We start from the raw sequence: 55,113 nt of genomic DNA, 5'->3' as shown, positions 1-55,113 counted from the left end.
GCGCCATACGGAATCCGCCTCCCGGCTGGGGCCCGCCAATCCGCAGGGCGGGGCCTACTACCTGCCATTCCGCGAGGACAGCAGCCAGCGCAACACCGTCGTCGACGGCCATCTGCAGGGCAGGTTCGACACCGGCCGCGTCACCCACGACGTCACGACCGGCCTGTCCTATTACGCAAGCTCGGTCGACACCACGATCGCGTCCGGAGATTTTTTCCCGGGCAACGTCTTCTCCCCCAGGGTCCCGTTCCCGTCTTCGGACATCACGCCCAATATCGAGCGCCTGTCCAATTCGCCGCTGCGCTCCTCGCGCGCCTACGCCCAGGATTTCATGACCCTGGACAAGCGCTGGCATGTGATGGCCGGGATTGCGCTGAATCAATTGCCGCAAGATGGCGGACCGACCGAGCGCGCCTGGACGCCAAAGCTGGGCCTGAGCTTCGACGTCTCAGACACGATGTCGCTCTACGGCGCGTACTCGCGCGGCTTCTCCACCTACCAGCCCGCGGCGCAAGGCGCCGCGAGCGTACGGCCCATCCGCAGCAAGACCCTCGAAGCGGGAATGAAGTTCGACTGGCCCGACAGCCCGCTCAATGCGTCCATTGCCCTTTTTCAGACATCGCTCGACCATTACCTCGAACCCATACCGGACTCTCCCCTGTACCGACAGGTTGACAGCGGCAGAAGCCGAGGATTGGAACTCAGCCTGCAGGGTCAATTGACGGCAGCCTGGCAAACCGTCGCCAGCTATACGTACACGGACTTCCGGCCCGCGGCCAACCAGGTGAATCCCATACCCAGGCACATGGCCAGCCTGTGGGCCAAATACACGTTCCTGGACCCGGCCTGGAGCGGTTGGGGTCTCGGCGCCGGCGTGTATGTACAGAGCGGATATACCGGCGACGGCCAGGGATTCGGCGACTTCCGCATCGCGGGGCAGGCCCGCACCGATGTCAGCCTGTTCTACCGTCGCGACCGTTTCAGCGCCACCCTCGGCGTGCGAAACCTGTTCGACCGGACCCTGTACGCCGGCCATGCCGTGGCCACACGCATCTACCAGGATCCAGGAAGAACGGTGCTGCTGACAACGGCCTACCGGTTCTGACGTCACCGTCACCGTCGCCGCCCGCCAACGCCCGGCGACGGCGGTCGCTCACTCGCAGCGACTGTCCACGGCCGTCCACATCCGCGCGGCGGGCGCCGGCGGCGTCGCCGGCAACGTCACCGCCAGGCGGCATTGGCCGCCCTCGCCTTGCGCCCAGACGACCCGGTACGTCGACGCCCCCGCCGCCGCGTTGCGCAGCAGCAGCCGGCCGGCCTGCGCCACCGTGCCGACGTCGTCGCCCGCCGTGTCGACGACCCGTGCGCCGAACGGCACCGGGTCGCCGCCGGGCAGCCGCGCCCGCACCAGCACGGCCTGGCCGCCGCCCTCGGTCTCGAACGTCACCGGCACGACCGCGCCCGCGGTCGGCGCCACATGCTGAATGGTCGACTTCAGCGCCACGCTCAAGGGCAGGCCCTTGGGATCGACTTCGATTTCATTGCTGGCGAACGGTGTCAGATTGGAGACGACCGCGCGGCCCCAGGGATCGATGCGCAACCCGCTGCCGCTGGCCACCCGCGCGCCGGCGGCATGCCGGGCTTCGACCACGACGGCGGTATCGCCCAGCGCGGGCGTGAATACGACGCCACCGCCATATGCCACCACGCCTCCCGACACCGTGGCGCCATACTGCGAGAACCCACGTCCGCCCGATGCATTTGCCGCCATGGTGGCGTAGGGCGATGCGTAAGCCGCGCTGCCCCCCGCCACGGAGGACGCTGCCGCGCCCCCCAGGCTGCGACTCGCATTCACGCCATAGGTCAGGGCGCCGTCCTCGCCCGTCGCCCCGGTGACCGACTGCTGGACGTCGGTGCGGCCGCGGAAATTGTTCTGCACGTTCGTCGAGGCATACAACTGCCGCGCGCCGCTGCCGATGGGGATGCCGATGTTGAGCATCGCCACGTTGTCCCAGCGCTGCGATGAGGCATCGTACTGACGGGCAAGCGACAGGCCGGCGCTGACCCGGCCGATGCTGGTGCTGTAGCCAGCCTGGAACTGCGTGTCCCGGCCCGGGCGGTTCCAGTAGTCCTGCGAAGACCCGCTCAGGTAGAACGATCCCCAGCCCGACGGCAGCTGCTGATTCACCGTCAATTGCAGACGGCCGCGCAGGAATCCCCCGGTCGGATTGCCGCCGGAGAGACTGTCGACGCTGTCGCGGCGGGCGTCACGGTCGCCGTGGCGCAGCGACATCGCATCGCGCAGGTCGAGATAACCGCGGCTGGAGTAACGGTAGGCCGCCACGGTGATATTGGTGTCGGTCGGCGCGATCAGCTTGCTATACGACAAGCGCACGCTGTGACCGGATCGCTTTCCTTGCGCGCCCAGCTCGGCGCGCGACTGCGTCGCGTCCAGGCCCACCGCGCCCCACTCCAGGTTCAACGCCACGCCGGCCATGCCCGCGGCGTAATCGCGGCTGGCGATCACGCCGCCATAACCCGTCAGCATGTTGGTGAATCCGTGCTGCAGCGTGGCCTGCATCACATAGGGCCGACCGCCCCGCATCAAGGGATCCCGGTACGCGCCCGCCACCAATCCGTAACGGGTCACGCCGGGCCGCAAGGCATTCACCGCCGCCGCATAAGGCACGCTGGCCTGGTGCACGCTGCCATCCGCCTCCGTGACCTCGACGATCAACTCGCCGCCATATCCCATCGGATACAAGTCGTCGATGACGAAAGCCCCCGGCGCCACGTTGGTTTCATAGATGACGCTGCCGTTCTGCCGCACGCGCACCACGGCATTGCTGCGCGCGATACCCGTCACGCGGGGCGCATAGCCGCGCTGGCTCTGCGGCAACATCCTGTCATCGGTCGACAGTTGCACGCCGCGAAAGCCGAAACTGTCGAACAGCGCGCCGTCCGTGTACGCGTCGCCCATCACCAACTGGCTGCCCATCGACCGGATCGCGCGCTGCACGTTCGTCTGCACGCTTCGATAGCGCGAATCCGCGGCGGAGCCGGTCGTCAGGTTGCCGCTATGGCGCAGGCGCCAGGGCCCGGCGTTCAACCCGCCGGACAGTCCCAGGTATCCCTGCGACACCGCATGCCCCTGCTGGTCGGACCGGAAATAGTTGGCGTTGTACTGCAACAGGCCGGCGGGCACGCCGTCCGTCCAATAGCGCGGGTCGATGTAGCCGCGCGGCTGGCGCTTCATCGCCGCCTGCGGGACCGTCACGTCCAGCCGCTGCTCGCCCGTATCGAAGGCCGCCGTCGCGCCGGGCACCCAGGCATCGACCGGCGCACAGGCCTGCGGCGTCTCCCTGCCCGGCGCCGCAGCCGGAATCGCGCCGCCCGCCCGCGCGTCAACCGCATTCAAATCGACGCCGGCGCGCTCGAGCAGCTCCCGATCAAAGCAGGGCAGCACATTGCCGTGGCGAGCGCCGACCGGCTTGAGCATGACCTGGACGCTCCCCAACTGCATGCCATTGACGGAAAGATCCGCTCGATACGTACCCGGCGCGGCGACGTTGCCGCGGTTGTAGCGGGCCAGGTCCACGGGCGCGCCGCGGTTCACGAGGAACTGCGGATTGAATTCCACCTCGGCCATCTGCATGGGTTCGCCCTCGGCCGCCCCGAACGCTTGCGCGCTTGCCAGAGCCAGCAGGGCCGCCAGGCGGCATGGGTGCGGCACGCGCCGCGCGTCATTCTGTGTTTTTCTCGTTTTCACGGCAATCCGCCATCGACAGGACGCACGGCTCCCCGACGCGCCGACAGCGCGCCGTGATCCGACATCAATCAGGGAAAAAGGATCAGTGCATGACGCGGGGCCGCGTCGAGGCCTCGCCAGTAACGAGGCCGCCGTAATCGTTCACGACTTCGTAGCGCACCTGGACGCCCGCCGGCGCCGTAAGCCTGCCCTTGAGCGGCACCCGGCGCGTTTCGCCCGGCGCCACCATCAGGCCGTCATCGAACAAGGCCTTTTCGCCGCCAGCGGCGGCCTGGATCGTCGTGAACGTCACGTGATAGGCGCTGGGGTTGTGCACGCTCAGCACATAGCCGCCGGCCTCGCCATCGAGCGACCACACCGCTTGCGCCGGCGCATCGACCGCCTGCCCCGGCAACTGGCCAGGCCGGAAGAACACTTTGATCCGCGAGCGGAACGCGAACTGCAGATGATTGGCGGTCTGCGCATCCGACGGCTTCGGCGGAATCTCCAGCACGTTGAGCCAAAAGACGGACTCCCGGTCCTGCGGCAACGGTTCCCCGGTATAGGCCACGCGCAACGTCTGGCCTTTCTCGGGATCGATGCGCGATACGGGCGGTGTTATCAGGAATGGCGCGCTGGCCTCGGACGGTGCGGCGTCCGCATCGCCGCTATCGGCCCAGACCTGCACCAACGCGGGGGTCTTGCCTTCGTTGGACAGCTTGACGGTGACCTCCTGGTCGCCCGCCGGATAAACGACACGCGTGCCCGAGATCACGACGGACGCCACGGCCGGAATACTGATCGAGGCCAGCGCAGCGGCGGCGAAGGCCAACGAACGGAACAGAAAAGTACGCACGATTTCTCAACTCTTTTCGTCTTGGAGGACCATGCCGGCGCAGCGCCCGCCGCGCCGGCGCGCCCGCCTTACTGATAGGCCAGCGTGTACGTGACCGTGGTGGTGACCGGGCCGGCATCCACCGCGCCCGCCGCGAAGTACTGGGCAACGTACGACAGCGTGGCGCTGCCGCCGGTGAGGTTGACCGGCGCGCTGTTCTGCGCCGCCGCGGCCGCGCCGACAACAATGGGCGTGTTGTCCCCCTTGTTCAGCAACTGCACCTCGACGTTGGCGGCGCCGCCCGCGGCCGTGTTCTTCAGATTGCCGTTCGGGCGTACCGTGCTGCCGGGCTCGAAATACGTCGACACCTTCGTGGCGGAGCCGGTACAGTTGGTCAGCGAAATGCTGAACGCCGTGGGCCCGGCGGTCGCGCCCGGATTGGCCAGGCGCGTCTTCGACACGGAAGGCAAGGTCACCGTGAAATCGCCATTGTCCTGGCCGTTGATCTTGCAGGTGGTGTCCGTGATCGAACCGTTGAACGTGATCGTGCCGTCGACGGCGAACGCCGATTGCGATGCCAGCGCGCCGACAGCCAGGAACAGAGCGGAATAAAGAGAAGTCTTCATATCAATGAGGGATAGTGAGCCAGGAGAGGAGAGAACCGGGCAGCGCTCCCGTGTCGCTGCTTCTGCGTTGCAGGTTCTGTCTGGTAGGCCACTTGAGCCGATCAAAAAGGCTCAGACTCGAACGGATTAATTTGTAACGGCCATCGCGCCCAGCGTTCGCCGCGCGAAATGGCCGGCCGCCCCCGGGCGGCTTAACGGTAAAGCAACGTGAAAATCAGCGTGCCGTTCGCGGTCCCTGGCTTGATAGCCGCCCCTGTCTGGACATAGGACGCATAAAAGTCCGCACTGTAGGAGCCGCCCGTTGCCGGCGCGTACTGGGCGACTTCATACCCAGGCGCTCCGAACGCCATCGGCTTGCCATTCGACACGCTGACGAGCTTGAGCCCCAGCCCCTGCGCCGTCGACTCCGCGCTCAGGGCGATGACGCCGTTGTTGGCGTCAACGACGCCCGATGGCGCGCTGAATTGCAGCCCGATGCGCTGCAGCCCGGCAGGGCAGTTATTGATAGGGACCGAGAATTTGACCCTGGGGGTCTCCGAGCCGACCCCCTTGAACGACTTCGTTGTGTACTGGCCCAGCGGCACGGTCACGTTCGACGTGGTGCAACTCTTCACGGAGACGGCTACGGCGTTGACCCGAAAAGACGCATTGGGCCCCGGGCTGACGATGGGGTTGTTAATGTCGGCCCCTCCCATGATGGGGCGCGTCAGCAGCACGTCGCCGGGCAGGGAGACCATGCCCGGCTGGATATCTCCGGTTTTGACCAACATGGCGGTCATCGCATTGAAGCCGTACGGTTGCCGGCCATTGTTGTCCGGACCGGCGCAGGTCCGCCATCGCGATCCGCCGTTTCCCGTCATATCCACCCGTCCGGCCGGCGGTTGCGGGCCGCAGCCCCCGACGACAAACTGCCCGGAGAACGCAATGCCGACCCCTGGCAGGTTGGTCGCATGGACCTTGTAGGTCCCGCCGCCATTGGCGGGGTTCTGAACCGTCACGTTGGTCTGTGTCAGCCCCACGATGCGGATGTCGATGCCCGCGACCGAATTGGCCGTGATATCGCACGCATAGATGGTGTTCATTCCCGTCCAATCGGCCGTCGCCAGCAGCGTTCCCACCGGCGCATCGCGGGGCACCGAGATCGCGCTGGGAAACGTCACTGAAAAGAGTCCGCCATTCGCGAGCGTGCACGTCGTTACGGCACCTGCCTGTAACGGCGCGCCGAAGAAAAGGATGATGGCCAGCGCCGCAAGCCAGCGCAACGGCGCGGCACGGGGTGGCAGAAGCGGGGTACTGAACATGGATTGCCCTCTTGGCGACGCTTTGAAATCAGTGGAATCGCGACCCGGTCGGAAGTGCTTTCGAGCCGCTTGCCCTGGGATGCCACTTGAGACGCGAAAAAAGGTTCATTGCGCGCCCACATCGAACGCGCCCGCCTCCCGCAGGACCCGAGCCGATTTATCTGGTTACATATTTTTCGGCAAAAGCACGGACCTTTTCGTTGCGCTGAAGTGGCATACCCGGAGAAGCCGCACCGCGGTCCACTACAAGCGAAAGGAAATCATGGCGACGAAGTCCCGCCCAATCTCAAGAACACCGCGCCAAGGCGCTTCCGTCGGCCGGCGTCATGACACCTTCGGCCGCCAGAAAGAACCCGTGCCCGACCTCCTCGCAGCCGGGCAAGCCGCCATGCGCCCCACCGATGGCAATCCGTCGGCGATCCTGCTTGCGCCCTATACGGCGGTGCGCGCGGCGTGCATCTATATTGACGGCCTGCCCGATCTGTTCGCGGCCTACGGCACTGCCTGCGTGCAGCGAGCCATCGATCGTGCATTGCCCGAACGGCTGGCCGCCATCGGCATTGACGCCCATCGCATTGCACGTATCGGTCAACATGCCGTTGTCACGCTGGCGGACCACGCGCCGCCCTGCTCGCCCGACGATGATGTGCTGCTTGAGCGGATCAAGGCGGCCGTCTCCTGCGAGCCGCTGGAGTGCGAAGGTCACCGCATCCTGCTCAAGGTACTGGTCACCCTGGGGGTGCCCGAGACCTGTCTGGAGGCGTCTCCGTTCGATACGGCGCGCTATCCTGCTCACGCCTGGCCCCCGCTGCCGGAAACCACCCAATCCCTGAACGCGCGGCTCACGGCGTTTCGCAACGACATGGACATGGCGACGGCGTTCTTCGACGATGTCCATTCCGGCCATGTCACCCTGGCCTTCCAGCCCGTCATCGTGTCGTCGAGCCTCCGGGTGCCGCTCTACCACGAAGCCCTGCTGCGTCGCATCGACGGCAACACCGCCACGACTTGCTATCCCGTCATCCAGGCGCTGGAACGGCTGGGCCTTGTCGCCCGACTGGACCGCAGCGTGCTTTGGACCGCCATCGGCCTGCTTGAACGCCACCCGGATATCTGCCTGGGAGCCAACGTATCGGCGCTGTCCTTGCAGCACGACGGTTGGTGGCGCGTCCTGCAGGATTATCTGGCGAGAAATCCCGGGATCGCCGAGCGCCTGACGCTCGAAATCACCGAGACCAGCGCCATCACCAACGCCGAAGAGGCGGCCAATCTGTTGTTGTCATTGCGCGTGATGGGCTGCCGGATTGCCCTGGACGACATGGGCGCCGGCTACAGCACCATCAGCTTCCTGGCCGCAACGCGCCCGAATATCGTCAAGATCGACAAGACCTTCGTGACCCAGACGGAAGGCAAGCGCCAGCCCCAGACGCTGCTCAAGCACTTCGTGACACTGTGCTCGGACCTGAGCGCATGCGTCATCGCGGAAGGCATCGAAACCGAAGCTGACGTCGCCGCCGCCACGCAGGCGGGCGTGCACGCGCTGCAGGGCTACCATCTGGGACGCCCGGAGTTGGCGCCCGCGTGGCTGGTCGGGCCGGCCTGTGTCAAGGACAGCTTCGCGCACGACCATCGGACCTGGCAGGCATGAAATTGAATGAGCGCCGACAACCAGGTGGGCGGTGGAATCGTGCGGCGATGGGCTCCGCCCCCCCGTGGCGGCGCGGGAGAGATGTCTTGTCTTTATGTATGGTTTTTTTGCTGCAAAATCTCTCTCAGAAAGACATACAAATCAAACGATTCAAGCATTTGTATGGATAGCTGAGGTAGAATTTCCATTCTTGTATGGGATTTTTCTATAAAATCTGCCTTCTTGTATGGAAATGGGCGCTCGCCGCGCCCGATGTGCCTGGATGCGCAGAGGCCGGCCCACAGGTCGTAAACAATGCTGCTGAAGCAGCGTTTTGAGGAAATGATGAATTTTTGGGTCCCCGTAATCTTCGGTACGTTCAAGCTCCTCGTGTTGGGCACGGGCATGTTCCTCGCCATCAAGTCGCATTACGACGGAGAAAAGAAGGACAAGGAAAAGCAGAAGGCGCAAGAGGAGACGAAGGCTCCGTAGTGGAGAGCTGGATGCTGCCGGGGACGTCCCGATCGAGACGCTCAATGCGGCCATCATGCGCGAACGTCATTGACGGAATGGAATTTGATGCGGATACACGCTAGCCCCCCGCAATGGCAGTCGGCATCTGGGCGGAAGCGCGCTTTCTAGGCGGATGGAGAAACTGGACGAACAGTTCTGCGAAGCGGCAGCATGAGACCGTCCATTGCGTTGAAGAGAATAACGATTGTAAGTCGCTGCGGGACGTCAGGTATTTACAGGCACGTCGTCCCACGACTCGCCGTAGCCCACCATCCAGCTCAATGCATAGCGGCGCTCCGTGACCACGCCAGCGTCCAGGTGGGCGGGGATGGGTCGGCCGCGCAGTTGTGCGTCGTGCACGTGCCAGTGCTCATCCTGCAGTCGGTGTTCCTCGTCCGCCACCTCATCGAGTGACCGCAGACACGCATTGGCGACGAAGTCGGCCGGAGCGGCTTTGGCCACTTGCACCAGCGGGATCGCCCAGATGTCCGCACGCTGGCAAGACGGCGGCAGCTCAGGCATGCCGCCCAGGGCCCACGCCAGCGGCACGATGGCCTCGGCGCGCCAACTGAAATTCACAAGGTCCTGATGCGCAGGCCGCTGCGCTTGTCCCAGGTAGAGGGCTTCTGCCGGGGAAAGCAATGCGATGACATCGTTTTGCTCGGCCCAGGCAATGCCTTCCATCGCAACGTCTTCACGTTCATCGGCACGCCACACCACGGCGATCAATGCCAGCAGTCGCTGCGCCACTTGCTCTGCGGTGCGGAACTCCGGTTCACGCCATTGACTCACTGGCGGCGGGCTCAACAGATTCCGCAACGATTTCTCGATGATCAGGTCGCGTTCATCGGGCGTCTTCTGGCAGACGGAGAAGAGAATGAAAAGAGGCCATCGCCACTTGCGGCCCGCGCCGTCCGTCCACACGATCCGTGAGTGCGTTGGGTCGCCGTACCAAACGCCCCGGACGCGAGGGCGGCGGGCATCGGGCACATGCCGGCCCACGGCCAGCAGACAATCCTTGCTGAACGCGATCAAGTCATTCTTGATGGCGTTCCGTTCGTTCTGCCGATCCCACCAGCGACGGAAAATATTGGGGGTTCTCATCGTGCGAACTGTAGTTGCCTATCTGAATGGCCAGTCCCGCCATCACGCATAGTAATCATCTTTCCGACCTGTGCTGCTCCACGAACATAGCCTCTGCGCCTGAACAAGATGGAAGGCCGCATCACCCTCCTGTTCACACAATTGCTACTTTTCAAATTGAGCGACCAAATTTCCAGGTTTGTTGAACTTCTACAGGAGATGTATTGTGCTGTACGCAAGATACCATCGACATACAACCTGAGAAGTTAGGATCATGACCCAGCCGCATTCAACACGCCCACCCGCTTACGCACGGAAGACACGGTATGCACATGCGATGAAGCTGCTCTTTACGTTGGGCCTTGCAACACTATGGACTGGCGCCCAAGCCGCCAGTTTTGATTGCAACAAGGCCGTGAGCGCTACGGAAAGGTTGATCTGCAGCGATGCCGAGACATCCGCGCTGGATGGAAAATTGCACGGGGCCTATGAAACGGCACTCGCCGCAACCGATGCCTATGGCAAGAAAGAGTTGGCCAAAGAACAGCGCAACTGGATTAAATACGCTCGTGACATTTGCCAAGACAGCGCCTGCCTGCGGCAAGCATACACAACCCGCATCGCCATGCTGGCGCGTAATGAGAAACATATTGCCAATGGCGAGGCGTACTCAGACTGCAAGCTGCCGGGCAACCAAACCGAATGCGTTAATGTTGTGCCGATTCGCGATCCCAACTCCCGCGTTGAATCGTTCAACCAATCGTTGGCGCAGCAGAAGCAAAGCGGCCGAATCATCGGTTGTAGCCAGCTGGTTGACCTACCGGTTGGCGTCGCTGGGGGTAATCACAGTTTTGGCGGCTCCTGCGTATTGCAGGAAGGTACGCAGCGCAAGAACGTGAGGATCTGCAACGACGATATGTTCGGGCATTTCCAAGTAGAGCCGTCCACGCCACAAGATGTCTCAGACAAGCGCTTGGTCGACTTTGCTTACGCGCAATGCTATGGCGGTTGATGGTAAGCCCCCGGGCCTATCCGTGATTTTGTGTGCGAGGCATATCATGAGGACTAAGGATCATGGATATGCCGATGACGAAGATACGCACAGCAGCCGCCCAGGCGGCGGCCCGTGGGCCGCTGCCTGAAGTACCGGCCGAGGCTGCCTGAGAAACGGCGCGTCACCCTGGACTTGACGCAGGAAATCGGACCTCCAGAGGCGAAATCCGGCTGGAGGCCGTGCCAGTCCTTGTTGTCGAAGTTCATCATGAGTGGGAACAACATCCTAATTAAATCAAGCATTTAGGGAAATTATGTCATGGCCGATGGGATCCGCAAGTCACTTAAGTTGGGATTTTGCGAGTAAAACTTCACGTGACTTGGGATTTTGCAGGGCGGGGCTGATAGAGGTCGGGCGAAAGCACGATTTACCCGGGCCCGGCGCTCGGCTATTACAAAGGATTTGAGCGCACAGGGCTTCCTCGTACTAAATAGCCCAGTTCTTTCCCGAAAGCAGCCGAAGAATTGGTGGAGCCCTATGGATCAAACGTCCGTTCCAGACAACAAACCAGGCATTTCCTCCCCCATCTCGCGCGAAGCCCTCTACGAGGCGGTCTGGTCGGAGCCAGCTACGCATCTAGCCGCTAAGTATGGCGTCTCCGATAGCTTTCTAGCCCGGATCTGCAAACGCTTGCATGTGCCCAGGCCTCAACCCGGCTACTGGGCCAAACAGGCTGTGGGCAAAGCTCCACCTAAGCCTACCCTACCGCCGGCAGCACCAGGAGACGAACTCCAATGGTTGCCTGCCAATCCGCTCCCCCCACAACAGCGTCGTCGGCCACCGCCAGACAGGCCCTCTCGGCCGCCAAGCCTCCAAGTGGAGGCAATCACCGAAACTGTGCCCTCCCCTAGGATCGAGACAACCCCAAGAGAAACGGGAAAAAATAGCCTGCGGCACAAACGGATTCCCGCCACCCATCCACTGATCGAAGGGGCAATCGGTCTTATCCCTATAGGCCGAATCTCCGACGAGGGCTACCACAAGCCGCGCAAGCGACTGCTTCCCGATATTTTGACTTCGCCTGCCCAGCTGGAGTCCATCGTCAGGATCGCGAACAAGCTATACCGACACCTAGAGTCCCGGGGCCACCGCGTGCGCATAGCTAATGCGAGTGAGCACTTTCAACGACGAGAGGTCAATCCTCGTCCAGCATCACGACAACCACGCTATTACGATTCGCTTTGGCATCCCGAACGTCCGACCGTTATCTACGTCGACACCGTAGCAATCGGCCTTTCCCTATTCGAAACATTAGAGTCCGTCTGACCTGCTCCCCGTGGTTAGTACGAAATCGATGTAGAGTCCGTTCACAAAGGAACGACAATGAAGAAACGATTCACGGAAGAACAGATCATCGGCGTGCTGAAGGAGGCCGAGGCAGGGGCCAAGGTGGCCGAACTGTGCCGCAAGCACGGGATCTCGGAGGCCACGTACTACAACTGGAAGGCAAAGTTCGGCGGTATGACCGTCTCGGACGCCCAGCGACTGAAGGAGCTGGAGCAAGAGAACAACAAGCTCAAGAAGCTGTTGGCTGAATCGATGCTGGACAAGGCTGCGCTTCAGGACCTTTTGAGCCGAAAGTAGCAAGCCCGCAGGCCAAACGCGAAGCGGTCAGAACGTTGATGACCGAGCGCGGCATGGGTATCACCCGGGCCTGCGGGCTGGTAGGCATTTCCCGGTCGCTATTCGCTTATGAAAGTAAGCGCACGGACGATGTGGCATTGACCGAGCGCATGAAGGAGATGGCAGCGCTCAAGCGACGCTACGGCTATCGGCGCATCCATATTCTGCTGCGCCGTGAAGGCTGGCAGACGAATCACAAGCGGGTCTGGCGGCTTTACAGCCAAGCCGGCTTGAGCGTTCGTAAGCGTCGCCGCAAGCGCATCGCTCCCGCAGAACGGGTAGTTCGTCCCGTTGCGACGGCGCCGAATCAGAGCTGGTCGATGGACTTCGTGTCCGACGGTCTGGCCTATGGCCGCAGGTTCCGGTGCTTGAACATCGTCGATGACTACACGCGCGAGTGTCTTGCCATCGAGGTCGATACATCACTGCCGGGATTGCGGGTGGCGCAGGTGCTGCAACGGCTTGCGGAACTGCATGGGCTGCCCAAATCCATCACCGTGGACAACGGCCCAGAGTTTGCCGGCAGGGCCTTGGACGCTTGGGCCTATCAGGTCGGCGTGAAGCTGTCGTTCATCAGACCAGGCAAACCCGTGGAGAATGCATACATCGAGAGCTTCAACGGAAAATTCCGCGATGAATGCCTGAATGAGCATTGGTTCATGTCGCTGCGCCAAGCCAAATCCTTGATCGAAGACTGGCGCGTCGAGTACAACACCGAACGCCCGCATAGCGCGCTGGGATACTTAACGCCGGAGCAGTTTGCTCAGGCGCATCGACAACAACGGTTTTTAACCCTGGACTCTATTTCGGTGCCGTACTAAGTCTGGGGGCAGGTCAGGATCCTTAAGCGTTTGAGAGACGAGCGGCAACAGCTCGGTCACGCGTCTCTTGTTTCCTCGAGAAACGCCTCTGCGCCGCATCGCAAGCACGTAGGCCTGCCGCCGTTGCCACTCTTCCTGTTGATCCCGAGTCAGCATTTCGACGGAGACTATCGCATCCATCTTTTCTTCTTGCGTCGCGAGGAATTGATCAGAGCCTGAGCTTCCCACTACACGAATCTTCCCCCGTGCGACCTGCCGCTGCAGATCTGCCACCTGCATAGTGCGAAACGCACCCGTCTGGACATCCTCCAATTGAACAGTGTGAAGGTCGAGCATCCGATGAAAGGCGAAATGCCGCTCACCAATCAGCGCTACGAAGCCACGAATCAGCGGATAAGTTGCCATTGTTGGTCTCCATCAATGAGTTGAGGTCATAGACCAGATCCAGGCTGAGGTCTTCGCCTACATACAGGGACCGGCGGCCAACCAGGCCGAGTGCCTGATGAAACTTGAGGCCACATATTTCTGCCACATCGCTCAGCGGTGCGGGATACTTGATCTTCGGTGGATTCGTGGAGAACTCGCGCGCATGCACAGTGCTATCGGCACACCTGGCATATCGAAGGATGAGAGAGGCACGTTCGGCACGACCGTCCAGATTGATCTCTTCGTCCGTTGTGAGCAGGAAGCGATAGCCGTGGCCCGCGAGACAAGCCGTTGCCTCCAGCAGCTTGCTGCGGTGTTTCTTGATGAAGGCTCTCGGCTTGACCTCAACGACAATTGGGACGCCCAAACCACACCGGACAAGAAAGTCCGGCGTGTAGGTCCCACCACTTGGCAAGCTGAGCTTGAAGGGTTGAGACTCGATTGAGGTGGCGCCAGGGCACAAGAGCGCAATCCGGACGAAGCTCTGTTCAAGCAAGCTTTCGTACTGGATCTGCTGGTCTTGGAACCATGGGCAACTGATGTAACCAACGCGGCGATGCGGCGAACGAGTCACCACCTGCCGGCCAGGTGTCTGCAGCATATCTCTGCCTCCGTAGGGCAATAGGAATCCGCAGCCTGTTGAAACAGGCCGGAAATTTGCTTGACGGGATTGCTCAGCAGAGGGAAACTTGAGGTACGCCAATACGGTGGGTTTCGCCCGCTGTACAACGCCGGTCAGCCTTCGAGTTGATCGGCGTTTTCTTTTTTCTACATGGCTTTCTCCGCTAATGCCAGCCGCTCCCCCCTGTTAGGGGCTGCAGCATCTCCACACGATTCGCGTGTGGTACCGCTTTCACGAAGCAGCGCCTGGACAAGTGAGTCAATGACTCGGTAATCCTGCTCACTCAGTCGGGCGTCGTTCGTAAAAATGCGCTTCGCCAATTCTCTTGCAGAAGTGTTCCCATTGATTCGCTCGATGTGCCACAGTGTGAGCTCGTTCAAGGCGGCCCGAGTGAGTTCCTGCTCTTCCTGCGGAGTAAGCAGGAGCGCTGCAATCAGACGCCCAAGGACAGCATCTCTGGGAGGGGGACGGCGTCCTCGTTCGAGTAGAGTGATGTAAGAAGGATCCACACCCGCAAGCAACGCCAGACGATTGGCATGCATCTCCCTGCGCTTTCGTAAGCGCTCGAGGCAAATGCCGAAATCGTTAGACGTAACAGTCAAATGAGCTCCCGTTGTTGCCGTGTTCAGTCAATCGGCCGTATAGATTGCGCCGCTCCTCGCGGCTTCGCACACCCTCGAACTGTATTTCCGAGCCTTGAATGCGACAACCGCTTATTAGCGGATGACAAAACAACGAATTCAGATTATGGGAATCGAGATAACGCCGATCTTAGATATGCTGACCATGGCAGCATACGGGCCCGATGGGATTGACGGGGATGCTCTTGATGAGATGGATCCGAGGGAGTCGTCAGTGGCTTGGGGTTGAGGATCTGACTACGCTGACCAGCGTCTTCTAGATGCCTCCGGAGCGCCAGGTGCTATCACACAAAAAGCTGTTGTAGTGCGATGCTTCTTCAAACAAGGGTGGCTATGCAAATTCTGGATAAAATCTCGGGTTCCAGGCACTAGTTCGATCGGCTCGCTTGCTGGCACTTGGCGAATCCGACTGCAACCCCTTGGGTCTGGTAAAGGATGAGAGGCTCAGTGGGCATGACGGCAACATCAGAAAGCCCCAGTGCGGAAAAAGGCCGCATTTCTTTCGAGATGCGGCCTGATAGTGTAGCTTTAGACTTTTAACGTTTTTTGTTGGATTGAGACACCACAGATCCAGCCAATGTCTTCGTCACAGCCGCCGAGCGCGAGTTATCGAGAGCGCGAGAAGCCCGCGCTTCCAAGTTGGCACCGGTTTGAGCCGAGCTGCCGGTCTGGCGTAATGCAGATCCTGCGAGCGACTTTTGCAAGCTGCTTGCGGACGAACTGCCCAGAGTCTTCCCCGCGGTTGAGGCGACACCACGGGACGTCTGCTTGCTGTTTGTGGCCACACTTCACTCCTAACGCTCCAGATAACAGAGTCTTGGCGTCTGGAGCAACGCGCAAGAGCCTAAATTGATGTCATCGATCAAGACTTGTCTGAAGTTACCAGCCGCAAATGAGATACGGGCTCAGTTGGAACATAGTGTCGAGAGAAATCTCGCTCATTTAGCCGGAAGAGCTCCATTAGTTCTTGGATGCTGTAGCCCAAATTTAGGCGGAAATAGTCGACCAAAGCAGCATGCGTAGTTGGCTGTTCCTTCGGAATCGCCAACTCGCTTGGTTCCTGCGTCCGCATCCCACTAGCGCTCAGTTGATAGAAAAGGTACTTGAACTGGCTGTCCGTAATTCGGCCAAGTTCACGTGCCCGATAGACTAATGACGCCATAGATGTCTTCCAATATGGCTTGAGTCGCGCAGCCTTCGACAGATCCAATCGGTGCAACTGATGTCCAATCTCCGAAGCAGGCATTAGGAATTCAGCGGCAAACTGGTTGGCCTCGTCTTCGACAGCAGGGTGTGGCACGGTATGCATCACTAGGTGTCCCAGTTCGTGCGCTAAGGTGAAGCGCAGACGATCACCCGGAAAGCCAGATGACACAAAAACCATCGGCGGGAGACCGTCACAACGAAGGCTAGTTGCATCCACGCGATCCGAGCCGAAGTCATGCTCGATGATGATGATGCCTGCGCGCTCGATGAGCTCGGTTACGTTGTCTATAGGACCTGAGGGCAAGTTCCATGTGATTCGCACCGCCTGAGCCACTTGAGCTGCATCCCCTTGGAAATCTTCAACATCCAAGCGGGGCAACATCAGGTCCGACTCCATCTCCGTAGATGCTAACAACTCCTCAAGGTGCATTCGCTTGAGATTGATCTCTGCTTCGATGCGCTTGAGCGTCTTGGCCGGTAAGGCGCGTTTACGATAAAGAAGGTGGTGGGCTCCCGTGCCGATACCATGCAGTGGTTTGGTTGAATTGAAGAATGACGGAGGGTAGTCCAACGCGGTCGCTAGCCTAGCTAGCAGATCTGCGGGGCAAGACACCATTCCGGCTTCAAGCTTTGAGAGCGTTCCCTGCGTGACACCCAGTGCACGGGCGAGCGAGGCCTGAGTCATCTCTCGTGACTCACGCGCCATGGTGATCATGCGGTTATTGACTTGCTTTTCCATTTCCTCGGTCCTGCTTGCGAGGCGCGAACTTTACAACCTTCTTCGCCGTGGCAGGAGGTGCCGGGGGAATCGGAAGGTGGGGGACGAGGCTAAGTGCGTCGTCGCCACTTGCGGTGTTGCCAATATGCATCACCCAAGCATTCGTGGTCGGTCCATTAGGGCAGGCAAGATAGATGCCCTCCAGGTCCGTCTGTAGACGGTTCAACCGATAGCCGACATGCAGGTTGATTGTTTCCCCAAAGCTCGGCAAGGGAAGCTGATCCATAAATTTCATACATTGCTGAGTATGGATGTTGCTCGCTCGGAACTTCTCATCGAGTTTCTTGAATCTCACAACGATCCCGGCGTCGAAGTACACCAGGAAAAGCTTGCGTATTTCTTGACATTGCGAGCCAGGATGCACATCGAAGTGCTGCCGGGCAAAGTCGATGGCGTGGTCATGGATCAAGCTCGCGCGCGAACGGGAGGAATGAGCCATCCTGAGCTCGGCAGGGTACTCTCCGTAGCGCGCCCATGCTCGCGCGATGCAAGATGTCAGCGCAGGGAGAGCTTTACCAAGGCGACTTACGACTTCTTCCTGGGGGACGGCATTCATTGGGAGCGATAAAAGTCTTTGACAACAGCAATCTACGCCTCATTTCTGAAAAATTCAACAAAATTATTCCAAAAAATATTTCCCCTCATGGGACTTCGAGAAGCGCATGGGACTACCCCTGTGGAGAGGCGGGCTGCGGAAATCCTACCCGCTTACTACTTGCACGGCACTCGCTGCATGACTTTTAAGGCGGCCAAAGCAAGCAGACATCTGACCGCCCTGGGGGACTGCCTGAATCGGTCCAGCAGGCGCCCGCGGTAGTCAGTGCTTGCGCTGGCTGCGTCTGGGAGAGCAGGGAGTCAACCAGGAATCGCATCGCGAAATCAGCCCCTAGAGGCAAATGTCGTGCGCGAAGCAATGTTCGTCGCAACGGGTACATTGACACAGTTTGTAATGAAATTGCAAGCGGCCGGCAGAACCGCGCAACAGCGCGACGACGTCCGCTGCGCCTCGCTTAGGCGATAGCTCTGACGTCATTAGGATTGATCCTGCGAAATAATGTTGTGCACGAACGCGCGTCGCGCGTTGTCATCGGCGAAGGGGGAAATCGCGCAGCAGCTCGACTAGGTCACGGTCGGCGGGACCGCCGGAGGCCGGTCGCATGAACCGCACACCGTTCTTTCTGCCGCTTCGCGCTAGGCCGACCAATACACCGCACCAGTCGTTGGTCAGGTCCAGCTCCAGGATCGCATGTACCCAACTATTTCCCGCGTCACCAGGTTGAGGTATCCTCGCACTTCTCTTACTGATACAACCAGAAATACTATGCCCAATTCAGCCGCGCAGTTGAACCGGATTTTGCACGCGATCGAAACCAGCAGCTTGGGCGCAAATCCCGATAAGGCAGAAAAGGTATCGGACGATGCGCGCGGAGTAGTTTTGCGAGTCCCTGTCGGCGAGGATCAGAATATTCGCGTTCGCCGCGACCCGAGTGGCGTGTGGGAGATCCTGCAGGAGCCCACACCTCCGAACCCCCTCGATTACTTTGCAGCAAGTGGCACTAGAGAAGCATTGATAGCATTTCTCCGCCAGGCCAACGCGGCTGTGCAGATCGAATTCCCCACGGACGATATCTACAGAATTTCCAAGCTCGTTTTTCAAGCATATGAGGATCTCCAGAGACAATCCTCGCCAGTTACCGCAGTGGCGGTAGTGCACCGATATCGTCAGTTGCGCGCCCGGCCTGTCTGAAGAAGAGAGCCTGGAAAAAATGAGCCAACAACACCGCAACGGGAAAGACTCATTGAGCGGAAATACTACCTCATGGACGGAGCTCAATTTTATCGAGCGCCAAATGATTCCGATCATGGACGCCGGCTTTGACCCAAAAGCCCCAGATCAGGCAAAGTGGCTCGAGTACCAAGGTAGTTGCATAGAACCCAGATGGGCCCAGGACGCCAATGCGATCACCATGGATTTCGGAGGCGTTTTTCACAGCACATTTCTCCGATGGGCCGTTGCCATAAACGGACTGCAAATCGCCGCCGAGAAATACAAATCCCGAGAATGGCTAGATACGGGCAAAACGTTCGCGATAAGTGGCATCAGAAATCAGCCTGGCGGAGAAGGTCCCGCTCTTACTTATGTGCGAGCCTGGGATGGAGACTTCGCGTCCGAGGTCCATGAGAGCACAATGTCAATGCTCCCCGCGTGGGGGTTCTGCAATCTTTATGCCTGCTTGGAGGAGTTTATCTTCAAGCTATTCAGAGCCTATCTCGAGCACAATCCTCTCAGCATATGCAAGGGAGATGAATTTATCAATTTGAGAAAGGCCTACAAGGCTCGCAGTCAGAGCGAAGGCCAACTCGAAACATGGAACGTGCTCTGGAAGCAGCGGTTAGACGCCTGGCATAGGAAGAAGCTTTACGACAACATCGAGAAAGTGTTCAACAACTTTATTCAGCAAACGGGTTTGCTAATTCCGGTCGCATATGAAGGTGAATACGACTACTCGACATACGCCAAGACTCTTGGTGGCATAGCGATGATTCGCAATTGCTTTATCCACGGAGCAACTGAAGTTCCTGAGAGCCTTGCTGATTTTTGCGACTCCAACGCGGCCATGTTCTTCATGTACGAGAAAGGGGCGAAGTTTGTGATCACTTCGCATGAACTCGCCACATTTGAATACTTCACGGACGTGTTTACCCAAACACTGAACCTGAGCTTTTTTGAATTGGTTGCCCCAGGGGCCAGGGAAGCGCACAGGCAGATGTTGAAAAGCGCTTGAGTCATACAAGCTGAAGGGGAGCTAATGTGGAAGACCGGGCCATGCACGCACATGGGTGTGCATCCCGCTCGGATGCTGGCGCTATACCTTCGTTACGGGCGTATTGGAAAAATGCGCTAGCGTCCAAAAAGCATGGGAGCCGATGCAGGCTCCGGAGCCCCTTGCTCGACCGCGAGAATGTTGCGCACGAAATCGCGACGTGCGTTCTCGTCGGCGAAGGGGAAATCGCGCAGCAGCTCGACTAGCTCATAGTCGGCGGGGCCGCCGGAGGTCGCTCGCATGAACCGCACACCGTTCTTCCTGCCACTTCGCGCCAGGCCAACTAATACACCGCACCAGTCATTGGTCAGATCCAGCTCCAGGATTTGCCGTAAAACTGGCTCACCTTGTACCTGCACGCCGGCCTCCTGCAGCGTAGCCAACAGATCGTCCAGATTGAGCGCCCGAGGATGAATGAAGCGCGTCCCGGACGGCATCGTCGGGTCTATGGTGATGGCCACACCGCCGCCGGCACGGAAGTTAGGGTCGAAGCGCAGGGCAATCTCGCGGGTGCCCGCCACGAATTCTATGCCGCGGTGCTCAAGATAGCCCTGCACCCGGGCGCACTTCTGCAGGTCGACGGGTTGGCCCTTGTCCATTTTGGACAGCGTGCTGTGATGAATGTTGGTGTCGGCCGCCACCTGGACCAGGGTGACGGGGACCAGCGCGCGCGCGGCCACTAGAAGCTTGCCGAATACCTCGGCGTTGAAGGTCTTGCGGTCGGCCGAATAGACGCCGGCCGGCAAGTTGGCCAGGGGCGACACGGGCGCGTCGGGATCGAATTCAGGGGACATAGGGGGAACACCTTTGCGGATCGTTTGCGGCATTGGCCAGTGGCGGCTAGCGCCGGCGGCAGAAGGCCTACGCGCGCCGCGCGCAGGCCATGTGCCGGCTTAGTGGTCCACCTCTTCGAAGATCACGCGGGCCGGTTGACCATGGTCAACCATGCGCGGGCGACGCGGATCTACCTTGACCTCGTGCAGGTTGGCGGACCAGACCACGTTGCGCTGGGCCCAGCCGTAGCCGACGGCCAAGACGAGCCAGATCTCGTCGGACTTCGTCTTATAGATCACCTTCTCCAGCGGCGCGTCGGGCGACGGGCGACCGGCGGTGGCACTGGAGACGGCCAGGACGACCAGCTCGGGATGGTCGGATTCGTATTGCTCGATGCGGCGTTTCAGGGCTGCGTACTCACTTGCTTTGGACATACTGGATACCTCACACGGTAGATGCTGGAAACGGGGCGGGCAGGGCGCCCGACGGTGGCTCGGCGCCACGGCCTCACCTGGTGCGCTGCGGCCGTGGCGCCGCCCGTCGGGCCAGCGCTCGCACGCGGGGGGAGACCTGCGTGCAGGAACCCAACCGAGTCCAGTATATCCGCATTCCATAGCACATAGTGCTATTGGTATAGCAGTTGTCGACGTTCAGCATGCGAGGGGACGGCATCACCGTCAAATCAATACCCTGTGAAAAGTGCGTCATTGACGTTGGTCTCGTCGAGTCACTCAAGTTGGGATTTTGCGAGGAAAACTTCATCTAAATCGGGATTTTGCGATGTTGCCGCATTCACGAAGCCACAGGCCGGTTGATGTGAGACGCATGTACACCATGACGGCGCCGACATTCCTACACTGGGCAGAGGAAGCGTTGCAGGGCAGCACCAGGTAGCCCGCGCTGGGCGCGGGCCTGGGTTGCAAAGGGCGGGTGCGCCGACCAAGCCGGCGCCGGCGTCATTCAGGCGCCATGTGGGCCGGCGACGCCGCCTGCACGCGCGGCAGCGGATAGTCTTCGTGCCGCGTCGGCGGCAAGTTAATGGTGCAGGCCACGGCCAGCGCCAGCAGCACGGCGCCAGCAGCGGCTACCAGGCGTTGAACAACAGTTTGAGGTTGGAGGGGCATTGATGTGGTCCTTTCGGTTGCGGCGCAGGAGAAGTTCCTTTGCCTGGCTTCGTGTAGCCGCTCCCTTTAAACGCCCCACTTCGGGGTGGTGGACCTGTGCCTGATGCGGTTGGCCAAGCTGTTGATGGACGCGGGCTTGGACTTTGCCTCGGCGAACAGCATTGCCTCGAACTTGGACGTGCGCCGAATTTTTCAGGGCCGTCGACCGTCTGATGAACTGGTTCTGACCTGGCACCCCTTTCAGGAATTCATGGTGTTCGACAAGGAAGACCTGGTGCACTTGAAGGACCGGCTGGAGGACCTGCAGCAGCGGCACGCAGTCAACACGATCATCCATCTCGCGCCCATTTGGGCTGAGGTGTATAGCCAAATGCGGGCGCTCGAGGTGACGGCCTCCGCGGATGTGGCCACGGTGCAGAACGCTTCGCCGGAGCTGGCGGCCGCGGTCGTCGCCAATTGCTCGACCCAATTCTTGTCGAAAGAAGATGCGTGAATTTTCTAGGCGACGCCGGCGGCCGCCGCGGCACTAGCAGGAAGCCCGCCAGGGCGAGCAGACGGTCGTCGACAGCGGCGCGGCCGGCACGTGCAGGGAGGCCGCCAGAGCGTGCTGGTGGAAGTCGCGCGCCAGTCGCAAACCTCGGCGGTGAAATCTATCGATGGCCGCTTGACGGAAGCGCATCTCCAAGGAAAAATAAGGCCACCCCTACGGTGGGTTTCCCCCGCTGTGCGACGCCGACCAGCTTTCGAGCTGATCGGCGTTTTTATTTGGTCGCTCCCGCGGTCGTGACTGCACGATGAGGCCTCCTTTCATTTGGAGTTACCTCGATGTTTCATATCAATAGCAGCCCTGAAAAGCGTCGCCTGCGCTGTTCGCTGGCAGGCGACCAGGCCGTTGTGGTGTGGTTGCAGCGCCACCAGGTCGGAGGCATCGGTAGCGGATCGACTGTCCAAGTTGACGCGCAATGTGAACGGGAAGACGCGTGCCCGCACCGGACCGGCGCGGCGTGCCCGGCCAGGCGCCTCGAGTAGCCAGCGACTGGCGCAGGCTTCGTTCTGTAAGAAGGGCGGGTCACCCTGCGATCAACACCCAAAATCGGACCTTTAGAGGCAAAACCTGGTCAGAGGCCGCGCCAGTGCTTGTATATCGGAAATTCTCGATTCCCAAACTGGATGACGTAAATCCCAAGTTAGATGAATTTCGACACTTGTATATCGAAAAGTCTCGATTCCCAAACCGGATGACGTAAATCCCAAGTTGGGTGAATTTCGACATCTGATATTAGGGACGAATGCTTCCGCACAAATTCCAGGATCCCCCCTGGCCATATGTAACAGCGGCCTGCCCCCCCTTGAACCCCGCGACATCATCCCTATAATTAGCACTCGACTCCGGTGAGTGCTAACAGTCCTCCCGGGCCTAACCGATCATTCACTTTCTTCTTTAGTAACAGGAGTTCCTCATGGCCTTGCGTCCCCTGGGCGATCGCGTGATCGTCAAACGCCTCGAAAACGAGCGTAAGACTGCGTCGGGCATCGTCATCCCCGACAGCGCCGCTGAAAAGCCTGACCAAGGTGAAGTCGTGGCCGTCGGCCCCGGCAAGAAGACCGAAGACGGCAAGATCCTGCCGGTCGACCTGAAGGCTGGCGACAAGGTTCTGTTCGGCAAGTACGCCGGCCAGTCCGTCAAGGTTGACGGCGAAGAACTGCTCGTCATCCGCGAGGACGAAATCCTCGCCGTGGTCCAGTAAACCCTGCCTCAAACGAATTTTCGAAGGAAGCTAACAAATGGCTGCCAAGCAAGTACTGTTCGGTGACGACGCCCGCGTGCGCATCGTCCGTGGCGTGAATGTCCTCGCCAACGCCGTCAAGACCACCCTGGGCCCCAAGGGTCGCAACGTCGTGCTGGAGCGCTCGTTCGGCGCCCCGACCGTGACCAAGGACGGCGTCTCCGTCGCCAAGGAAATCGAACTGAAGGACAAGTTCGAGAACATCGGCGCCCAGCTGGTCAAGGACGTCGCCTCCAAGACCTCCGACAACGCCGGTGACGGCACCACCACCGCCACCGTGCTGGCCCAGGCCATCGTTCAGGAAGGCCTGAAGTACGTTGCCGCCGGTTTCAACCCGATCGACCTGAAGCGCGGCATCGACAAGGCCGTCGCCGCCGCCGTCGCCGAGCTGAAGAAGCAATCCAAGCCGGTCACGACCAGCAAGGAAATCGCCCAGGTTGGCTCGATCTCGGCCAACAGCGACTCCTCGATCGGCCAGATCATCGCTGACGCGATGGACAAGGTCGGCAAGGAAGGCGTCATCACCGTCGAAGACGGCAAGTCGCTGGAAAACGAGCTGGACGTCGTCGAAGGCATGCAATTCGACCGCGGCTACCTGTCGCCCTACTTCATCAACAGCCCGGAAAAGCAAGTCGCCGCGCTGGAAGACCCGTTCGTCCTGATCTTCGACAAGAAGATCAGCAACATCCGTGACCTGCTGCCGGTGCTGGAACAAGTCGCCAAGTCGAGCCGTCCGCTGCTGATCATCGCCGAAGACGTCGAGGGCGAAGCCCTGGCGACCCTGGTGGTCAACAACATCCGTGGCATCCTGAAGACCACCGCCGTCAAGGCGCCTGGCTTCGGCGACCGCCGCAAGGCCATGCTGGAAGACATCGCCATCCTGACGGGCGGCACGGTGATCTCCGAAGAAACCGGCATGTCGCTGGAAAAGGCCGGCCTGGCTGAACTGGGCCAAGCCAAGCGCATCGAAGTGGGCAAGGAAAACACCACGATCATCGACGGCGCTGGCGACAGCAAGTCGATCGAAGCGCGCGTCAAGCAGATCCGCATCCAGATCGAAGAAGCCACGTCCGACTACGACCGTGAAAAGCTGCAAGAACGCGTGGCCAAGCTGGCCGGCGGCGTTGCCGTGATTCGCGTTGGCGCTGCCACCGAAGTCGAAATGAAGGAAAAGAAGGCTCGCGTCGAAGACGCCCTGCACGCCACGCGCGCTGCGGTGGAAGAAGGCGTTGTGGCCGGCGGCGGCGTGGCTCTGCTGCGCGCCAAGCAAGCCATCTCCGACCTGAAGGGCGACACGCCTGACCAGAACGCCGGCATCAAGCTGATCCTGCGTGCCGTCGAAGAACCCCTGCGCACCATCGTCACCAACGCCGGCGAAGAAGCCAGCGTGGTGGTCAACACCGTGCTGCAAGGCAAGGGCAACTACGGCTACAACGCCGCGACCGGCGAGTACACCGACCTGGTCGAGCAAGGCGTGCTGGATCCCACCAAGGTGACCCGCACCGCCCTGCAGAACGCCGCCTCCGTCGCCAGCCTGCTGCTGACCGCCGAAGCCGCCGTTGTGGAACTGGCCGAAGACAAGCCCGCTGCCCCGGCCATGCCCGGCGGCATGGGCGGCATGGGCGGCATGGACTTCTAAGTCCCGCTTCCCCTGCAAGGCCTCCCCGGCTCCGGCCGGGGAACGCAGTACCCCGAAAGACCCCCGGACCTTCGCCCCGGGGGTTTTTCTTTTGTGGGCCCTACAATGAAGGCTCCCTAGCCCGAGCCAGCCCCATGCGCCTTCCCAATAGCCTGCGTGCCCTGCGTCCGTCGGAGATCGGCGGCCTGTTGATGGATTCCGCCAACCAGTGGTCGACCCATCGCGCCTCCAGCAAGGGCGCGGCGCTGGCCTTGTACATGGTGTTCTCGCTGGCGCCGATGCTGATCCTGGTGATCGCGGTGGCCGGCGCTTTCTTCGGCGAGGACGCGGTGCGTTCGGAGCTGTTCGCGTCGCTGCGCGACCTGACCGGCGAGCGCGGCGCCGAGGTGATCCAGACGGTGCTGGCCAGCGCCCATGAATCGGGTGGCGGCTGGATCGCGGCGCTGATCTCGATCTTCGTGCTGATCTTCAGCGCCACCACGGCCTTCGCCGAGCTCAAGGCCAGCCTGGACGACCTGTGGGAGGTGTCCGGCAACCAGAAGGGCGGCATCCAGGGCATGGTGCGCAGTCGCATGCTGTCGTTCGGCCTGGTGCTGGTGCTGGCGCTGTTCCTGCTGATTTCATTGACCGTGAACGCGGGCCTGGGCGCCGCGCGCAAGTACTACGGCGACCTGTGGACGGCGTCGGCCTTCGCCACGGCGGCCGACTGGGCGTCGAGCCTGTTTTCGTTCTCGGTGGTGGTGGCGCTGTTCGCGGTGATCTTCAAGCTGCTGCCGAGCGCGCGGATCTCCTGGCGCGACGTGATTCCCGGCGCCATCGTCACGGCGGCGCTGTTCCTGGTGGGCAAGTGGGGCATCGGCGTGTACCTGAGCCGGGGCGCGGCGGTGTCGGCCTACGGCGCGGCCGGGTCGCTGATCGCGTTGCTGCTGTGGATCTATTACTCGGCGCAGATCTTCTTTTTCGGGGCGGTGTTCACGCGGCAGTTCGCGCTGCGCTTCGGGCGCGCGGCTCAGCCCAAGGCGCCCGCGGCCTCCACGGCGTCGAGTCCGGATTCGGCGTCTGCCGCGCCGACATCCGCGGCGCCGGCCGCGCCGGCATCCGCTCCCCCGGCATCACCGCCGTCGGACAGGCCTTAACCAGGCCGCCTCCTCCGATCCGCCAGGCGCGGGCCTTTCCCGCCCTCACGGCGCCTCGGACGATTCCAGCCCCGCCATCAGGCGCAGGCATTGCAGGAACACGGGCCGCAGTTCCTCCGGGATCGGCGCCAGCACCTGCGCCTCCACCTGCGCATCACGCGGCAGCACCCGCGCCAGCAGCGCCATGCCCTCGTCCGTGATCTCCAGCGCATAGGCGCGGCCGTCCTCGGCCGAGCGCGTGCGCCGCACATAGCCCTTGGCGGTCATGCGGGCGATCATTTCGGCGAAGGAATTGCGGTCCAGCGCGATCAGTTCGGCGATGCGGCTCTGGGTCGCGCCCGGATTCTGGTGGACGGTGATCAGCAGGGCCTTCTGGCGCGGCGTCAGGTCCTCGTCCGGAAAGGCCTGCGCGAACAGCGCCTCGGCCCGGAAGTGGGCGCGGCGCAGCAGGTGCGAAGCCACCTGGGTCAGGTCGAATTCCCGCAGGGCGCGGGGCGAGGCCGGACGGGGGGTCGAACGGGAAGCGGTCATCGGGCGGTCCAGGGAAGGGGCATGGCGATTGTAAGCAGCGCCCTGGGCAAAACCCTGCATTGACTTCGTTTCGGGCGCTGCCTATGATCGCCATAATAGTACGTATACGTACCTTATAGCCAGCGCCCACGAGGCCCTACCCGGAATCCCGATCATGACGATCCGCCAGCTGCGCAACTACATCGACGGCCGCTTCGAAGACGGCGCGTCCACCTTCGACAAACACAGTCCGGTGGATCACGCGCTGATCGCCCAGGCGCACGAAGCCAGCCGCGAGCAGGTCGACCGGGCCGTCGCCGCCGCCCATCGCGCCCTGCCCGCCTGGGCCGCGCTGCCGGTGGTCCAGCGCACCGACCACCTGCTGGCGCTGGCCGACGGCATCAACCGCCGCTTCGATGATTTCCTGCAGGCCGAGATCGGCGACACCGGCAAGCCGGTGTCCTGGGCCGGCCAGATCGACATTCCGCGCGGCGCCGCCAACTTCCGCGCCTTCGCCGAGCTGGCGCGCACGCTGGACATGGAAAGCTACATGACCGACACGCCCGACGGCCGCCAGGCGCTGAACTACGCCTACCGCAAGCCGCTGGGCGTGGTCGGCGTGATCTCGCCGTGGAACCTGCCGCTGCTGCTGCTGACCTGGAAGGTGGCGCCGGCGCTGGCGTTCGGCAACACCGTCATCATGAAGCCGTCGGAGGTCACGCCCTCCACCGCCACGCTGCTGGCCGAGGTCGCGCACGACACGGGTCTTCCGCCCGGCGTGCTGAACCTGACGCATGGCTTCGGGCCGGGCTCGGCGGGCGAGTTCATCACCACGCATCCGGACATCGACGGCATCACCTTCACCGGCGAATCGGCCACCGGCGCGGCCATCATGCGCGCCGTGGCGCCGGGCGTGAAGCCGGTGTCGTTCGAGCTGGGCGGCAAGAACGCGGCGCTGGTGTTCGCCGACGCCGATTTCGAGGCGGCGGTCGACGGCACCGCGCGCTCGGTGTTCGCCAACTGCGGCCAGGTCTGCCTGTGCACCGAACGCGTGTACGTGCAGCGCCCGATCTACGAACGCTTCGTCGCCGCGCTGGCCGAGCGCGCGCGGGCGCTGCGCATCGGCTGGCCCGATGATGCCGACACCGGCATGGGGCCGCTGGTGTCTCGCGAACACCGGGACAAGGTGCTGTCGTATTTCGCCCTGGCGCGCGAGGAAGGCGCGACGGTCGTCACCGGCGGCGGCGTGCCGGTGTTCGGCGATGCGCGCGACGCCGGCGCCTACGTGCAGCCGACCATCTGGACCGGCCTGCCCGAGAGCGCGCGCTGCATCAAGGAAGAAGTGTTCGGCCCGGTCTGCCACGTGGCGCCGTTCGACACCGAGGAAGAGGCCATCCGCCTGGCCAACGACACCCGCTACGGCCTGGCCGCCGCCGTCTGGACACGGGACCTGACCCGCGGCCACCGCGTCGCGCAGGCCATGAAGGTGGGGCTGGCCTGGGTCAACTGCTGGTTCCTGCGCGACCTGCGCACGCCGTTCGGCGGCAGCGGCCTGTCCGGCATCGGCCGCGAAGGCGGCCGCCATTCGCTGCATTTCTACACCGAACCCACCAACGTCTGCATCAAGCTGTGAGCCACAGCGCCTTCAAGGACACCGCCATGACCCAATCCTCCACCCGCGCCACCGTCGTCGCCGGCAAGGCCACGCCGCGCGGCAAGTATCCCCACATCAAGCGCGCCGGCGACTTCCTGTTCGTCTCCGGCACCAGCTCGCGCCTGCCCGACAACCGCATCGCCGGCGCCGAGGTCGACGCCATGGGCACCACCACGCTCGACATCCGGGCGCAGACGCGCGCGGTGATCGAGAACATCCGCGACATCCTGGCCAGCGCCGGCGCGGACCTGGCGGACGTGGTCGAGATCAGTACTTTCCTGGTCAACATGAACGACTTCGGTGGCTACAATCAGGTCTACGGCGAGTTCTTCGACGCCGATGGGCCGGCACGCACCACCGTGGCGGTGCATCAGTTGCCGCACCCGCAATTGCTGATTGAGATCAAGGCGGTCGCCTACAAGCCGCTGGCGCGCTGACCGGCACCCGCGCGGCCATGGCGCCCGACCGCCTCCCGGCTTTTCCCTCGGAACAGGATCGCCGCCCCGGCCGCCGCGCCGGGACGGCCGCGCGCATGTCGAACTTCCGCATCACGCCCAACGCGCTCAGCCACAAACTGAAGCTGCACCAGCTGCAGATCTTCGAGCGCGTGCTGGCGCGCCGCTCGCTGTCGCGCGCCGCCAGCGAAATGCACCTGACCCAGCCCACCGTCACCAAGGCCATCCACGACCTGGAAGCGTTCTTCGGCGCGACGCTGTTCGAGCGCTCCAACCGCGGCGTCACGCCGACCGAACTGGCGCTGGTGCTGGGCCGCCGCGTGCACGCCATGATGGCCGAGATCCGCTACATGGCCGACGACATCGACGCGGTGCTGGGCGGCGCCAGCGGCCACGTGGTGGTGGGCACGCTGATCGCGGCCTCGGCCAAGCTGCTGCCCGAGGCCATCGCGCGGCTGATGACCGAGCACCCCGGCATCCAGGTCACGGTGCGCGAGGGGCCGTCGGCGCAGTTGCTGCCGGCGCTGGCCACCGGCGACGTCGACATCGTGGTGGGCCGCCTGCCGGGCGCCGACATGGCGTCGATCTCGGGCGTCGCCGTCGACCACCACAAGCTCTACCGCGAGGACCTGTGCCTGGTGGCCGGCGCGTGCCATCCGCTGGCGGGCGCCGCGCGCGTGACGCTGGCCGAGCTGGCCGACCACATCTGGATCCTGCCCGCGCCCACCTCGCCGCTGCGCGCCTCGATCGAGCGCAGCTTCTTCGATGCCGGCGTGCGGCTGCCCACGCGCCACGTCGAATCGCTGTCGCTGCTGACCAATATCGGCATCCTGATGCACAGCGACGCGCTGGCCCTGATGCCCTACGACGCCGCGGCCCAGTTCCTGGCCATGGGCGTGCTGACGCGCCTGCCCACCGACGCCTTCGGCGCGTTCGGCGACGTCGGCTATTCGATCCGCGCCGACCGGCCGTTGACGCCGGCCTGCCTGCGGCTGGTCGACTACCTGAAACAGATCGCGGCGCAGCGCCCCGCCAGCGCCTGAGCGCCGACCACGGCATCCGGGATATCCCGTTCAGGGAAACCCCGCGATAGATACCCCGCATATCCAACCGCGCAATTTCTATTGTGCCGCGGCCCCTTCCCCCGCCTAGACTTGCCTTCAGCGAAGTCCGCAAGCGCCTCCCGGAGACCGTCATGCCCGCCTATGGCCCGCCCCTGAATTTCCAGCGTTGGATCCAGGACCATGCCCACCTGCTGCAACCGCCGGTGGGCAACCAGCAGATCTGGCAGGACGCCGATTTCATCGTCACCGTGGTCGGCGGCCCCAACCTGCGCACCGACTATCACGACGATCCGCTGGAAGAGTTCTTCTACCAGGTGCGCGGCAACGCCTGGCTGTCGCTGTGGATCGACGGCAAGCCCGAACGGGTCGACCTGAAGGAAGGCGACATCTTCCTGTTGCCGCCGCATGTGCGCCATTCGCCGCAACGCCCCGAGACCGGCAGCGCCTGTCTGGTGATCGAGCGCCAGCGTCCGCAGGGACTGCTGGACGGCTTCGAATGGTATTGCCCGCATTGCGGCCACCTGGTGCACCGCGTCGAGGTGCAGTTGAAGAGCATCGTCACCGACCTGCCGCCGCTGTTCCAGGCCTTCTACGCCAGCGAGGAAAAGCGCACCTGCCCCGGCTGCGGCGCGATCCACCCCGGCAAGGCGCAGGCCCCCGCCGCGCAGCCGTCGCCCGCCTGACGCCCCCAACCTGTCATCCGCCCTCTTTATGACCCTGAAAATCGATATGCACGCGCACTTCTTCCCGCCCATCACGCGGCAGGAAGCGGCGGCGCTGGACCCGGCCGGCGCGCCCTGGCTGCGGCGCGACGGCGACGGCTCGACCGGCCAGATCATGGCCGGCGACCGCCCCTTCCGCCCGGTCGACGCCACGTTGTGGGACCCGGCCCTGCGCGTGGCACAGATGGACCGCCACGGCGTCGACCTGCAGATCCTGTGCGCCACGCCGGTGATGTTCGGCTACACCTATCCCGCGCAGGCCGCGGCCGACTGGGCCGCGCGCATGAACGACCTGGCGCTGGAACACTGCGCCTTCGCGCCCGGCCGCCTCAAGGCGCTGGCGCAGGTGCCGCTGCAGGACCTGGAGCTGGCCTGCCGCGAGGCCTCGCGCGCCCGCGCCGCCGGCCACCTGGGCGTGCAGATCGGCAACCACGTCGGCCCGCGCGACCTGGACGACGACACACTGGTGCAGTTCCTGGTGCACTGCGCCAACGACGGCATCCCGGTGCTGGTGCACCCCTGGGACATGATGACCGACGGCCGCATGAAGCGCTGGATGCTGCCGTGGCTGGTCGCCATGCCCGCCGAAACCCAGCTGGGCATCCTGTCGCTGATCCTGTCCGGCGCGTTCGAGCGCATTCCGCGCAGCCTGAAGCTGTGCTTCGCCCACGGCGGCGGCAGCTTCGCCTTCCTGCTGGGGCGCGTGGACAACGCCTGGCGCCACCGCGACATCGTGCGCCAGGACTGTCCGCAGCCGCCCTCGTCGTACACCGACCGCTTCTACGTCGACAGCGCCGTGTTCGATCCGCGCTCGCTGCGGCTGTTGATCGACGTGATGGGCGAGGACCGCGTGCTGCTCGGTTCCGACTATCCGTATCCGCTGGGCGAGCAGGAGGTCGGCCGGCTGGTGTCGAATTCCGACCTGCTGCCCGCGGTGCAGCACAAGATCCTGTCGGCCAACACACAGACGTTCTTCGGGCTGGACCGCTGAGCCGCCCGCCAACCATGACCGTGAGACACGGCAACGCAAGGGGATTCACCATGAAACGCATCCATCTGCTGGCCGCCGCCGCGGCCGTCGCCCTGGCGCCCGGCGCCGCCGCCTGGGCCGATGTGAAGATCGGCCTGTTAACCACCCTGACCGGGCCCGGCTCGGTGCTGGGGCAGGACCAGCTCGACGGCTTCATGTTGGCCGTCGAACAGGGCGGCGGCAAGCTCGGCGGCGTGCCGGTGCAGGTCATCAAGGAAGACGACCAGTTCAAGCCCGAGGTCGGCGTGCAGGCCGCGCGCAAGCTGGTGCAGAGCGACAAGGTGCCGATCATCACCGGCGTGGTGTATTCCAACGTGATGCTGGCGGTGGCGCGGCCGGTCACCGGCGCCGGCGTGTTCCTGGTGGGCTCGAACGCCGGCCCCACCAACCTGGCCGGCAAGGACTGTTCGCCGTTCTTCTTCTCGACCTCGTGGAACAACACCCAGCGCCACGAAGGCAGCGGCGAGATGGCCAACCAGATGGGCTTCAAGAAGGTCTACCTGCTGGCGCCCAACTACCAGGCCGGCAAGGACGCCATGGCCGGCTTCAAGCGCTTCTTCAAGGGCGAGGTGGTCAACGAGGTCTTCACCCAGGTCAACCAGCCCGACTACTCGGTCGAGCTGGCGGCGCTGGCCGATGCCAAGCCCGATGCCGCCTATGTGTTCTTTCCCGGCGGCATGGGCGTGAACTTCATCAAGCAGTACCGCCAGGCCGGCCTGTTCGACAAGATCCCGCTGCTGTCGGTCGACACCATCGACGGCGCCACCCTGCCCGCGCTGCAGAAGGACGCGCTCGGCGCGGTCACCAACGTGCCGTACTCGCCCGACCTGGACAACGCCGCCAACAAGGACTTCGCCGCCGCCTTCCGCCAGAAGTACGGCCGCGAGCCGTCCAGCTACGCGGCCCAGTCGTGGGACGCGGCGCAGCTGATCGGCTCGGCGCTCAAGCGCACCGGCGGCAAGACCGACGACAAGGAAGCCTTGCGCAAGGCGCTGGAGGCGGCCGATTTCCAGTCGGTGCGCGGCGAATTCCGCTACCAGCCGAACCACTTCCCGGCGGCCGGCTTCTTCCGCGCCGACGTGGCGGCGGGCGCGGACGGCAAGGTCGGCTTCGTCAACAAGGGCCCGATCTTCGCCGACCTGTCCAAGGTCTCGGATCAGTACGCCGCCCAGTGCGCCATGAAATGACGCCGGCCTGCCGGGCAAGAACGAGGTAAGGCGCCATGTCCGCGACATTGCTGCTGGTGCAGGCCCTGAACGGCCTGCAGCTGGGTATCCTGCTTTTCCTGCTGGCCGCCGGCCTGACGCTGGTGTTCGGCATCATGAACTTCATCAACCTGGCGCACGGCTCGCTGTACATGATGGGCGCCTTCATCGCGGCCACCGTGTTCCGCCACAGCGGCTCGTTCCTGCTGGCCGCGGCCGCCGTGGTGGCGGGCATGGCGCTGCTGGGCCTGCTGCTGGACCGCATCGCGCTGGCGCGGCTGTATCCGCGCGAGCACCTGGACCAGGTGCTCGCCACCTTCGGTTTCATCCTGTTCTTCAACGAGCTGACCCGCATCATCTGGGGCCCGGCGCCCATCAGCATGGGCCTGCCATCGTGGCTGTCGGGCACCATCGATCTGCTCGGCGTCACCTACCCGCTGTACCGCTTTCTCATCATCGTGGCCGGGCTGGCGGTGGCGGCGGGCTGCTACGCGCTGATCCACCGCACGCGGCTGGGCATGCTGATCCGCGCCGGCTCCACCGACCGCATGATGGTGGGCGCGCTGGGCGTGAACATCGCGCGCCTGAACACGTTGCTGTTCGTGCTGGGCGCGGTGCTGGCCGGCGTGGCCGGCCTGATGGCCGGGCCGATCCTGTCGGCGCAGACCGGCATGGGCGAACCGATCCTGATCCTGACGCTGGTGGTGATCGTCATCGGTGGCATCGGCTCGGTGCGCGGCGCCTTCCTGGCGGCGCTGATGGTGGGGCTGGTCGACACGCTCGGCCGCGCGCTGCTGCCGGCCTTGCTGCGCGCCGCGCTGCCGCCGGCCGCCGCCAACGCGGCCGGCCCGGCGATCGCCTCGATGCTGATCTACATCGTCATGGCGCTGGTGCTGGCGCTGCGGCCGCAGGGCCTGTTTCCCGTGCGGCACGGATAGCGCCCAAGGAGGCCCCGACATGCTTCGACTCTCTCCCCGCACGCTCGCCGCCGGCGCGCTGTTGCTGCTCCTGGCGCTGGTGCCGCTGTATGCGCAATGGCAGGGCGAACCGTTCCTGCTGGCGCTGTTCGGCCGCGTGCTGGTGTACGGCATCGCCGCGCTGGCGCTGAACCTGCTGCTGGGCTACGGCGGCATGGTCAGCTTCGGCCACGCGCTGTACCTGGGCCTGGGCGCCTATGCCGTCGGCGTGCTGAACCACTACGGCATCGAGAACGGCTGGCTGCACCTGCTGGCCGCGCTGGGCGCCTGCGCCGTGGTCGGCCTGGTGAGCGGCTACGTGGTGATGCGCACGTCCGGCATCGCCTTCATCATGATCACGCTGGCGTTCGCGCAGATGTTCTATTTCCTGGCCACGGGGCTGGAGGGCTTCGGCGGCGATGACGGCATGTCGCTGTTCGCCGGCAGCGACTTCGGCCTGTTCCGGCTCGATACGCCGCTGGCGCTGTACTACACCGCGTTCGGCGTGCTGCTGCTGGCGCTGGCCGCGCTGCACCGGCTGGTGCACGCGCCGTTCGGCATGGTCCTGCGCGGCTGCCAGGCCAACGAGCGGCGCATGCGCGCGCTGGGCTTCGCGACGCTGCGCTATCGCCTGGCGGCCTATGTGCTGTCGGCCATGGTGTGCGGCGTGGCCGGCGTGCTGCTGGCCAACCTGACGCTGTATGTGTCGCCCTCGTACCTGGCCTGGACCACCTCCGGCGAGCTGATCGTGATGGTGGCGCTGGGCGGACTGGGCACGGTGGTCGGCCCGGTTGCCGGGGCGCTGGCCTTCCTGTTGCTGGAGGAAGGCCTGAAGCTGCTGACCGACCATTGGATGCTGGTGATGGGCCTGCTGATCGTGGGCGTGGTGCTGGTGTCGCGCCGCGGCCTCTATGGCGGCCTGTCGGACAGGCCGCTCTGCCTGCGTACCGCCCGCGCCCTGCCCCATCCCACCGGAGAACCGCGATGAGCGCGCTGCGCGTCGAACACCTGGTCAAGCGCTACGGCGGCCTGACCGTCACCGACGACCTGTCGCTGGACATCCGGCCGGGTGAACTGCATGCCGTGATCGGCCCCAACGGCGCCGGCAAGACCACGCTGATCGGCCAGTTGAGCGGCGAGCTGCGGCCCGACGGCGGCCGCGTGCTGCTCGATGGCGAGGACGTGACGCGCCTGCCGGTCGAACGGCGCGTGCGCCGCGGGCTGGCGCGCTCGTACCAGATCACCTCGGTGTTCAAGCCGTTCACCGCGCTGGAGAACGTGGCCATGGCGGTGCAGGCGCGGCGCGGCCACGGCTTCCGCTTCTGGCGGCCGCTGCTGGCCACGCCGGCGCTGCGCGAGCCGGCGCGGGAGGCGCTGGCGCTGGCAGGGCTCGACGCGCGCGCCGACACCCCCGCCGCCGCGCTGGCGCATGGCGAACTGCGGCAGCTGGAGCTGGCCATGGTGCTGGCCTGCCGGCCGACCCTGCTGCTGCTGGACGAACCCATGGCGGGCATGAGCCAGCACGAATCCGAGGCCATGACGCGGCTGCTGCAACAGCTGCGCGGGCAATACACCATCCTGCTGGTGGAGCACGACATGCAGGCGGTGTTCGCGCTCTCCGACCGCATCACGGTGCTGGTGTACGGCCGCGCGCTGGCCTGCGGCGACGCCGACCAGATCCGCAACGACCCGCAGGTGCGCGAGTGCTATCTGGGCAGCGAACGCGGCCACGCCGGCCGCCGCGCGCAGGGAGCGCCGGCATGAGCGCGCTGCTGTCGCTGCGCGGCGTGACCGCGCACTACGGGGCCAGCCAGGCGCTGTTCGGCATCGACCTGGATATCGGCCCGGGCGAGTTCGTGACGCTGCTGGGCCGCAACGGCATGGGCAAGTCGACCACGGTCAAGGCCATCATGGGCCTGAACCGCGCCAGCCGCGGCGCCATCACGTTCGACGGCGGCGACATCGCCGCCCTGCCGGCCTACAAGGTGGCGCAGTGCGGCATTGGCCTGGTGCCCGAGGGCCGGCACGTGTTCCCCAACCTGTCGGTGCGCGAGAACCTGGTGGCCACCGCGCACAACCGCCAGGGGCTGGCGCAGCCCTGGACCCTGGAACGCGTCTACGCGCTGTTCCCGCGCCTGGCCGAGCGCGCGCGCCACCTGGGGAGCCACCTGTCGGGCGGCGAGCAGCAGATGCTGGCCATCGGCCGCGCGCTGCTCACCAACCCGCGCCTGCTGATCCTGGACGAAGCCACGGAAGGCCTGGCGCCGGTGGTGCGCGAAGAGATCTGGCAGGCGCTGGAAAGCCTCAAGCGCACCGGGCTGGCGGTGCTGTGCATCGACAAGAACCTGGAGCCGCTGCTGGCCACCGCCGACCGCCACGCCATCATCGAGAAAGGCCGGGTGGCCTGGAGCGGCACCTCGCAGGCCTTCATCGACGACGAGCCGCGCCTGCTGCACTACCTGGGCGTGTAGCGCGGCGGCCGCCGGCGGCGCGCCGTGGGATCACATGCCGACGCCCGCCGCTTCCCGCGGCTGCGCCGCCGCATCGGCGTCAGCCGCATCCATGGCGTCGGCCAGCGCCAGGCTGTCTGACGGGGCGATGGCCTCGGGTTCGCGCGCCACGGCTTCCAGCGCATGCAGCACGCCGTGTTCGCGCAGGGTCTCCAGCTGCGCGGCCAGCGCGGCCACGAACACCGGCTTCTCGCCCAGGTCGCCGAACACCGGCCGATAGCCGGCCAGCACCAGCGCGCGGCGATAGGCGGCCTGCTTGGGCGCCGCCGCCCGCGCCGCGACGTCGGCGCGGGCCACCAGCCTGGCCAGCGGCCTGGCCAGCGGATCCTGGATCGCATGGCTGGCGCCGTTCTCGTCCTCGCCGCGCAGATAGTGCAGCCAGGCCGCCACCGCCAGCGCCAGGCGGCGGATGTCGTCACCGCCGCGCAGGCGGTCGCGGATGGTGGCCAGCAGCCGCTGCGGCAGCTTCTGCGAACCGTCCATCGCGACCTGGCGCGTCGGCTGCGGCAGCGCCGGGTTGTCCACGCGCGCCAGGAAGCGCTGGCGATAGCCTTCCAGCCCCGAGTCCGGAATGCCCTTGAGCGTCGGCGCGATCTCGTGGCGCATCATGTCATCGAGGTACGCGCGCAGCGCCGGCAGGATCGCGGCTTCGCGGATGGTCTCGATGCCCAGCAGCGCGCCCAGGTAGGCCAGCGCCGAATGCGGACCGTTGACCATGCGCAGCTTCAGGCGTTCGTAGGGCGCGGCGTTGGCCACGAAGGTCACGCCCGCCGCTTCCCAGGCGGGACGGCCGGCCGCGAACTTGTCCTCGATCACCCAGTTCAGGTAGGGCTCGCCGACCACCGGCCAGGCGTCTTCCATGCCCAGCCGCTGCGTGATGCGCGCGCGGTCCTCGTCGCGGGTGGCCGGCACGATGCGGTCGACCATGGAATTGGGAAAGGTGCAGTGCGCGTCGATCCAGCCGGTCAGCGCCACGTCCAGCCGCAGCGCGAAGGCCAGCACCAGGCTGCGCAGGGTGTCGCCGTTGGCCTGCAGGTTGTCGCAGGACAGCAGCGTCAGCGCCGGCAGGCCGCGTTCGCGCCGCAGCGCCAGGCCGTAGACCAGCATGCCGATGGCGCTGCGCGGGCGGATCGGGTTTTCCAGGTCATGCAGGATGTCGGGGTCGTCCCAGCGCAGGTGGCCGGTGGCCGGCTCGTGGCAATAGCCCTTCTCGGTGATGGTCAGGCTGACGATGCGCGTCTGCGGATAGGCGATGCGTTCGAGCACGGCGTTGGGGTCTTCCTCGGCCACCATCACGCGCTGCACCGCGCCCACCACGCGCAGTTGCTCGCGCGGCTGGCCGTCGGCGTCATGGTCGCGCAGCGCCAGCGTATAGAGGCCGTCCTGCGGCGCCAGCGCGTCGCGGGTGGCGGGGCTGCGCAACGACACGCCCAGGATGCCCCAGCTGAGGTCCTGGCTGGCCGCCATCGCCATGTCCGTCACCACCGCCTGGTGCGCGCGGTGAAAGGCGCCCAGCCCCAGGTGCACGATGCCCGGCGTGAGCCGGCTGCGATCGTAGGCGGGTTTTTCCACGTCTGCGGGAAGACGCGCCAAAGACTCCGTATTCAAGCGTTCGAGCATGGATTGCCGTGCCATAGAGCGCCGTCATGCGTCTGCCGCGTGGCCTGCAGATAGGCGCGTTGGTAGGGAAATTGCACACGGCGGGCGGGGTCGATGCCCCGCCGCGGGTCCGCGCGTCGCAAGGGTATCGCATGGGCGTGACGAAGGCAAAACGTAACTCGACGTTACCAAGACATGCCCGGCCGGCCTGCCCGCCCCTCGCCGCGCCACGCCGGCAATCCATATCTGTTAAAAAGCCGCCACACCCGGCCTTATTACATTCCCCATGTCGACCGATCCGCATCACTCGCCCTACAAAAGCACCGGCGGCCTGCGCCGCATCCTGAATGCGCTGCGCTACTCGCTGCAGGGTCTGCAGGCCGCCATCAAGTACGAAGCGGCCTTCCGCCAGGAACTGGCGCTGGCCGTGCTGCTGATCCCGGCCGCGTTCTTCCTGGGCCGCACCACGGTCGAGGTATTCTTCCTCATCGGCACCGTGGTGCTGGTGCTGGCGGTGGAACTGCTGAATTCGGCGGTCGAGGCGCTGGCCGACGCCTTGTCGGTGGACACCCATCCGCTGCTGGGCCGGGCCAAGGACCTGGGCAGCGCCGCCGTCATGCTGCTGTTGCTGTTCACCGTGGCTGTCTGGGTCGGCGTGGCGGTCAGCCGCTTCGTGATGCACTGAACCCCGGCGCAGGCTTGCCCGTCCGGGGGCCCGCGCCTCTATACTGGGAGCCATGATGCCCAACTCGACGCCAGCCACCTCGGAACGTATCGTCATCGTCGGCGGAGGGGCCGGCGGCCTCGAACTGGCCGCCAAGCTCGGCCGCGTCCATGGCCGCCAGCACGTCACGCTGGTCGACAGCCGCCCGTTCCACATCTGGAAGCCGTCGCTGCATGAAGCGGCGGCCGGCACACTGGACATCCACCAGGAAGGCCTGTCCTACCTGATGCTGGCGCACCTGAACGGCTTTTCCTTCGCGCAGGGCCAACTGGTCGGCGTCGACCGCGAACGCCGCCAGGTCACCGTGGACGCCGTGGCCGACGCGCAAGGCCAGGAAGTGCTGCCGCGCCGCGAACTGGCCTACGACACGCTGGTGCTGGCGCTGGGCAGCACCTCCAACTTCTTCAATACCCCGGGCGCGGCCGAACACGCCGTCACGCTCGACACCACCGAGAACGCCGAGCAGTTCCGCCTGACCATGCTCAAGGCCATGGCGCTGGTCGACCAGGCCAAGGTGCGCGACCCGTCGGCGCGGCTGGACCTGGTGATCGTCGGCGGCGGCGCCACCGGCGTCGAGCTGGCGGTGGAACTGGTCGAGGCCAGCCACGTGGTCAGCGCCTACGGCCTGCCGAATTTCCGCGCCGAGCGCGACCTGGCGATCACGCTGGTCGAGGGCGCGCCGCGCATCCTGTCGGCGCTGCCCGAGAAGATCTCCACCGCCGCCACCGCGCGGCTCACCGAGCTCGGCATCCGCGTCGAAACCGCCTGCCGGGTCTCGGAAGTCACCGCCGATTCGGTCAAGACCGCCGACGGCCGCGAATTCCCCGCGCGGCTGTGCATGTGGGCCGCCGGCATCAAGGGCCCGGCCCTGCTGGCCGAGCTGGACCTGCCGCTGAACAAGCTGGGCCAGCTCGAAGTCAACGAACGGCTCGAAACCGCCGATCCGCACATCCTGGCGCTGGGCGACTGCTGCGCCGCGCCCTGGCGCGACGGCCGCACCGTGCCGGCGCGCGCCCAGGCCGCGCACCAGCAGGCCGACTACCTGTGCAAGAAGCTCACCGCGCGCCTGCGCCGCGCGGCCGAGCCCACCGCCCCCTACGTCTACGAGGACCACGGCTCGCTGGTCTCGCTGGGCCAGGACGCCGGCGTGGGCAGCCTGATGGGCAAGCTGGCCGGACGGGGACTGTTCGTAAGCGGTACACTGGCGCGCCTGATGTACATGAGCCTGCACCTGATGCACCACAAAGCGGTGCTGGGCATCTCACGCACCGCCTCCCTGGCCCTGGCGCGCCTGCTCATGCGGCGCACGCGCCCCCGGGTCAAACTGCACTGAACCTCCCCATGAATTTCCTCCAAAGACTCGAACACGCCTGGACCACCAGCAACTCGCTCCTGCAAGTCGGGCTCGATCCCGACCCGCAGCGCTTCCCGCGCGAACTGCAGGACAAGCCGGACGCGATCTTCCAGTTCTGCCGCGACATCGTCGACGCCACCGCGCCGTACGCCTGCAGCTTCAAGCCGCAGATCGCCTACTTCGCCGCGCACCGCGCCGAAGAGCAGCTCGAAGCGCTGTGCCAGCACATCCGCGACAAGCATCCCGACCTGCCCATCGTGCTGGACGCCAAGCGCGGCGACATCGGCTCCACCGCCGAGAACTACGCCCGCGAAGCCTACGAGCGCTATCAGGCGCACGCGCTGACGGTCAGCCCGTACATGGGGCTGGACTCGGTCGAGCCCTACCTGGCCTGGCGCGACCGCGGCGTGATCGTGCTGTGCCGCACCTCCAACCCCGGCGGTTCGGACCTGCAGTTCCTCAAGATGGATAACGGCGAGCCCCTGTACCTGCACGTGGCGGGGCTGGTGGCCGACAAGTGGAATGCCAACGGCCAATGCGGCCTGGTGGTGGGCGCGACCTTCCCGAACGAGCTGGCCGCGGTGCGCCAGCGCATCGGCGACGCGGTGCCGCTGCTGGTGCCCGGCATCGGCGCGCAGGGCGGCGACATCACCGCCACGGTCAACGCCGGCGCCAACGCCGCGCGCAACGGCATGATGATCAACTCGTCGCGCGCCATCATCTACGCCAGCGGCGGCGACGACTGGCGCGAAGCCGCCGGCAAGGCGGCGCGCGGCCTGCGCGACGCCATCAACGCGGTGCGCTGAGCGCCGCTTGCGGGGGCCGCCCGGCCCCCGTCGCGATATTCCCGGGCCGCGCCATGACCCGCGGCCTCTTCAACGCCGGTTGACCGGCGCTCCCAGCAGTTCCAGCACGCCGCGCAGCGCGAATTCAACCGCCTGCTGGCGCACCTGCGCGCGGTCGCCGCTGAACACATGGGTGACGGCGCGGCTGCTGATGCCGTCGCCGACCCGCTGCGCGAAGCCGAAGCACACCATGCCCACCGGCTTGCCCGGCGTGGCGCCGCCCGGGCCGGCGATGCCGGTGGTGGACACCGCCACCTGCGCCGCTGGCGACGCCAGCAGCACGCCGTTGGCCATCTCCAGCGCCACCGGCTCGCTGACCGCGCCGAAGTGATGCAAGGCATCCGGCGACACGTCCAGCTCGGCGACCTTGGCGTCGTTGCTATAGGTGATGAAGCCGCGGTCGAACCATTCGCTGGAGCCCGGCACCGCGGTCACGGCGCCGGCCAGCAGGCCGCCGGTGCACGATTCGGCGGTGCCCAGGATCAGGCCCAGGCGCCGCAGGGTATCGCCCAGCCGCTCGGCCAGGCCATAGGCGGTGGCGTGCGCCAGTTGTTCGGCCGACAGATTGGATCGCGTGCTTTCGTGTTGCTGGTTCATCCCAAGACTCCTGTGCGCACGGCCAGCGCCATGATCAGCAAGGCGTATCCGGCCGCGACGATATCGTCCCACATTACCCCGAAACCGCCCTTCAGGCGGGCATCGAAGAACTTGATGGGCGGCGGCTTGACGATGTCGAACGTGCGGAACAGCACGAACGCCAGCGCCTGCGACAACCAGCCGGCCGGCGTCAGCCACAGCACCAGCCAGAACGCCACCATCTCGTCCCACACCATTCCGACATGATCGGGCTGCTGGAGTTCGCGGCCGACGCGGTCGCAGGCCCAGCAGCCGTACAGGAAGGCCAGCGCCAGGAAGATGCCGATAGCCAGGTCGGAAGCGGCCGGCGCGGCCGCGACCCAGATGATCCAGGCAAGCAGCGTGCCCCAGGTGCCCGAGGCGGGCCGGATCAGGCCGCTGCCCAGGCCGAAGGCGATCAGCCGGCCGGGATCGCGGCAGACCCAGGACAGCGAGGGATAGACCGCGCGCGAGCGTTCGCGCATCGACGGGGAATGGGGGGCAGAGGACGGCATGGATGAGGGCCTGGTGATGGCTGGGGAATGGCGGCGTGGAAGGCGATGCCTGTGGCAGCGATTGTGCCAGGGTTTGGCGACGCGCCTCGCCAGGCCGGCGGCCGCTCAGGCCGCGGGGAAATGATCGAAACCGGCGGGCAGCTGGGCCAGCGCTTGCCCGTCGGCGTCCAGCACCGCCAATCCCGGGTGGGCCACGATGCGGCCCACCCGGGTCACGCGCGCGCCCACCGCCTGCGCGGCGGCCAGCACGGCGTCGCGGCGGGCGGCCGGCGCGGTGAAACAAAGCTGGTAGACGTCGCCGCCGCCCAGCACGGCGCGGCGCACCGGATCGGCGGGCATGCCGGCCAGCGCGGCGGCCACGGGCATGCGGTCTTCCCGCAGCACCGCGCCCACGCGGCTGGCCGCGAGGATATGGCCCAGGTCCTGCAGCAGGCCGTCGGAAATATCGATGGCGGCGTGCGCGGTGCCGCGCAGCGCCAGCCCCAGCGCCACCTGCGGCTCGGGCCATTCCAGCGCGCCGCGGGTCGCGGCCAGCCGCGCCGCGTCGGCCGGGTACTGTCCGTCGAGCAGGCGATAGGCCACGTCGGCCGCGCCCAGCTCGCCGGACACCCAGATATCGTCATCCGCCCGCGCGCCATCGCGGCGCAGCGCGGCGCCGGCCGGCACGGCGCCGAACACGGTCACGCTGATGGCCAGGTCATGGGCGCTGCGGGTGGTGTCGCCGCCGATCAACGGGCAGCCATGGACCGCGGCCAGCGCATGGAACCCGTCGGCAAACGCCGCCAGCCAAGGCTCATCCAGCCGCGGCAGCGCCAGCCCCAGCACGCAACCAATCGGCCGCGCACCCATGGCGGCCAGATCCGACAGGTTCACCGCCAGGGCCTTGTGCCCCAGCGCCTTCGGATCGACATCGGGAAAGAAATGCCGGCCTTCCAGCAGCAGATCCGTGCTGGTGGCCACCTGTTCGCCGGGCGGCACGGGAAACAACGCGCAGTCATCCCCCACGCCCAGCAGCCCCGCCGGCGCGGAGCGCGTGAAATAGCGCGCGATCAGATCGAATTCGGACGCCACGACAACTCCGCAGTCCGGCGCAATGCGCCGGTATTGACTCCCACACCGGAGCTACGCTCCAAGGGAAGGTTCGCGCCAAAGAGAGGCCCGCACCCAAGGCGCGGAAAGCTCGCCCCAAAGGGAAGGCCGACCCAAAAAAAACGGCCCTCCCCAGACCCGGGCCGCGCGGATCCGGCTCCGCCGGTCCGCAGCGGCGCCCCCTGGGGGGAAGCGCGCAGCGCTTCGGGGGGCTACCTCTCGTTCCCGCGCACGTCCGCAGCCAGCTTGTCGAGCACGCCGTTGACGAACTTGAAGCCGTCGGTGCCGCCGAACGACTTGGCCAGTTCCACGGCTTCATTGATGGCGACCTTGTACGGCACTTCGACATGATGGATCAGTTCGAAGCTGCCGATCAGCAGGATGCCATGCTCGACCGGCGACAGCTCGGCCAGCGGGCGGTCGACGTAGGGCGTGAAACGCTCGCGCAGCGCGGGCGCTTCGCGCAGGACGCCATGCAGCAAGGTCTTGAACCACTGCGCGTCGGCCTCGGAGAATTCCTCGGTGTCGCGCAGGTGGGCGTCGATCTCGCCGGCGTCCTGCGTGCCTTCGCCGCCGCGCAGCAGCCACGCGTACACGCCCTGCAGCGCGAATTCGCGCGCACGGCGGCGCGCGCTGCGGGCGTTGGCGCGGGCTTGCGCCGCGCTATCAGCGCTGGTCGTCGTCTTCTTCGTCGTCAAAATCTTCGTCCTCGTCTTCGTCGTCTTCGTCTTCTTCCTCGGGCTCCAGGGCCGCCACCAGGTTGGCCATTTCGACGGCCACCTGGGCGCAGTCGCGGCCCTTGCCGGCGGCGCGGGCTTGCGCCTGCTCGTCGGTGTCCACGGTCAGCACGCCGTTGGCGACCGGAATGCCGGTCTCGAGGGAGATGCGGGTGATAGCAGTGGCCATTTCGTTGCTGACCACTTCAAAGTGATAGGTCTCGCCGCGGATGACCGCGCCCAGCGCGATCAGGGCGTCGAACTCGAACGTCTCGGCCATGTGCGACAGGGCCACGCCCAGTTCCAGGGCGCCGGGCACGGTGGCGACCATCACGTCGCGCTCGTCCACGCCGAGTTCGGCCAGTTCCTTCAGGCACGCTTCGAGCTCGGCCTGGCCGATCTCTTCGTTGAAGCGGGCGCGTACGATGCCGATGTGCAGCCCTTCGCCGTTCAGGTCGGGGGTAAGGATGTAAGGGTTCATGTGTCGGCCTTCAGTGTGTTGCGGGAGTGTTCAGAGGGTCGCAATCGTAACCCGTAATGGTGAGCGAGAAGCCCGCCATGCTGGGCATCTTGCGCGGCCGGGCCAGCAGCCTCATCTGGCCCACGTTCAGGTCGCGCAGGATCTGGGCGCCGATGCCGTAGGTGCGCAGGCCGAAACGGTCGGCGTTGGCGGGGTTGGCATTGGCCTTGGGGTCGTTCCAGCCGGCGATCTGCGCGAACAGGTGTTCGGTGGAGGACTGGCAGTTCATCAGCACCAGCACGCCGGCCGGCGCCTGCGAAATGGTCTGCAGGGCCTGCGCCACGCCCCAGCTGTGCGGGCTGGCGCCGGTATCCAGCACGTCCAGCACCGAGGCCGGCTCGTGCACGCGCACCAGGGTCTCGACGTCAGGCGTCACGGTACCATGCACCAGCGCCAGGTGGGCCGAGCCGGTGGCCGCGTCTTCGTAGGCCACGGCCTCGAACGTGCCCCAGGCGGTCTGCATGCTGCGCTTGCCGACGCGCTTGACGATGGATTCGTGCTCGCTGCGGTATTGGATCAGGTCGGCGATGGTGCCGATCTTCAGGCCGTGTTCGCGGGCGAATTCGACCAGGTCGGGCAGGCGCGCCATGGTGCCGTCCGGCTTGAGGATCTCGCAGATCACGGCGGCCGGGGTCAGGCCGGCCATGGCGGTCAGGTCGCAGCCCGCCTCGGTGTGGCCGGCGCGCACCAGCACGCCGCCGGGCACGGCGCGTACCGGGAAGATATGGCCGGGCTGGACCAGGTCGGACGGCTTGGCGTCGCGCGCCACCGCCACCTGGATGGTGCGGGCGCGGTCGGCGGCCGAAATGCCGGTCTCGACGCCTTCGGCGGCCTCGATCGACTGGGTGAAATTGGTGCCGTATCGCGTGCCGTTGCGGGCCGCCATCAGGGGCAGGTCCAGCTGGCGGCAGCGCTCTTCGGTCAGGGTCAGGCACACCAGCCCGCGGCCGTGGGTGACCATGAAGTTGATGGCTTCGGGCGTGACGAATTCGGCGGCCATGACGAGGTCGCCTTCATTTTCACGGTCTTCCTCGTCAACCAGGATGACGATGCGGCCGGCGCGCAGCTCGGCGATGATCTCGGCGACCGAGGCGATATCGAAGGATTCCGGCTCGGAGCCGGGCAACGGGGACAACTGGACGGACATGGCGGGCACGCAAACCAGGCGGGAAAGCCCGGATTTTACCGCCCCTGGCGCCATATCCCCTACCGGACCGCGCCGCCCCCGCCCAAACAGGGCCGTCCGGTTAAACTTTCGGCCGGAGAACACCCCATAAAACCAAGGAAAAACGCCATGCAAGCCCTTGCGGCCATGCCTTCGACCGTCGCGGCGGGGATCCGCGTCGTGCTCACCGACATCGACGACACCCTGACCACCGAAGGCCGGCTGCCGGCCGACGCCTACGCCGCCCTGGAACGCCTGGAACAGGCCGGCATCCAGGTGGTGCCGATCACCGGCCGCCCGGCCGGCTGGTGCGACCACATCGCCCGCATGTGGCCGGTGCGCGCGGTGGTCGGCGAGAACGGCGCGTTCTACTACGCCTACGACCGCCAGGCGCGCCGCATGGTCACGCACTACTGGACCGACGCGGCCTCGCGCCAGGCCAGCCGCAAGCAGCTGGACGCCATCCGCGACCGGGTGCTGGCCGAGGTGCCCGGCGCCGCCGTCGCCAGCGACCAGGACTACCGCGTGGCCGACCTGGCCATCGACTTCTGCGAGGACGTGCCGCCCCTGCCCGAGGCCGACATCGGCCGCATCGTGCGCATCTTCGAAGACGCCGGCGCCCAGGCCAAGGTCAGCTCGATCCACGTCAACGGCTGGTTCGGCGACTACGACAAGCTGACCATGACGCGCACCCTGTTCCAGCGCGAATTCGGCATCGACGTGGCCAGCGCGCTCGACAGCACGCTCTTCATCGGCGACTCGCCCAACGACGAACCGATGTTCGCCTACTTCCCGGTCTCGGTCGGCGTGGCCAACATCCAGTCGCAGCTGCACCGCCTGACGCGCCGGCCCGCCTACGTGGCCGCGTTCCATGGCGGCGCCGGCTTCACCGAGATGGCCGACCGCCTGCTGGCCGCCCGCGCCGTCACCGCCTGAGGCACGCACCGTGGCCACCCCCAAACCCGCCGCCCCCGCCGCCAACGACGGCCGCCGCAGCATCCAGTCCATCGAAGTCGGCGTGCCGCTGCTGGCCGCGCTGGTCGACGCCGCCAAGCCGTTGACGCTGCGCGACCTGGCCGCTGGCGCCGGCATGACCTCGGCCAAGGCCCACCCCTACCTGGTCAGCTTCATCCGCGTCGGCCTGGTGCAGCAGGACAGCATCACCGGCCAGTACGAGCTGGGGCCGTTCGCCCTGCAAATGGGACTGGTCAGCCTGCAGCGGCTGGATCCGGTGCGCATCGCCATGCCCGAGATCGCCAAGCTGCAATCCGAGATCGGCCACACCCTGGGGATCGCGGTGCTGGGCTCGCACGGCCCCACCATGATCCACATGACCGAGGCCAGCTACCCGGTGCACGTGAACATGCGCAAGGGCACCGTGATGTCCATGCTGCACACCGCCACCGGCCTGGTGTTCGCGGCCTGGCTGCCGCCCAAGGTCAGCGAGCACTACATCGCCCGCGAGGAAGGCGACACCGCCGTCATCGCCAGCGTGCCGCCGCCGCGCAAGGCCACCCGCGCCAACATCGAGGCGCAACTGGCCGACATCCGCGTGCACGGCATGGCGCGCGCCCTGGGCAACCCGCTGCCGGGCGTCGACGCCCTGTCGGTGCCGGTATTCGACAACACCGGCAACATCGTGCTGGCGCTGACCAGCCTGGGCCCCACCGGCCTGTTCGACGTGTCCTGGGACGGCGCCATCGCCCGCCCCCTGCTGGCCTGCGCGCAGGAAATCTCGCGCAAGCTCGGCTACCGCGCCTGACCTTTCTCCCCGCCTGACCCACGCCCCGCGGCGGATCTCCCGATCCGCCCGCGGGCCGTCGCCTCGTTCGCGCAGAAACGAATCCCAAGCGAACAAAACGAACAAATCCCGAAAAAAAAGGCAGGGACTTTCCCAAGTGTCCGTCCCCCGCTTGTATGTTTGAATTCAGTTACCAGTCATATTCAGACCTATAAGAGGAGACATACGATGCGCGCATTGCGTCACCTGCAAGCGGCCTCGCTGGCCGCGCTCGCGGTCGGAGCGTTCGGGGCGTCCACCGCCCACGCCGCCGACACCTGCCCGAACCGGGGCGACCTGGACCAGATGTACTGCGACGCCAACAAGGACCTGGTGGCCGACACGCCCACCGATCCGGCCAAGCTCAAGACGCCGTCGACCCTGGTGTTCACCTACACCCCGGTGGAAGACCCGGCGGTGTACGAAGACATCTTCAAGCCGTTCACCAAGCACCTGTCCGAATGCACCGGCAAGCGCGTGGTGTTCTACCAGGTGCAGAGCAACGCCGCCGAGATCGAGGCCATGCGCTCGGGCCGCCTGCACGTGGGCGGCTTCTCCACCGGCCCCACCGCCTTCGCCGTGAACATCGCCGGCGCGGTGCCGTTCGCCGTCAAGGGCTACGCCGATGGCTTCCAGGGCTACAACCTGATCGTCATCGTCAAGAAGGACAGCCCCTACCAGAAGCTCACCGACCTCAAGGGCAAGAAGCTGGCGCACACCGCGCCGTCGTCGAACTCCGGCCACATGGCGCCCGTGGCGCTGTTCCCCAAGGAAGGCCTGACGCCCGACAAGGACTACAAGGTGGTGTTCTCGGGCAAGCACGACCAGTCCGTCATGGGCGTGAACTCGGGCGACTACGACGCCGCCGCCGTGGCCTCGGACGTGTTCAAGCGCATGATCGAGCGCGGCCAGGTCAAGGAAGCCGATTTCCGCGTCATCTACAAGAGCGAGAAATTCCCCACCTCGTCGTTCGCCTACGCGCATGACCTGGAGCCGAAGTTCCGCGACCAGATGCTCAAGTGCTTCTACGACTACCGCTTCCCGGCCGAGATGTCCAAGGCCTTCGACGGCGCCGACCGCTTCTATCCGGTGACCTATCAGAAGGACTGGGCCATCGTGCGCCAGGTCGCCGAATCCGGCGGCGAAAGCTTCAACCGCGCCGCCTACGACCGCGAATCCGCCAAGAGCAAGAAGTAATCAGCATGACGACGTCGCTACGCATTTCCGGCCTGGTCAAGGAATACCGGGCCGGCCGGCCGGTACTGAACGGCATCGACCTGCAGATCGCGGGACGCGGCCTGACCGCCATCATCGGCCCCTCCGGCACCGGCAAGAGCACGCTCCTGCGCTGCATCAACCGGCTGATCGAGCCGACCCGCGGCGAGATCGTGCTGGAGTCCGGCGACGGCGCGGTCGACCTGGCCCGGGTGCGTGGCGCGTCGCTGCGGCGCGCGCGCCGGCGCATCGGCATGGTGTTCCAGGAATACAACCTGGTCGAACGCCTGACCGTGATGGAAAACCTGCTGACCGGACGGCTGGGCTACACCGGCGCCTTCAAGGCCTGGACCCGCCGCTTCGAGGCCGAGGACATCGAGCACGCCTACCAGCTGCTCGATACCGTCGGCCTGGCGGGTTTCGCCGACCAGCGCGCCGACGCCCTGTCGGGCGGCCAGCGCCAGCGCGTGGGCATCGCCCGCGCGCTGATGCAGCGTCCGCAACTGCTGCTGGCCGATGAGCCGACCTCGTCGCTCGACCCCAAGACCTCGGTCGAGATCATGGAGCTGCTGGCGGCGCAGGGCGACGCCAGCGGCATCCCCGTGATCGTGAACATCCATGACGTCGAACTGGCGCGGCGCTACGCCGGCCGCATCGTCGGCATGTCGGGCGGCCACGTGGTCTATGACGGCGACGGCCATGGCCTGGACGCCAACATGCTCAAGACCATCTACGGAGGCGAGTCTTGGCTGGCGTAATGACTCCTCGTCCGTCCCACCCGCGTCCCTTCGCGCTGTCCGGCCGCGCCAAGGCCGGCGTGCTGCTGCTGGTGCTGTACACGGTCTACGCGGCCGCGCAGCTGGACTTCAGCTGGGCCCGCTTCGAAAGCGGCATGGGCCACGCCTCGACCTTCCTGGCGCGCATGTTCCCGCCCAATTTCGAGAAGCCCGCCACGCTGTGGAAGGGCATCGCCGAGAGCCTGGAGATCGCCGTGCTGGCCTCGGTGCTGGGCATCCTGTTCGCGCTGCCCGTGGGCCTGCTGGGCGCGCGCAACCTGATGCCGGCGTGGGTCTCGTGGCCGGCCCGTTCGCTCGTGGCGCTGTGCCGCGCCCTGCATCCGGTGATCGTCGCCATCCTGTTCGTCAAGGCCGTGGGCTTTGGCGCGCTGGCCGGCATCCTGGCGCTGACGGTGGCCTCGATCGGCTTCATCGGCAAGCTGTTCACCGAGGCCATCGAGGAAATCTCGCTCAAGCAGGTCGAAGCGGTGCGCGCCACCGGCGCCTCGTTCGCCAACGTGCTCGCCTTCGGCGTGCTGCCGCAGGTGTTCGCGCGCTTCATCGGCTTTGCCACTTACCAGTTCGACTCGAACCTGCGCAACTCCACCATGGTCGGCATCGTCGGCGCCGGCGGCGTGGGCGGCACGCTGTTCTCGGCCTTCCAGCGCTTCGACTACGACTTCGTCAGCGCCATCCTGCTGACCCTGATCGCCATCATCATGCTGGGCGAGATCCTGGCGGGCTTCGTGCGCGCCGTGTTCCTGGACAACCTGGGCTTCGACCTCATCCTGCAGGGCCGCTTCGCCGGCGCCCGCGGCCTGGGCTCCAGCGCCTCCAAGGCGGCCTACCGGGCCGCGCGCAAGACGGAGGCGGACAAATGAACACGCACGCCCCCACCCTGCCCAGCGCCAACGCGCCGCGCGTCTGGCACCGCTACAGCCTGGGCCAGCGGCTGCTGCGCTTCGCCCTCTACCTGCTGCTGGTGGCCGCCATCGTGCAGGCCATCCGCGGCGTCGAGGTCATCCCGGAGTTCCTGTACGACGCGCCCGAGCAGATGGCCGACCTGTTCCAGCGCATGTGGCCGGTGGACTGGGCCCACTATCGCGGCGGCGTGCACGACGCGCTGATCGAGACCCTGCACATCGCCACGCTCGGCACCATCCTGTCGGTCATCATGGCGGTGCCCGTGGGCCTGCTGGCGGCCAACAACCTCACGCCCAGCAAGACCATCAACATGCTCGCGCGCCTGGTCCTGGTGTCCAGCCGCTCGGTCAACTCGCTGGTCTGGGCGCTGCTGTTCATCGCCATCTTCGGCCCCGGCGCGCTGGCCGGCACGCTGGCCATCGCGTTCCGCTCCATCGGCTTCGTCGGCAAGCTGGTGGGCGAAGCGATCGAGGAAGCGCAGCGCGGCCCGATCGAGGCCGTCACCGCCACCGGCGCCAGCAAGGCCTCGGTGATCTGGTACGCCTACTGGCCGCAGATCCGCCCGGCGTTCTGGTCCATCGTGCTGCTACGCTGGGACATCAACGTGCGCGAATCCGCCGTGCTCGGCCTGGTCGGCGCCGGCGGCATCGGCATGGCGCTGGACACCGCGCTCAACCTGTTCCAGTGGGACCGCGTCGCGCTGGTGCTGGCCGCCATCTTCGTGGTGGTGGTGCTGGCCGAGATCCTCATCACCCAGGCGCGCAAGCGCATCCTCTGACGCGCCCGCAAACGACGTTCCTTTGCGCCGCCTGGCAACGGGCGGTTTTTTTTGCCCGCGCGGGACGCATCAGAAGCGGATCGCGAGATTGGCCCGCACCCCATGATCCCGCGCCGCGCTGGCTAACTGCCCCTGGTAGGCCAGGCCGAAGCTGGTGCTGCGCGTGACCTGCAGATCCAGGCCCGCCTCGATCACCGCGCTGTCACGGGCGATGGCCACGCCCGCCACCGTGAACGCGTCGCCGGCCGAGAAGGCCTGCGTCGTCACCGGCGTGACGTCGCCCAGCGCATGACGCCAGCCGAGCGACCCGCGCGCCATGGCCTGCGCCCGGCCCAACGCGAAGCCGGACGCGGCCCGCAGGCCCAGCGTCGTGAAGCGGGTCTCGGTGGTCTGCCCGCTGGCGTGCAGCGCGGCGGGGCCGCCGCTTTCACGATAGCCGTCGGTGCGCAGGTTGACGTAGGCCAGGCTGGCGAACGGTTCGAGCGCGACGGCCGCCATCTCGATGCGATACCCCAGGTCGATGAAGGCCTGCGCGGTGCCGCCGTCATAGCTGGCCTTGAGGCGGTCGGCCAAGCCCGGCATGGCGACCGAGCGGCGCGTGGCGATGTCGTGCCAGCTATAGGCCAGCCCGCCGCGCAGGCCCCACGCGCCCCATTGGCCGCCGCCGTAGGCGCCCAGGTGGTAGTTGTCGCTGTGGCCGGACGACGCGCGGTCGTTGACGTCGAAGTCGGTGCGGCTGTAGCCCGCCATCAGGCCAAGCCGCCAGGCGTCGCCGACCGGCGCGTCGACTCCCATCAGGAAGCCGCCGGTCGAACTCTTGGCGCGGGCGGCATTGCCGTCGCCGTCGATCCGGCTCCAGCTGCCCGTGCCCTGGATCCAGCTGGCGGGCCCGTTCAGGTCGGCCGGCAATGGCGCGCCGCCGCCGAGCGCCGCCACCAATGGCGCGGGACCGGTGCCGTTGCCGGCGGCCGCGCGCAGGCGGCCGCTCATGGCGTCGCGCAGGTAACGGCTGTCCTGCAGCAGCAAGGTCTTGGCCGAGGCGTGCAGCTCGCCGGACAACTGATCGAAGCCGGCTCGCAGCGCGCCCGCATCGTCCGGCAGGCGCACGACGGCGTCATACAGCGCATGCCCGCCGGCCAGGCCGATGCTGTCGATGGCCGCGGCCGCGGCGCGCTGATTGCGCGTCGCGCCCTTCGACGCCATGCCGGCCTGGTTGCGCGCCAGGTTCAGCGACACGCGGCCCGCGCCGTAGTCGTAGTCCAGGCTGGGCGTGAGGAACGCGAAATCGGACGACACGGTATCGAAGCGGCCGGACAGCGTGCCGTCCACTTCCATGATCGTGTAGCTGGCGCGCAGACCGTAGTTGCCGCTGGCGCCGATGTGCACGACCGAACCGCCGTTGAGCGTGGCGTTGCCGGTGACGTGGACGCGGTCGGCGCTACCGCCCGCGGGATCCGCCTCGACCAGATAACGCGCCCCCGGCTGCATCACCAGGTCGCCGTCGATGGTCAGCATGCCGATCGAATTGCCCGGTGACAACACGCCGCCATTGGCCACGGTGACCCTCGACCCCACGCCAGCGCCGATCGTGCCATTGCCGCCCAGCACGCCGCCATCGGCCACCGTGAACGAACCGCCCAGCCGGCCGTTGATCGCCAGCCGGCCGCCATTGACGAGCGTGCGGCCGGTGAAGCCGGAACCGTCGCCCTTCAGGTCGAGCACGCCCTCGCCGGCCTTGATCAGGTCGCCGCTGCCCGACAGCGCACCGGTCAGGCCCAGCGTGGTGTTGGCGGCCACGTCGAAGCCGCCCGACTGCGTCACGGTAACGGCGCGCGCCGTATCGAACGTCGCGGTGGTCGCCAGCATGCCACCGCCCTCGAGCGCCAGGCCACCGGCGACGGCGCCCAGGTTGGCGTCGCGCTCGACCTCCAGCGCGCCACCCGTGACGCGCGTGCCGCCGCTGTAGGTGTTGGCGCCACTCAACACCAGCGTCCCGGCGCCGGCCTTGGTCAGCGTCCTGCCATTCCAGCCGGTCGCCGCGTTGGCGGCCTGGTCGGCCAGCGCCGCGCCCACCGTGAACCGATCCGTGGCGTTGGCCAGCGTGAACGTGCCATGCGCCAGGCTGTTGCCGGCGGTCCAGGTCAGGCCGTAGCTGGCCAGGTATTGGCGGCTGTCGGCCGACTTGCGCGTGTTGACGCTCAGATAGTCCACCGCGCCAGCGAAGCCGCCGGTGCTCAGCGTGGCGAAGTCGCCGTTGATGGCGGTGGCGGCGTCGATCAGCACGACATCGGTAAGGGTCGTGCTTGCAATGCCGCCCAGCCGGAAGGTCACGTCGGCGCCGAGCGTGACGATGTTGGCGCGCAGCGGCACGTTCCCGCCCGCCATGATGTCCAGCACCGTGTGGTCCGCCATGTCGAGTTCCCCCGACACCGCCAGCGTCGCCGGCCCCCGCAGCGCCAGCGTGCTGCCGGCGCCCGACACTTTCAGATCGGCGGCCACCCGGTTGGCCGCGCCAACGCCGCCATCGCCGTATTGCAGCGTCCCGCCCGTCACTTCCGCCGCCCCGCCCAACTGGCCCAGCACCACCAGCCGACCGCCCGACACCGTGGTCTTGCCCAGGAAGGCGCCATTGGCGCCCGTCAGCAGGGTGGTGCCGGCCACCTGGTTCAGGCCGTGGATGCCGCTGCCCACGCTCGACAGCCGCGTCGCGAAGCGATAGGCCGTGTCGGTATGGTTGAAGTTCAGCGTGGCGCGGCCGGCGCCGAACTCGAGCGCGGCCGCATTGAGCGTGCCGGCGCCCGCCGCCGGCTCGGACACGGGCGCGCCGATGTTCAGCGTGCCCGAGCCGCCGAACGGGAATATCGCGCCGTTGACCAGCGAGACGGTGCCGTTGCCGCCCACGCCGACATTGACGCTGCCGCCGTCGGCGATGGTCAGCGTGCCGGCGCCTGCGCCCAGACCGAACCCCAGGTTCATCGCGCCGGCATTGTTCCAGGTCGCGCCGGCGCCGCTGACCACCACATCGCCGCTGCCGCCCACGCTGCCCACGAAACTGTCGGTGTTCGACACCAGGCCGCCCGCGCCGATGTTCAGCACGCCCCGACCCGACACATCGCCCACCCGCAGCATGCCGCCGTTGACCCAGGCCGAACCGGATCCCGACACGTTGACGGTCCCGCTGCCATTCTGGTTGCGCCCGATGTAGCCGTCGTTGCTGGTCACATACCCGCCAGCCAGGATCGATACGCGGCCCTGCCCGCCTTCCGACCCGACCAGCAGCGCCGCGCGATTGCTCCAGAGCGACCCGGCATCGGCCACCGTCACTGTCGCCACGCCGTTCTGCAGCGCATCGACCGTGGCGAACTGGTTCGAGACCGTGCCGCTGTTGGAGACGCTCAATTCAGCAGGCCCGGCGCCGCCGACGAACAGATTGCCGGTGAGGGCCCAGGTCGACCCGGAATTGGATACCTTGACCCTGGCCGTGGCGCCGGCCGCCACGCCGGCATCGATCCGCCCTTCCTCCGTGCCCAGTACGTTGAGGATCCGCAGTTCGCCGCCGCTGACGGTGGTATCGCCGTTGAAGCGCGCGCTGTCGCCCAGCAATTGCGTGATGCCGGCGTAATGATTGAGCTGGTGGCGGCCCGCCGCGCTGCTGACCAGCGCCGAACTGAAGAGCACCGTGCTCACCGAGTTGAAGTTCAGCGAGCCCCTGCCCGCGCCAAAGCGGACCTCCGCCGCGTCCAGCACGCCCGCGGCATCGGTGGACACGCTGCCGGGCGCGCTGCCGATGTTGATGACGCCGACCGCGCCGGGATTGCGGGCCAGCTCGGCAAACCCCTGGCCATTCGCGCCCACCGTGACCGAGCCGTGGTTGGCGAGCGTCAGCGTGCCGCTGCCGCTGGCGCCGACGACCAGGCTGCCGTTCATGATCCAGTACGCGCCCAGGCCCGAGACCTTCGCCGTGCCCACGCCGCCCGTCGTCAACCCCAGCCACCCACTGGCGCTGCGCACGGCCGCCCCCGGGGGTTCGATCTGCAGCGAACCGGCCGCGGTATTGCCGACGATGAGGTCATTGGCATCGCCCCAGTTCACCACGGGCGTCACGTCGCCGGTCACCGCCGCGCCGGCCACCGCCTGCGCGGCGGGCACGGCGCAGGCCAGCGCCAGGACGGCCGCCAGCGCCATGGCGGGGGCCCCGCCCCT

The 55,113-nt window shown here is 65.7% G+C and carries 52 protein-coding genes and 1 pseudogene; 31 read left to right on the top strand and 22 right to left on the bottom strand.

Going from position 1 to position 55,113, the window contains the following annotated elements:
* A partial coding sequence (locus AOZ53_RS26270; RefSeq protein WP_156333532.1) for a TonB-dependent siderophore receptor occupies nucleotides 1-1,105 on the top strand: 1,105 nt, incomplete at its 5' end.
* A 48-nt stretch (nucleotides 1,106-1,153) separates the two neighbouring features.
* Here the strand turns inward: AOZ53_RS26270 and AOZ53_RS26265 are convergent.
* From AOZ53_RS26265 to AOZ53_RS26250, 4 genes are all read right to left on the bottom strand, one after another.
* Nucleotides 1,154-3,733: a fimbria/pilus outer membrane usher protein gene (locus tag AOZ53_RS26265; protein ID WP_231690691.1), complete on the bottom strand. Its 2,580-nt coding sequence runs from the start codon at nucleotides 3,731-3,733 to the stop codon at nucleotides 1,154-1,156.
* Nucleotides 3,734-3,851: 118 nt separating this feature from the next.
* Nucleotides 3,852-4,580: a fimbrial biogenesis chaperone gene (locus tag AOZ53_RS26260; RefSeq protein ID WP_231689720.1), complete on the bottom strand. Its 729-nt coding sequence runs from the start codon at nucleotides 4,578-4,580 to the stop codon at nucleotides 3,852-3,854.
* A 92-nt stretch (nucleotides 4,581-4,672) separates the two neighbouring features.
* Complete coding sequence (locus AOZ53_RS26255; RefSeq protein WP_054428898.1) at nucleotides 4,673-5,209, bottom strand: fimbrial protein; 537 nt, start codon at nucleotides 5,207-5,209, stop codon at nucleotides 4,673-4,675.
* A gap of 191 nt (nucleotides 5,210-5,400) precedes the next feature.
* Entirely contained in the window at nucleotides 5,401-6,510 is a 1,110-nt protein-coding gene (locus AOZ53_RS26250) for a fimbrial protein (RefSeq protein ID WP_054428899.1), read from the bottom strand.
* A gap of 262 nt (nucleotides 6,511-6,772) precedes the next feature.
* Here AOZ53_RS26250 and AOZ53_RS26245 point away from each other — a divergent pair, with 262 nt between their 5' ends.
* Both AOZ53_RS26245 and AOZ53_RS34450 read left to right on the top strand, forming a co-directional pair.
* Nucleotides 6,773-8,158, top strand: coding sequence for an EAL domain-containing protein (locus AOZ53_RS26245; RefSeq protein ID WP_197286527.1), 1,386 nt, complete (start codon nucleotides 6,773-6,775; stop codon nucleotides 8,156-8,158).
* 294 nt (nucleotides 8,159-8,452) lie between these two features.
* The gene (locus AOZ53_RS34450) at nucleotides 8,453-8,629 is read left to right on the top strand and encodes a hypothetical protein (protein WP_156333531.1); all 177 of its coding nucleotides are present in this window, start codon (nucleotides 8,453-8,455) and stop codon (nucleotides 8,627-8,629) included.
* Nucleotides 8,630-8,875: 246 nt separating this feature from the next.
* Here AOZ53_RS34450 and AOZ53_RS26240 read toward each other — a convergent pair whose 3' ends face one another.
* Nucleotides 8,876-9,754 carry a DUF4272 domain-containing protein gene (locus AOZ53_RS26240; protein WP_054476232.1) on the bottom strand — a complete coding sequence of 293 codons (879 nt, stop codon included), beginning with the start codon at nucleotides 9,752-9,754 and terminating at the stop codon, nucleotides 8,876-8,878.
* Between the two features lie 316 nt (nucleotides 9,755-10,070).
* Here AOZ53_RS26240 and AOZ53_RS26235 point away from each other — a divergent pair, with 316 nt between their 5' ends.
* Both AOZ53_RS26235 and AOZ53_RS33830 read left to right on the top strand, forming a co-directional pair.
* Nucleotides 10,071-10,745 carry a lysozyme inhibitor LprI family protein gene (locus AOZ53_RS26235; RefSeq protein ID WP_054490004.1) on the top strand — a complete coding sequence of 225 codons (675 nt, stop codon included), beginning with the start codon at nucleotides 10,071-10,073 and terminating at the stop codon, nucleotides 10,743-10,745.
* A gap of 1,365 nt (nucleotides 10,746-12,110) precedes the next feature.
* Nucleotides 12,111-13,231, top strand: a protein-coding gene (locus AOZ53_RS33830; RefSeq protein WP_156333530.1) for an IS3 family transposase whose coding sequence is annotated in 2 segments (ribosomal slippage) — nucleotides 12,111-12,369 and nucleotides 12,369-13,231 — 1,122 coding nt in all. Because the reading frame shifts where the segments join, the coding sequence is not laid out codon by codon here.
* On the opposite strand, the gene AOZ53_RS34440 is transcribed toward AOZ53_RS33830, so the two are convergent.
* The 5 genes from AOZ53_RS34440 to AOZ53_RS34435 form a co-directional block, all read right to left on the bottom strand.
* Nucleotides 13,199-13,636 (bottom strand): hypothetical protein, encoded by a 438-nt coding sequence (locus AOZ53_RS34440; protein WP_156333529.1) that lies wholly within the window; start codon nucleotides 13,634-13,636, stop codon nucleotides 13,199-13,201. The genes AOZ53_RS33830 and AOZ53_RS34440 overlap by 33 nt on opposite strands.
* Nucleotides 13,590-14,258, bottom strand: a complete 669-nt coding sequence (locus tag AOZ53_RS26220; protein WP_054490002.1) for a hypothetical protein — start codon at nucleotides 14,256-14,258, stop codon at nucleotides 13,590-13,592. The genes AOZ53_RS34440 and AOZ53_RS26220 overlap by 47 nt, the downstream gene beginning before the upstream one ends.
* Before the next feature lie 167 nt (nucleotides 14,259-14,425).
* Nucleotides 14,426-14,881 (bottom strand): helix-turn-helix domain-containing protein, encoded by a 456-nt coding sequence (locus AOZ53_RS35285; RefSeq protein ID WP_197286526.1) that lies wholly within the window; start codon nucleotides 14,879-14,881, stop codon nucleotides 14,426-14,428.
* A gap of 901 nt (nucleotides 14,882-15,782) precedes the next feature.
* Nucleotides 15,783-16,865, bottom strand: coding sequence for a helix-turn-helix domain-containing protein (locus AOZ53_RS33815; RefSeq protein ID WP_082385774.1), 1,083 nt, complete (start codon nucleotides 16,863-16,865; stop codon nucleotides 15,783-15,785).
* Nucleotides 16,846-17,343 (bottom strand): hypothetical protein, encoded by a 498-nt coding sequence (locus AOZ53_RS34435; protein ID WP_156333528.1) that lies wholly within the window; start codon nucleotides 17,341-17,343, stop codon nucleotides 16,846-16,848. Before AOZ53_RS34435 ends, AOZ53_RS33815 begins: the two co-directional genes overlap by 20 nt.
* Nucleotides 17,344-18,225: 882 nt before the next feature.
* On the opposite strand from AOZ53_RS34435, the gene AOZ53_RS34430 reads away from it, so the two are divergent.
* Together AOZ53_RS34430 and AOZ53_RS34425 are read left to right on the top strand one after the other, a co-directional pair.
* Complete coding sequence (locus tag AOZ53_RS34430) at nucleotides 18,226-18,651, top strand: hypothetical protein (protein ID WP_156333527.1); 426 nt, start codon at nucleotides 18,226-18,228, stop codon at nucleotides 18,649-18,651.
* 19 nt (nucleotides 18,652-18,670) lie between these two features.
* Nucleotides 18,671-19,690 (top strand): hypothetical protein, encoded by a 1,020-nt coding sequence (locus AOZ53_RS34425; RefSeq protein ID WP_156333526.1) that lies wholly within the window; start codon nucleotides 18,671-18,673, stop codon nucleotides 19,688-19,690.
* A gap of 116 nt (nucleotides 19,691-19,806) precedes the next feature.
* Here the strand turns inward: AOZ53_RS34425 and AOZ53_RS26210 are convergent, their stop codons facing one another.
* The 3 genes from AOZ53_RS26210 to AOZ53_RS34420 all read right to left on the bottom strand — a co-directional run bounded on the left by AOZ53_RS26210 (nucleotide 19,807) and on the right by AOZ53_RS34420 (nucleotide 21,627).
* On the bottom strand, nucleotides 19,807-20,523 hold the full coding sequence (locus AOZ53_RS26210) for a hypothetical protein (RefSeq protein ID WP_054489999.1): 717 nt from the start codon (nucleotides 20,521-20,523) through the stop codon (nucleotides 19,807-19,809).
* Nucleotides 20,524-20,622: 99 nt separating this feature from the next.
* Nucleotides 20,623-20,937, bottom strand: a complete 315-nt coding sequence (locus tag AOZ53_RS26205; RefSeq protein WP_054489997.1) for a hypothetical protein — start codon at nucleotides 20,935-20,937, stop codon at nucleotides 20,623-20,625.
* A gap of 522 nt (nucleotides 20,938-21,459) precedes the next feature.
* Nucleotides 21,460-21,627 (bottom strand): hypothetical protein, encoded by a 168-nt coding sequence (locus AOZ53_RS34420; RefSeq protein WP_156333525.1) that lies wholly within the window; start codon nucleotides 21,625-21,627, stop codon nucleotides 21,460-21,462.
* Between the two features lie 103 nt (nucleotides 21,628-21,730).
* Between AOZ53_RS34420 and AOZ53_RS26200 the strand changes: the two genes are divergently transcribed.
* The 4 genes from AOZ53_RS26200 (at nucleotide 21,731) to AOZ53_RS26185 (ending at nucleotide 26,189) form a co-directional block, all read left to right on the top strand.
* A complete protein-coding gene (locus tag AOZ53_RS26200) occupies nucleotides 21,731-22,120 on the top strand; it encodes a hypothetical protein (RefSeq protein WP_156333524.1) in 390 nt (129 codons plus the stop codon).
* A gap of 967 nt (nucleotides 22,121-23,087) precedes the next feature.
* Nucleotides 23,088-23,375, top strand: coding sequence for a co-chaperone GroES (gene groES, locus AOZ53_RS26195; RefSeq protein WP_006221616.1), 288 nt, complete (start codon nucleotides 23,088-23,090; stop codon nucleotides 23,373-23,375).
* A 37-nt stretch (nucleotides 23,376-23,412) separates the two neighbouring features.
* On the top strand, nucleotides 23,413-25,053 hold the full coding sequence (groL, locus tag AOZ53_RS26190) for a chaperonin GroEL (RefSeq protein ID WP_006391317.1): 1,641 nt from the start codon (nucleotides 23,413-23,415) through the stop codon (nucleotides 25,051-25,053).
* 134 nt (nucleotides 25,054-25,187) lie between these two features.
* On the top strand, nucleotides 25,188-26,189 hold the full coding sequence (locus AOZ53_RS26185; protein ID WP_054476230.1) for a YihY/virulence factor BrkB family protein: 1,002 nt from the start codon (nucleotides 25,188-25,190) through the stop codon (nucleotides 26,187-26,189).
* Nucleotides 26,190-26,234: 45 nt separating this feature from the next.
* Here AOZ53_RS26185 and AOZ53_RS26180 read toward each other — a convergent pair whose 3' ends face one another.
* A complete protein-coding gene (locus AOZ53_RS26180) occupies nucleotides 26,235-26,720 on the bottom strand; it encodes a MarR family winged helix-turn-helix transcriptional regulator (RefSeq protein WP_054489993.1) in 486 nt (161 codons plus the stop codon).
* 154 nt (nucleotides 26,721-26,874) lie between these two features.
* Here AOZ53_RS26180 and AOZ53_RS26175 point away from each other — a divergent pair, with 154 nt between their 5' ends.
* The 11 genes and pseudogenes from AOZ53_RS26175 (at nucleotide 26,875) to AOZ53_RS26130 (ending at nucleotide 36,256) form a co-directional block, all read left to right on the top strand.
* On the top strand, nucleotides 26,875-28,332 hold the full coding sequence (locus AOZ53_RS26175) for a 2-hydroxymuconic semialdehyde dehydrogenase (protein WP_054476227.1): 1,458 nt from the start codon (nucleotides 26,875-26,877) through the stop codon (nucleotides 28,330-28,332).
* A gap of 26 nt (nucleotides 28,333-28,358) precedes the next feature.
* Nucleotides 28,359-28,790 (top strand): RidA family protein, encoded by a 432-nt coding sequence (locus AOZ53_RS26170; RefSeq protein ID WP_054429255.1) that lies wholly within the window; start codon nucleotides 28,359-28,361, stop codon nucleotides 28,788-28,790.
* Between the two features lie 17 nt (nucleotides 28,791-28,807).
* Nucleotides 28,808-29,851, top strand: coding sequence for a LysR substrate-binding domain-containing protein (locus tag AOZ53_RS26165; RefSeq protein ID WP_082385772.1), 1,044 nt, complete (start codon nucleotides 28,808-28,810; stop codon nucleotides 29,849-29,851).
* A 152-nt stretch (nucleotides 29,852-30,003) separates the two neighbouring features.
* On the top strand, nucleotides 30,004-30,555 hold the full coding sequence (locus tag AOZ53_RS26160; RefSeq protein WP_054428910.1) for a 3-hydroxyanthranilate 3,4-dioxygenase: 552 nt from the start codon (nucleotides 30,004-30,006) through the stop codon (nucleotides 30,553-30,555).
* Between the two features lie 28 nt (nucleotides 30,556-30,583).
* Nucleotides 30,584-31,585 carry an amidohydrolase family protein gene (locus AOZ53_RS26155; RefSeq protein WP_054489991.1) on the top strand — a complete coding sequence of 334 codons (1,002 nt, stop codon included), beginning with the start codon at nucleotides 30,584-30,586 and terminating at the stop codon, nucleotides 31,583-31,585.
* Nucleotides 31,586-31,635: 50 nt separating this feature from the next.
* Nucleotides 31,636-32,811 carry an ABC transporter substrate-binding protein gene (locus AOZ53_RS26150; protein WP_054428912.1) on the top strand — a complete coding sequence of 392 codons (1,176 nt, stop codon included), beginning with the start codon at nucleotides 31,636-31,638 and terminating at the stop codon, nucleotides 32,809-32,811.
* 35 nt (nucleotides 32,812-32,846) lie between these two features.
* Entirely contained in the window at nucleotides 32,847-33,767 is a 921-nt protein-coding gene (locus AOZ53_RS26145) for a branched-chain amino acid ABC transporter permease (protein ID WP_049076096.1), read from the top strand.
* A gap of 19 nt (nucleotides 33,768-33,786) precedes the next feature.
* On the top strand, nucleotides 33,787-34,773 hold the full coding sequence (locus AOZ53_RS26140) for a branched-chain amino acid ABC transporter permease (protein ID WP_054489989.1): 987 nt from the start codon (nucleotides 33,787-33,789) through the stop codon (nucleotides 34,771-34,773).
* 62 nt (nucleotides 34,774-34,835) lie between these two features.
* Nucleotides 34,836-35,282: pseudogene (locus tag AOZ53_RS35280) on the top strand (ABC transporter ATP-binding protein); the annotation flags it as partial.
* Between the two features lie 6 nt (nucleotides 35,283-35,288).
* Nucleotides 35,289-35,549: an ABC transporter ATP-binding protein C-terminal domain-containing protein gene (locus tag AOZ53_RS35275; protein ID WP_369815806.1), complete on the top strand. Its 261-nt coding sequence runs from the start codon at nucleotides 35,289-35,291 to the stop codon at nucleotides 35,547-35,549.
* A complete protein-coding gene (locus AOZ53_RS26130) occupies nucleotides 35,546-36,256 on the top strand; it encodes an ABC transporter ATP-binding protein (protein ID WP_054428915.1) in 711 nt (236 codons plus the stop codon). The genes AOZ53_RS35275 and AOZ53_RS26130 overlap by 4 nt, the downstream gene beginning before the upstream one ends.
* Nucleotides 36,257-36,286: 30 nt before the next feature.
* Here the strand turns inward: AOZ53_RS26130 and AOZ53_RS26125 are convergent, their stop codons facing one another.
* Nucleotides 36,287-37,915 (bottom strand): mannitol dehydrogenase family protein, encoded by a 1,629-nt coding sequence (locus AOZ53_RS26125; protein ID WP_054489987.1) that lies wholly within the window; start codon nucleotides 37,913-37,915, stop codon nucleotides 36,287-36,289.
* A gap of 265 nt (nucleotides 37,916-38,180) precedes the next feature.
* Here AOZ53_RS26125 and AOZ53_RS26120 point away from each other — a divergent pair, with 265 nt between their 5' ends.
* Genes AOZ53_RS26120 through pyrF form a run of 3 tightly spaced genes read left to right on the top strand, consistent with a single transcriptional unit; the run spans nucleotide 38,181 to nucleotide 40,778 of the window.
* A complete protein-coding gene (locus AOZ53_RS26120; protein ID WP_006391332.1) occupies nucleotides 38,181-38,579 on the top strand; it encodes a diacylglycerol kinase in 399 nt (132 codons plus the stop codon).
* A gap of 52 nt (nucleotides 38,580-38,631) precedes the next feature.
* Nucleotides 38,632-39,951, top strand: a complete 1,320-nt coding sequence (locus AOZ53_RS26115) for an NAD(P)/FAD-dependent oxidoreductase (protein ID WP_054428918.1) — start codon at nucleotides 38,632-38,634, stop codon at nucleotides 39,949-39,951.
* 8 nt (nucleotides 39,952-39,959) lie between these two features.
* The gene (gene pyrF / locus AOZ53_RS26110; RefSeq protein ID WP_054428920.1) at nucleotides 39,960-40,778 is read left to right on the top strand and encodes an orotidine-5'-phosphate decarboxylase; all 819 of its coding nucleotides are present in this window, start codon (nucleotides 39,960-39,962) and stop codon (nucleotides 40,776-40,778) included.
* A 69-nt stretch (nucleotides 40,779-40,847) separates the two neighbouring features.
* Here the strand turns inward: pyrF and AOZ53_RS26105 are convergent, their stop codons facing one another.
* The 6 genes from AOZ53_RS26105 to ribBA all read right to left on the bottom strand — a co-directional run bounded on the left by AOZ53_RS26105 (nucleotide 40,848) and on the right by ribBA (nucleotide 45,419).
* Nucleotides 40,848-41,414: a CinA family protein gene (locus tag AOZ53_RS26105; RefSeq protein ID WP_054489986.1), complete on the bottom strand. Its 567-nt coding sequence runs from the start codon at nucleotides 41,412-41,414 to the stop codon at nucleotides 40,848-40,850.
* Nucleotides 41,411-41,917 (bottom strand): phosphatidylglycerophosphatase A family protein, encoded by a 507-nt coding sequence (locus AOZ53_RS26100; RefSeq protein ID WP_054428925.1) that lies wholly within the window; start codon nucleotides 41,915-41,917, stop codon nucleotides 41,411-41,413. The genes AOZ53_RS26105 and AOZ53_RS26100 overlap by 4 nt, the downstream gene beginning before the upstream one ends.
* Nucleotides 41,918-42,052: 135 nt before the next feature.
* The gene (thiL, locus tag AOZ53_RS26095; protein WP_054489984.1) at nucleotides 42,053-43,018 is read right to left on the bottom strand and encodes a thiamine-phosphate kinase; all 966 of its coding nucleotides are present in this window, start codon (nucleotides 43,016-43,018) and stop codon (nucleotides 42,053-42,055) included.
* A 230-nt stretch (nucleotides 43,019-43,248) separates the two neighbouring features.
* Complete coding sequence (nusB, locus tag AOZ53_RS26090) at nucleotides 43,249-43,734, bottom strand: transcription antitermination factor NusB (protein ID WP_054489982.1); 486 nt, start codon at nucleotides 43,732-43,734, stop codon at nucleotides 43,249-43,251.
* Nucleotides 43,703-44,233 carry a 6,7-dimethyl-8-ribityllumazine synthase gene (gene ribH / locus AOZ53_RS26085; protein ID WP_006391339.1) on the bottom strand — a complete coding sequence of 177 codons (531 nt, stop codon included), beginning with the start codon at nucleotides 44,231-44,233 and terminating at the stop codon, nucleotides 43,703-43,705. Before ribH ends, nusB begins: the two co-directional genes overlap by 32 nt.
* A 10-nt stretch (nucleotides 44,234-44,243) precedes the next feature.
* Nucleotides 44,244-45,419: a bifunctional 3,4-dihydroxy-2-butanone-4-phosphate synthase/GTP cyclohydrolase II gene (ribBA, locus tag AOZ53_RS26080; RefSeq protein ID WP_054428927.1), complete on the bottom strand. Its 1,176-nt coding sequence runs from the start codon at nucleotides 45,417-45,419 to the stop codon at nucleotides 44,244-44,246.
* A gap of 147 nt (nucleotides 45,420-45,566) precedes the next feature.
* On the opposite strand from ribBA, the gene AOZ53_RS26075 reads away from it, so the two are divergent.
* The 6 genes from AOZ53_RS26075 to phnE (AOZ53_RS26050) all read left to right on the top strand — a co-directional run bounded on the left by AOZ53_RS26075 (nucleotide 45,567) and on the right by phnE (AOZ53_RS26050) (nucleotide 50,910).
* Nucleotides 45,567-46,373 carry an HAD-IIB family hydrolase gene (locus tag AOZ53_RS26075; RefSeq protein WP_054428928.1) on the top strand — a complete coding sequence of 269 codons (807 nt, stop codon included), beginning with the start codon at nucleotides 45,567-45,569 and terminating at the stop codon, nucleotides 46,371-46,373.
* 10 nt (nucleotides 46,374-46,383) lie between these two features.
* Complete coding sequence (locus AOZ53_RS26070) at nucleotides 46,384-47,199, top strand: IclR family transcriptional regulator (RefSeq protein ID WP_054489980.1); 816 nt, start codon at nucleotides 46,384-46,386, stop codon at nucleotides 47,197-47,199.
* 207 nt (nucleotides 47,200-47,406) lie between these two features.
* Entirely contained in the window at nucleotides 47,407-48,414 is a 1,008-nt protein-coding gene (phnD, locus tag AOZ53_RS26065) for a phosphate/phosphite/phosphonate ABC transporter substrate-binding protein (protein WP_054428931.1), read from the top strand.
* A 5-nt stretch (nucleotides 48,415-48,419) separates the two neighbouring features.
* The gene (phnC, locus tag AOZ53_RS26060) at nucleotides 48,420-49,190 is read left to right on the top strand and encodes a phosphonate ABC transporter ATP-binding protein (RefSeq protein WP_054428933.1); all 771 of its coding nucleotides are present in this window, start codon (nucleotides 48,420-48,422) and stop codon (nucleotides 49,188-49,190) included.
* Complete coding sequence (phnE, locus tag AOZ53_RS26055) at nucleotides 49,190-50,089, top strand: phosphonate ABC transporter, permease protein PhnE (RefSeq protein WP_054489979.1); 900 nt, start codon at nucleotides 49,190-49,192, stop codon at nucleotides 50,087-50,089. The genes phnC and phnE (AOZ53_RS26055) overlap by 1 nt, the downstream gene beginning before the upstream one ends.
* Entirely contained in the window at nucleotides 50,086-50,910 is an 825-nt protein-coding gene (gene phnE / locus AOZ53_RS26050) for a phosphonate ABC transporter, permease protein PhnE (protein WP_054489977.1), read from the top strand. Before phnE (AOZ53_RS26055) ends, phnE (AOZ53_RS26050) begins: the two co-directional genes overlap by 4 nt.
* A gap of 69 nt (nucleotides 50,911-50,979) precedes the next feature.
* On the opposite strand, the gene AOZ53_RS33805 is transcribed toward phnE (AOZ53_RS26050), so the two are convergent.
* Nucleotides 50,980-55,095, bottom strand: a complete 4,116-nt coding sequence (locus tag AOZ53_RS33805) for an autotransporter domain-containing protein (protein ID WP_082385771.1) — start codon at nucleotides 55,093-55,095, stop codon at nucleotides 50,980-50,982.
* Nucleotides 55,096-55,113 lie beyond the last annotated feature (18 nt).

Source organism: Achromobacter sp. 2789STDY5608621, assembly GCF_001299375.1.
In the GTDB taxonomy this organism is placed as follows: Bacteria; Pseudomonadota; Gammaproteobacteria; order Burkholderiales; family Burkholderiaceae_B; genus Achromobacter; species Achromobacter insuavis.
Note: the sequence above shows the minus strand (reverse complement) of the source record. Positions and strands in the feature narration are given on the sequence as shown.

Coding starts and splice junctions, on each gene's coding strand:
- AOZ53_RS26200 (WP_156333524.1), top strand. CDS start 21,731: ATGCGGTTGGCCAAGCTGTTGATGGACGCGGGCTTGGACTTTGCCTCG.
- AOZ53_RS35275 (WP_369815806.1), top strand. CDS start 35,289: ATGGCGGGCATGAGCCAGCACGAATCCGAGGCCATGACGCGGCTGCTG.
- AOZ53_RS26105 (WP_054489986.1), bottom strand. CDS start 41,414: ATGAACCAGCAACACGAAAGCACGCGATCCAATCTGTCGGCCGAACAA.
- AOZ53_RS26075 (WP_054428928.1), top strand. CDS start 45,567: ATGCAAGCCCTTGCGGCCATGCCTTCGACCGTCGCGGCGGGGATCCGC.
- AOZ53_RS26245 (WP_197286527.1), top strand. CDS start 6,773: ATGGCGACGAAGTCCCGCCCAATCTCAAGAACACCGCGCCAAGGCGCT.
- AOZ53_RS34425 (WP_156333526.1), top strand. CDS start 18,671: ATGAGCCAACAACACCGCAACGGGAAAGACTCATTGAGCGGAAATACT.
- AOZ53_RS33815 (WP_082385774.1), bottom strand. CDS start 16,865: ATGGAAAAGCAAGTCAATAACCGCATGATCACCATGGCGCGTGAGTCA.
- AOZ53_RS26205 (WP_054489997.1), bottom strand. CDS start 20,937: ATGTCCAAAGCAAGTGAGTACGCAGCCCTGAAACGCCGCATCGAGCAA.
- AOZ53_RS26235 (WP_054490004.1), top strand. CDS start 10,071: ATGAAGCTGCTCTTTACGTTGGGCCTTGCAACACTATGGACTGGCGCC.
- AOZ53_RS26220 (WP_054490002.1), bottom strand. CDS start 14,258: ATGCTGCAGACACCTGGCCGGCAGGTGGTGACTCGTTCGCCGCATCGC.
- pyrF (WP_054428920.1), top strand. CDS start 39,960: ATGAATTTCCTCCAAAGACTCGAACACGCCTGGACCACCAGCAACTCG.
- AOZ53_RS26115 (WP_054428918.1), top strand. CDS start 38,632: ATGATGCCCAACTCGACGCCAGCCACCTCGGAACGTATCGTCATCGTC.
- AOZ53_RS26165 (WP_082385772.1), top strand. CDS start 28,808: ATGGCGCCCGACCGCCTCCCGGCTTTTCCCTCGGAACAGGATCGCCGC.
- AOZ53_RS26250 (WP_054428899.1), bottom strand. CDS start 6,510: ATGTTCAGTACCCCGCTTCTGCCACCCCGTGCCGCGCCGTTGCGCTGG.
- AOZ53_RS26150 (WP_054428912.1), top strand. CDS start 31,636: ATGAAACGCATCCATCTGCTGGCCGCCGCCGCGGCCGTCGCCCTGGCG.
- phnE (WP_054489977.1), top strand. CDS start 50,086: ATGAACACGCACGCCCCCACCCTGCCCAGCGCCAACGCGCCGCGCGTC.
- AOZ53_RS26155 (WP_054489991.1), top strand. CDS start 30,584: ATGACCCTGAAAATCGATATGCACGCGCACTTCTTCCCGCCCATCACG.
- AOZ53_RS34435 (WP_156333528.1), bottom strand. CDS start 17,343: ATGGCTCATTCCTCCCGTTCGCGCGCGAGCTTGATCCATGACCACGCC.
- phnD (WP_054428931.1), top strand. CDS start 47,407: ATGCGCGCATTGCGTCACCTGCAAGCGGCCTCGCTGGCCGCGCTCGCG.
- AOZ53_RS34440 (WP_156333529.1), bottom strand. CDS start 13,636: ATGGCAACTTATCCGCTGATTCGTGGCTTCGTAGCGCTGATTGGTGAG.
- phnE (WP_054489979.1), top strand. CDS start 49,190: ATGACTCCTCGTCCGTCCCACCCGCGTCCCTTCGCGCTGTCCGGCCGC.
- AOZ53_RS26185 (WP_054476230.1), top strand. CDS start 25,188: ATGCGCCTTCCCAATAGCCTGCGTGCCCTGCGTCCGTCGGAGATCGGC.
- AOZ53_RS26210 (WP_054489999.1), bottom strand. CDS start 20,523: ATGTCCCCTGAATTCGATCCCGACGCGCCCGTGTCGCCCCTGGCCAAC.
- AOZ53_RS34450 (WP_156333531.1), top strand. CDS start 8,453: ATGCTGCTGAAGCAGCGTTTTGAGGAAATGATGAATTTTTGGGTCCCC.
- AOZ53_RS26160 (WP_054428910.1), top strand. CDS start 30,004: ATGCCCGCCTATGGCCCGCCCCTGAATTTCCAGCGTTGGATCCAGGAC.
- phnC (WP_054428933.1), top strand. CDS start 48,420: ATGACGACGTCGCTACGCATTTCCGGCCTGGTCAAGGAATACCGGGCC.
- ribH (WP_006391339.1), bottom strand. CDS start 44,233: ATGAACCCTTACATCCTTACCCCCGACCTGAACGGCGAAGGGCTGCAC.
- AOZ53_RS34430 (WP_156333527.1), top strand. CDS start 18,226: ATGCCCAATTCAGCCGCGCAGTTGAACCGGATTTTGCACGCGATCGAA.
- AOZ53_RS26145 (WP_049076096.1), top strand. CDS start 32,847: ATGTCCGCGACATTGCTGCTGGTGCAGGCCCTGAACGGCCTGCAGCTG.
- AOZ53_RS26175 (WP_054476227.1), top strand. CDS start 26,875: ATGACGATCCGCCAGCTGCGCAACTACATCGACGGCCGCTTCGAAGAC.
- AOZ53_RS34420 (WP_156333525.1), bottom strand. CDS start 21,627: ATGCCCCTCCAACCTCAAACTGTTGTTCAACGCCTGGTAGCCGCTGCT.
- AOZ53_RS26140 (WP_054489989.1), top strand. CDS start 33,787: ATGCTTCGACTCTCTCCCCGCACGCTCGCCGCCGGCGCGCTGTTGCTG.
- groES (WP_006221616.1), top strand. CDS start 23,088: ATGGCCTTGCGTCCCCTGGGCGATCGCGTGATCGTCAAACGCCTCGAA.
- AOZ53_RS26240 (WP_054476232.1), bottom strand. CDS start 9,754: ATGAGAACCCCCAATATTTTCCGTCGCTGGTGGGATCGGCAGAACGAA.
- AOZ53_RS26170 (WP_054429255.1), top strand. CDS start 28,359: ATGACCCAATCCTCCACCCGCGCCACCGTCGTCGCCGGCAAGGCCACG.
- AOZ53_RS26125 (WP_054489987.1), bottom strand. CDS start 37,915: ATGCTCGAACGCTTGAATACGGAGTCTTTGGCGCGTCTTCCCGCAGAC.
- AOZ53_RS26180 (WP_054489993.1), bottom strand. CDS start 26,720: ATGACCGCTTCCCGTTCGACCCCCCGTCCGGCCTCGCCCCGCGCCCTG.
- AOZ53_RS26100 (WP_054428925.1), bottom strand. CDS start 41,917: ATGCGCGAACGCTCGCGCGCGGTCTATCCCTCGCTGTCCTGGGTCTGC.
- AOZ53_RS26120 (WP_006391332.1), top strand. CDS start 38,181: ATGTCGACCGATCCGCATCACTCGCCCTACAAAAGCACCGGCGGCCTG.
- AOZ53_RS26130 (WP_054428915.1), top strand. CDS start 35,546: ATGAGCGCGCTGCTGTCGCTGCGCGGCGTGACCGCGCACTACGGGGCC.
- ribBA (WP_054428927.1), bottom strand. CDS start 45,419: ATGTCCGTCCAGTTGTCCCCGTTGCCCGGCTCCGAGCCGGAATCCTTC.
- AOZ53_RS33805 (WP_082385771.1), bottom strand. CDS start 55,095: ATGGCGCTGGCGGCCGTCCTGGCGCTGGCCTGCGCCGTGCCCGCCGCG.
- AOZ53_RS26255 (WP_054428898.1), bottom strand. CDS start 5,209: ATGAAGACTTCTCTTTATTCCGCTCTGTTCCTGGCTGTCGGCGCGCTG.
- groL (WP_006391317.1), top strand. CDS start 23,413: ATGGCTGCCAAGCAAGTACTGTTCGGTGACGACGCCCGCGTGCGCATC.